The organism is Streptomyces sp. NPDC091281 (assembly GCF_044757425.1).
In the GTDB taxonomy this organism is placed as follows: domain Bacteria; phylum Actinomycetota; class Actinomycetes; order Streptomycetales; family Streptomycetaceae; genus Streptomyces.
On sequence record NZ_JBIVUY010000013.1, the window covers coordinates 1 to 54,953 of the forward strand.

Consider the following 54,953-nt stretch of genomic DNA (forward strand, 5'->3'; position numbering starts at 1 on the left):
GTACTCACCCCAGCCAACCGGCTCAGGCTTTCCTCCGGGCATTTTCCCTTCGGTCTTGCGTTTCCGACTCTATCAGATCCTTTTCCGATCCGATTCCCTGTCGGCGGGAATTGTCTTGGGCTTTCGGCTTTCGCCTGTCGGCCTTTCGACATTCACTACGTTAGCCGATCCCCTCGCCAACTCATAATCGAGTTCCGCGGAGTTCGAATTCGGGCACGCAGGCATGCCGAATGCGGCCCCGCCAGGGGCGTCGTAGGTAGTGGGTTGGCCGCTCTCGGCTGCTGGCGAATGCCGTAACCGGTTCAAGCGGCTCGGGCTACGTTACGCGCCCCGTCAAGGGGAGTCAACTTCGGCGGCGCTTCGGGACATGGGCCCGGTAGGGGCTCACCGTCGGGTCGCCGGTGAGCCAGTAGCGCCACGGGTGGGCCTCCGCGTCGCCGCCGTCGCCGGAGACCCCGGTGCGGGGGCCGTTGCTGACCTGGTCGGGGCGGGTCGGCGTACCGGTGAGGACGCGCAGCGGGGTGTCGTCGGGGGTGCAGGCGTCGGTGCCGTCGAGGGACCGGTCGACACCGAGCGCCGTGGCAAGTCGCGCCGGTCCCCTGGCCAGTTCCCGGTCCGTGCGGGCCGAGAGACGGCGGACGCGGGCCAGTTCCACGCCGTCCACGATCTCCCCGGCCCGCAGCAGCACTCCGCTCGCCTCGCCCTCGGGACCGCACACCAGGTTCATGCAGTGCCACATGCCGTAGGTGAAGTAGACGTACACATGTCCGGGCGGGCCGAACATCACCGCGTTGCGGGGGGTGCGGCCGCGGTAGGCGTGGGAGCCGGGGTCGTTGGGGCCGTCGTAGGCCTCGACCTCGGTGAGGCGGAGGGTGATCGGGCCCTCGGGGGTGGTGCGGACGACGAGGCGGCCGAGGAGGTCGGGGGCGACCTCCAGGACGGGCCGGTCGAAGAAACCCCTGGGCAGGGGCGTACGGTCGGGGGTCGCGATCATGCGCTCCGAGCGTAGTGCAGTCGGTTCGTGTGCCGGGGTGGTCAGCGGGCAGGCGGCTTGCCAGGGTGGGACCCGGAACCGGCCGCGGCCGGATTGCGTTTATTGGGATCAGGTATCCCGTCGTACTGGGTCGTAGAGGTAGAGGGAGAGTCATGGCGTTCAAGAAGCTGCTCGCGAGTCTCGGGGCCGGTGGGGCTTCGGTCGAGACGGTGCTGACGGAGGTCAACGTCGTCCCGGGCGGCGTGGTCCAGGGCGAGGTGCGGATTCAGGGCGGGTCCGTCAACCAGCAGATCGAGGGGCTGTCGGTCGGGCTCCAGGCCAAGGTCGAGGTCGAGAGCGGGGACCAGGAGTACAAGCAGGACATCGTCTTCACCAAGCAGCGGCTGGGCGGTGCCTTCGAGCTCCAGGCCAAGGCCGTGCACGCGGTGCAGTTCGGGCTGGAGATCCCGTGGGAGACGCCCGTCACCATGATCGACGGGCAGGCGCTGCGCGGGATGAACGTCGGCGTCACCACCGAGCTGGAGATCGCGCGCGCGGTCGACTCCGGTGACCTCGACCCGGTGAACGTGCACCCGCTGCCGGCGCAGAAGGCCATCCTGGACGCGTTCCTCCAGCTCGGCTTCCGCTTCAAGAGCGCCGACCTGGAGCGCGGTGTCATCCGGGGCACCCGGCAGACGCTGCCGTTCTACCAGGAGATCGAGTTCTACCCACCGCAGCAGTACCGCGGGCTGAACCAGGTCGAGCTGAGCTTCGTCGCCGACGCGCACACGATGGACGTCGTCCTGGAGATGGACAAGAAGCCCGGCCTGTTCAGCGAGGGCAGCGACACCTTCCGCTCCTTCCAGGTCGGCCTCAACGACCACCACGGCACCGACTGGGCGGCGTACCTCAACCAGTGGCTGTCCGAGGTCGGCAGCAGGCGCAACTGGTTCTGAGCGACGCCACGCGGGCGACCGGGTCCGGAAGAAAGGCCTAGGCTCGGAACCACTGACTCCGTAATCGATCGGGAGGTACCGAGGTGACCGAGCTCAAGCGGCGGCCGCTCCCCCACGACTTCCACCCGCCCGTGCCGTCGTTCACGGTGACGAGTGACGACGTCGTGGCGGGCGGCACGCTCAAGGGCGACCAGGTCCAGGCGGAGGGGAACACCTCTCCGCAGCTGCGGTGGGAGGGTTTTCCTGCCGGGACGAAGAGCTTCGCGGTGACCTGCTACGACCCGGACGCGCCCACGGGCAGCGGGTTCTGGCACTGGGTGCTGTTCGACATCCCGGCCTCCGTGACGGAGCTGCCCGCGGGCGCGGGCGGCGGGAAGTTCGAGGGCCTGCCGGAGGGCGCGGTCCACGCGCGCAACGACTACGGCACGCGGGACTTCGGCGGGGCCGCCCCGCCGCCCGGCGACGGCCCGCACCGGTACGTGTTCACCGTGTACGCGGTGGACCAGGAGAAGCTCGGTCCGGACGCCGACGCGTCGCCCGCCGTGGTCGGCTTCAACCTGCGGTTCCACGCGCTCGCGCGGGCCCAGCTGATCGGTGAGTTCGAGAATCCCGCGTAGCGGCGCGGTGCGCTGAGGAGCCCGCCGGGCGCTGTTCCCGGCGGTTTTCCGGACAGCTCATCGTTCATTCAACGTTTGCCCGCCTCTGGTCTTGGAAGTGATCAGGGGCGGGCATTTTTGTTGCCGGGGGTCGCGGGGGTCACCCCCCGTGGAGCAGCAGATATTGCGTTGTCCATCTCGGCGTGCCCGGCCAGAGTTGGTCCCAGCCCGCCACGGGGTGGGCCGGTGCACGGGAGGTGGGCTGGTATGCGGGACACGCTGGTGCTGAACGCGAGCTTCGAGCCGCTGTCGACGGTGACGTTGAACCGAGCCGTCGTTCTGGTGCTTCAGGACAAGGCCGTCGTCGAGCAGGCCCACCCCGAACTGCGGATGCGCGGAGCCGCCGTGGACATTCCGGCGCCCCGGGTGATCCGGCTGTGCCGGTACGTACGGGTGCCGTTCCGAAGACAAGCGCCGTGGTCGCGGCGGGGTGTGCTGGTCAGGGACCGGCACCGGTGCGCGTACTGCGGGCGGCGGGCGACGACCGTGGACCACGTGGTGCCGCGGGCGCAGGGCGGGCGGGACTCCTGGCTGAACACGGTGGCGTCGTGCGCGGAGGACAATCACCGCAAGGCGGACCGGACTCCGGAGCAGGCGGGGATGCCGTTGCTGCGGCTGCCGTTCGAGCCGACTCCGCAGGACGCGATGCTGCTGGCGCTGGGGCAGGAGGATCTGGCGGCGCTGCCGGAGTGGCTGACCGGGGAGGCGGCGTAGGTCCTCGGCGCCGCGGGGTGCTCAGCGGATCGTGAAAGGCCGTTTGCGCAGTTCCCCGCGCCCCTTGCGTTCGGTGGGGTGCGGGGAACTGTGGCGTTGCGGGGAGGGGGCGTCAGTCGATCGACGGCTTCTCGCGGCGTTCCGTCGGGCGGTCGGAGCTGCCGCCGCCGTTGGAACCACCGCCCAGGCCGCCGAAGTTGCCCATGGCGCCGGAGAGGCCCTTGAGGGCGTCGCCGATCTCGCTGGGCACGATCCAGAGCTTGTTGGCGTCGCCCTCGGCGATCTTCGGAAGCATCTGGAGGTACTGGTAGGACAGCAGCTTCTGGTCCGGGTCGCCCGCGTGGATGGCCTCGAAGACCGTACGCACGGCCTGGGCCTCACCCTCGGCGCGCAGCGCGGCCGCCTTCGCCTCACCCTCGGCGCGCAGGATCTGGGACTGCTTCTCACCCTCGGCGGTGAGGATCGCGGCCTGCCGGGTGCCCTCGGCGGTGAGGATCGCGGCGCGCTTGTCACGGTCGGCGCGCATCTGCTTCTCCATCGAGTCCTGGATGGAGGTCGGCGGTTCGATCGCCTTCAGCTCGACGCGGTTGACGCGGATGCCCCACTTGCCGGTGGCCTCGTCGAGGACGCCGCGCAGGGCCGCGTTGATCTCCTCGCGGGAGGTCAGGGTCCGTTCCAGGTCCATGCCGCCGATGATGTTGCGGAGGGTGGTGACGGTGAGCTGCTCGATGGCCTGGATGTAGCTGGCGACCTCGTAGGTCGCGGCGCGCGCGTCGGTCACCTGGTAGTAGATGACGGTGTCGATGTTGACGACCAGGTTGTCCTGGGTGATCACCGGCTGCGGCGGGAACGGGACGACCTGTTCGCGGAGGTCGATGCGGTTGCGGATGGTGTCTATGAACGGGACGACGATGTTGAGGCCCGCGTTGAGCGTGCGTGTGTAGCGGCCGAACCGCTCCACGATGGCGGCGCTCGCCTGTGGGATGACCTGGATCGTCTTGATCAGGGCGATGAAGACCAACACCACCAGGATGATCAAGACGATGATGACCGGTTCCATCGTGCTCCCCGTACCCTTCTCCGCCTCGGCGCTTTCGGAAGATCCTATGGGCTGTTGAAGATCTTGCTGGTCGAGTCTGACAGACCGTCGCGCGGCTCGTGCGATGTTCGGTCGACTTGTGTGGTGCGGGAGTTGGGCGAGGTCAGATGACGATCGCGGTGGCGCCCTCGATCTCCACGACGTCGACCTCCTGTCCCACTTCGTAGGCGCGGTCGCCGTCGAGCGCGCGGGCGGACCAGACCTCCCCGGCGAGCTTGATCCGTCCGCCGGAGCCGTCGACGCGTTCGAGGACGACGGCCTGTCTGCCCTTCAACGCGTCCACTCCGGAGGCGAAGCGGGGCCGTTGCGCGTTGTGCCGGGCGGCGATGGGCCGTACGACGGCGATGAGCGCGACGGAGACGACGACGAAGACGAGGACCTGGGCCACGACGTCGAAGCCGAGGCTCGCGGTGATCGCGGCCGCCACCGCGCCGACCGCGAACATGCCGAACTCGGGCATGGCGGTCACCACGAGCGGGATTCCGAGCGCGACCGCGCCGACGAGCCACCACACCCACGCGTCAATGTCGTTCACACGTTCATGGTAGATCCGCGGGTGGTGCTCCGGACAGGGCGCGAAGGGGGGCGGTCGGTTCCGGCCACGGTTCCAACTGCGGTCGGCGCGGGGGCCGTCGGGCGCGCGGGGAGCCGGGGTCAGGAGAGGGGGAGGCCCTGGGCGGTCCAGCGGTCACCGACCTGCTCGACGACGAGGGGGAGGCCGAAGCAGCGGGAGAGGTTGCGGGAGGTGAGTTCGAGTTCGACCGGGCCCGCGGCGAGGACCTTGCCCTGGCGGATCATGAGGACGTGGGTGAAGCCGGGGGCGATCTCCTCGACATGGTGGGTGACCATGATCATGGAGGGGGCGATCGGGTCGCGCGCGAGGCGGCCGAGGCGGCGGACGAGGTCCTCGCGGCCACCGAGGTCGAGGCCCGCGGCGGGCTCGTCCAGGAGCAGCAGCTCGGGGTCGGTCATCAGGGCGCGGGCGATGAGGGTGCGCTTGCGCTCGCCCTCGGAGAGGGTGCCGAACCTCCGGTCGAGGAACTCGGTCATGCCGAGGCGGTCGAGGAAGGCGCGGGCGCGCTGCTCGTCGATCTCCTCGTAGTCCTCCTGCCAGCCCGCGGTCATGCCGTACGCGGCGGTCAGGACGGTCTGCAGGACGGTCTGGCGCTTGGGGAGCTTGTCGGCCATGGCGATGCCGGCCACGCCGATGCGGGGGCGCAGTTCGAAGACGTCGGTGCCGGGGGCGCCGAGAGTCTCGCCGAGGATGGTGGCGCTGCCCTTGGTGGGGTAGAGGTAGCTGCTCGCGAGGTTCAGCAGGGTCGTCTTGCCCGCTCCGTTGGGGCCGAGGATGACCCAGCGCTCGCCCTCCTTGACCGACCAGTCGACCTGGTCCACCAGAGCCCGGCCCTCACGGACCACCGATACGTCCTGAAGCTCCAGAACATCGCTCATGAGCGCGTTGTCTCCCCTTGCAGTGTGGCCGGTCTCGGTTGTCGCGGGCGCCTGTGGCACGGACGACCGCGCGCGGGTGGGCGCGGCCCTCCGGGAAAATCTACGCCACCGGCCGGGGCCCCTGTCCCCTCGGTCCGGTCCTTAGGCTGGGGGCATGCTCACGGAACCGCGCTCTGGTCGCCTCGCCGCTTGGGGAAATGCCCTGTTGGCCGGATTTGTCTCGCCGGATGACGCCGTTCTCGCCGTCGTCGGTGAGGACGCCGTCCACCGGGTGGAAGGGCTGCCGGGCGAGACGGCGCCCGTCGGTCTGACGCTCGCGCTCGGGAGGCTGCGGGCGCTCGGGGTGACCGGGCTGCGGGTGGCGCTGCCCGCGCCGGGGCATCCGCTGGGGCTGAGCGGGCCGCCCGAGTTCAACGCGCGGGCGCTGGAGGCGGAGGAGGCCGTGATCGGTCACGGGGTCGCGCTGGGGCTGGTGCCCGAGGTGACCGAGGCCGGTCCGGCCGGGGACGTGCACGTCGAGGTGGTCTGGCACTGCCTGCCCGTGCGGGAGGCTCCCCCGGCGGACGTGCCGTCCCTCGGGGAGGCGGAGCGGGAACTCGCGGAGGCGCTGCGCGAGGCGACGTCGGTGCTGTCGCGGCTGGACGTCGCCGGGTCGGGACCGGCGGCGGAGGCGGCGATCGACGCGTATCGCGCGCGGGCGGAGCGGGGGCGGGAGGTGCTGGCGCCGGGGTATCCGCCGCGGGCGGTGCGGGTGCTGGAGCTGGCGCAGCGGGTGGGGTTGCTGGTGTCGCTGGCGGTGGAGCGGGGGGCGGGGCCCGGGGGTGCGGTGAGTGCGTCCGAGATCGCGGGGCGGGGGGCCGCGTTGCGGCCGGTGGAGCGGGTGGCTCGGCGGGCGCAGGTGGCTGCGTACAACGCGTATGTGGAGGAGAGGGAGAGGGGGCTTGAGCGGGGGTGAGGGGTGAACGGGGTTCGTGGGGTGGGATGGGGTGGGTGCCGTGGGGGTCTGTTGAGGGGTGAACGGGGTTCCTGGTGGGGGGTGGGTGCGGTGGGGGCTGGTTGAGAGGTGACCGTGGGTCGGGGCTCGGGGGTGGGGAGGGTGGCCCGGCGTGCGGGGTGCGGGCCTGCGCCCACCCGTGCCGCCCCAGCGGCACGACTGCCCGCAGCTTGAGCGGGGGGGCGGGTGGCCGCAGGCAGGGCGGGGTGGGGAGACGCGCGGCGGAGGGCTGGGTGGGGGGATACGGCCGCAAGCTGGGCGGGGGTGCGGCCGCAGGGTGGGCGGGCGGTGCGGGTGTGTGCGCAGGCTGGGCGGGACGGGCGGAGGCGTGTGCCCGCAGGCCGGGCGGGCGGTGCGGGTGTGTGCGCAGGCTGGGCGGGACGGGCGGAGGCGTGTGGCCGCAGGCTGGGCGGGGCGGGGAGGCGCGTGGCCGCGCGCTGGGTGGGGGTGCGGCCGCAGGTCAGGCACGGCCGCCGGCCGTAGGTCGAGCGGCGGGTCCCCCAGGGACGCGGAAAGGCCCCTGTCCGGGGGGACAGGGGCCTTTCAGGGGGTGATTCAGCCGTTGGCGCCCGCGTTGCCGAAGGCCGGGTTGAGCAGGCCGATGACGTTGACGCTGTTGCCGACGACGTTCACCGGGACGTGGACGGGGACCTGGGCGACGTTGCCCGAGGCGACACCCGGCGACTTCACGGCCGCACCCTCGGCGCCCGAGTCGGCGACAGCGGCACCGGCGGAGGCACCGGCGGCGATACCGGCGACGGTGAGGGCCACGGCGGCCTTCTTGGCGATGTTCATGAGAAGCGTTCCTCCTGCGATTGCGTGGGCGACCCGGCCGCGGGTCGTGCGCTGCCCAACGCGCGGGGGGCGCGGGTGGCACGGGGTGGGGTGCGGAAACTGCCCGTTCGGATCATTGGGGCGAAAAGCAGACCGGTGGGGACCGGTCGGCTCCGGGGGCGTCAGTGGTTGACGGCGAGGTTGCCGAAGGCCGGGTTCAGCAGGCCGATGACGTTGATCGTGTTGCCGCTGACGTTGACCGGCACGTGCACGGGCGCCTGGATGACGTTGCCCGAGACGACGCCCGGCGAGTGGTGCGCCTCGCCGCCGGCCACCGCGCCGCCGTGGGCGGAGGCCATGCCGGCACCGGCGGCCACGATGCCACCGGCCACCATCGTCACGGCCGCGGCGCGCTTCAGGTTCTTCACTTCTGAGTCCTCCTAGTGATCGCCGCGGCAGGCGCCGTGGCACGCACTGGAGAACGCGCGGGCCTCCGGGAGGATGCGCCATTCGGGGGACATTCCCACGACGGTATGAATCTCGGACCGGAGGAGACGCCTCCGTATGTGCGCCCGCGTGTGCGCCCCGCGGTGCGCCGGGGCGTGAATCCGCCGGTCAGGCCGTCGCGCCGGCGTGCGGGTCAGCCGGTCACACCGTGGCGTACGGCCCAGAGCGCGGCCTGGGTGCGGTCGGCGAGGTCGAGTTTCATCAGGATGTTCGAGACGTGGGTCTTCACGGTCTTCTCGGAGAGGACGAGGGCGCGGGCGATCTCGCGGTTGGAGCGGCCGTCGGCGATCAGGCCCAGCACCTCGCGCTCCCGTTCGGTGAGGGTGCCTCCCCTGCCCTGGCCGGCGTGGGGACCCTCCTGGGAGAGCAGGGCGCCCGCGACCTCGGGCTGGAGCAGGATGTGCCCGGCGTGCACCGAGCGGATGGCTCCGGCGAGCGCGTCGGGGTCGACGTCCTTGTAGACGTATCCGGCGGCGCCCGCGCGCAGGGCGGGGACCACGGTGCGCTGCTCGGTGAAGCTGGTGACGACGAGCACGCGCGCGGGGTTGTCGAGTTCGCGGAGTCTGCGCAGGGCGTCCACGCCGTCCGTGCCGGGCATCTTGACGTCCATCAGGACGACGTCGGGGCGCAGTTCCTCGGCGCGGGCGACGCCCTCGGCGCCGTCGGCGGCCTCGCCGACGACCTCGATGTCGTCCTGCACCTCCAGGAAGGTGCGCAGGCCGCGGCGGACGACCTGGTGGTCGTCGACGATCAGGACCCGGATCGGGTCGGCGGGGTCAGCCACCGGGGGCCTCCATCTCGATCGTGGTGCCCTTGCCGGGCGCCGATTCCACCGTCAGCCGGCCGCCGACGCCGCTCGCCCGGTCGCGCATGGACACCAGGCCGAGGTGGCGTCCGGCCCGGCGGACCGTGCGCGGGTCGAAGCCGGTGCCGTCGTCGGTGACGCGCAGGACGGTGCGGGGGCCGTGCTTGCGCAGGGTGACGTCCACGTGTGCCGCGCCGGAGTGGCGCAGGGCGTTGTGCAGGGCCTCCTGGGCGACGCGCAGGAAGGCCTCCTCCTGGGCGGCGGGCAGCGCGCGTACGCCGTGGCCGGTGAAGGTGACGCGCGCGGTGTGGGCGCGGTCGAGGACCTGGATCTGGGTGCGCAGGGTGGCGACGAGGCCGTCCTCGTCGAGGGCGGCGGGGCGCAGTTCGACGACGGCGGCGCGCAGTTCGTCGGCGGCCTCGGCGGCGAGGACGGCGACCTGGTGGAGTTCGCCCTTGGCGCGGGCGGGGTCGCGGTCGACGAGGGTGGCGGCGGCCTGGGCGGTCAGGCGCAGGGAGAACAGTTTCTGGCTGACGGCGTCGTGGAGTTCGTGGGCGAGGCGGGAACGTTCCTCGGCGATGGTGAGTTCGCGGCTGCGCTCGTAGAGGCGGGCGTTGGTGAGGGCGATCGCGGCGTGCTGGGCGAGGATGCCGAGGAGTTCCTCGTCGTCCTGGGTGAAGCCGCAGCCGCCGACCGGCTTGGGGCAGTTCTTGTTGGCGAGGAAGAGCGCGCCGAGGACCTCGTCGCCGTCGCGGATGGGCAGGCCGAGGAAGTCGGACATGTCGGGGTGGGCGGACGGCCAGCCCTCGAAGCGGGGGTCGCGGCGGACGTCGGCGAGGCGCTCGGGGCGGGCCTCGTGGAGCATCGCGGCGAGGATGCCGTGCTGGCGGGGCAGGGGGCCGATGGCCTTCCACTGGGCGTCGCTGACGCCGTCGACGACGAACTGGGCGAAGCCGCCGTGGTCGTCGGGGACGCCGAGGGCGGCGTACTGGGCGTCGAGCAGTTCGCGGGCGGAGGCGACGATCGTCTTGAGGACGTCGCGCACCTCCAGGTGTCTGCTCATGGCCAGCAGCGCGGCGCTCACCGCGGCGAGGCCGGACCGGGGGCCGTGACTCATGGCCTCACGGTACCGGCGGACCCGGCGGCGGGGATCGGGCGTGTGGCCCACCGGCCCGGGTCCGAAGGCCTAGGACCGGGGCCTAGGGCGGAGGTCCCGGTGGCCGGGCGTACGCCGAAGGGCCCCGGTGCGTACGGTCCGGCGGCCGAGGCGGGCGGGGCGGGCCGGTTCCTAGCGTGGGCCCCGGACCACCGCCGCTCGGCGGGGTCGGACGAGGGGACGGTAGTCATGCCGGTCGCGATCATCACGGGGGCCTCGAAGGGGCTGGGGCGGGCGCTCGCCGGGGCGTTGGCCGGGCGGGGCTGGGATCTGGTGCTGGACGCCAGGTCGGCGGAGGTGCTGGCGCGGGCGGCGGCGGAGGCCGGGCGGCACGGGACGCGGGTGCGGGCGCTGGCGGGGGACGTCACGGACGCCGGGCACCGGTCGGCGCTGGTGGCGGAGGCGTGGCGGCTCGGCGGCTGCGATCTGCTGGTGCACAACGCGAGCGCGCTGGGCGCCGAGCCGCTGGTGGAGCTGGCGGAGCTGCCGCTCGCGGGGCTGCGGCGGGCGCTGGAGGTGAACGTGGTGGCGGCGCTGGGCCTGGTCCGGGAGGCGCTGCCGCTGCTGCGGGCGCGGCCGGGGGCGGCGGTGGTCACGGTGAGTTCGGACGCGGCGGCGGAGGCGTACGGGACCTGGGGCGGTTACGGCGCCTCGAAGGCGGCGCTGGACCAGCTGGCGGCGGTGCTCGCGGTGGAGGAGCCGGGGCTGCGGGTGTGGGCGGTCGATCCGGGGGACATGGCGACGGACCTGTACGCGGCGGCCGTACCGGACGACGACGGGCCGCGGCCGGAGCCGGGGAGCGTGGTGCCCGCGTTCCTGCGGCTGCTGGACGAGCGGCCCGTGAGCGGGCGGTACGCGGCTCCGGCGCTGCTGGAGGGGGCCCGGTGACGCGGGCGGCGCTGCGGGTGCCGGAGGAGCTGTCGGCGCGGGTCCCGGCGGAGCGGCGGGGGCCGGGGCGCGGGCGGGACTCCGTACGGCTGCTGGTGTCGCGCGGGGAACGGGTGGCGCATCACGGGTTCGGGGAGCTGCCGGGGCTGCTGCGGGCCGGGGACCTGCTGGTGGTGAACACCTCGCCGACGCTGGCGGCCGCGGTGGACGGGACGGCCGGGCACGCGCGCGTGGTGGTGCACTTCTCCACGCGGGGGGACGACGGGCGGTGGGCGGTGGAGCTGCGGGACCCGGACGGGCGGGGCACCACACGCGCGCGTGCGGGCGGTCCGCAGGGGACGCGGGTGGGGCTGGCCGGGGGTGCGGGGCTGGTGCTGGAGGAGCCGGTCGGCGGCCACGGCCCGGTGGCCGGGGGGCGGCTGTGGTGGGCGCGGGTGTCGGGCGGGGAGGTGGCGGAGCTGCTGCGGGCGCACGGGCGGCCCATCCGGTACGCCTATACGGAGCGGGACGAGCCGCTGTCGGCGTACCAGACGGTGTTCGCGGTGCCGTCTCCGGACGGTTCGGGCAGCGCGGAGATGCCGAGCGCGGCGCGGCCGTTCACGGGGCGGCTGGTGGCGGAGCTGGTGAGCCGGGGGGTGCGGTTCGCACCGGTGTCGCTGCACACGGGGGTGTCGTCGGCGGAGGCGCACGAGCCGCCGTACCCGGAGCGGTTCGCGGTGCCGGAGGCGTCGGCGCGGCTGATCAACGCGGTGCGGGCGTGGGACGGCCGGGTGATCGCGGTGGGGACGACGGCGGTGCGGGCGGTGGAGTCGGCGGCGGGCACGGACGGGGTGGTGCGGGCGCGGGCGGGGTGGACGGACCTGGTGGTGACGCCCGAGCGGGGGGTGCGGGTGGTGGAGGGGCTGCTGACGGGGCTGCACGAGCCGGAGGCCTCGCATCTGCTGATGCTGGAGGCGGTGGCCGGGCGGGCGGCCGTGGACCGTGGGTACGAGGCGGCGGTGCGCGGGCGGTACCTGTGGCACGAGTTCGGGGACCTGCACCTCCTCCTCCCGGAGGAGAACCCTCACACAGAGCGTTGCTGACGCAACGTGCGGTGAGATCTGAGGGGCCGCCATGTGAGCCCGCACATAGGGTGCACATCACGTACGAAGGGCGATAGGAGAGAAAAGGGGCGGGCGTGAGCGGGGCAGACGTTCCAGTCTGTCCCGTTTTGCCCTTGTCGGCTCCACTACCGGGGATCGTACGTCACACCTTTGCCTCCGGATTTTGCGGCCGCTAACAATGGCTCTCGTCGCTCAGCGCCGCGGGTTGTTGCCCGCGGCGTTCGTGCCTCAAGCACCCGGTCCGCCGTCGGACGAAGAGAGCGACCTCCGCGCTATTCGAAGAGGTCCAACCGCCATGCCCAAGAACACTCACAAGATCGCGCTTGCCGGCGTCGCCACGCTCGGTGCCGCCGCTGTCGCCTTCTCCGTGGTGCCGGCCGACGCGCAGACCACGACCACCGCCGACGCCCCCGTGGCAGCCAAGGTGGCCTACAGCTCCGAGCCCGTGCGGGACGTCAAGGCCGGGGTGACCGACCAGCAGGCCGCCGACAACCTGAAGATCCAGGCGATCGAGGCCAAGAAGAAGGCCGCGGCCGACACCGCGGCCAAGAAGAAGGCGGCCATCGCCGCCGCCAAGAAGAAGAAGGCGGCCGCCGCCGCTGCCGCCAGGAAGGCCGCCGCCGAGCGCAAGGCCGACGCGAAGGCGAAGGCCAGCCGGTCCGCGAAGCGCGCCGCGCCCAAGCGCGTGGTCGTCAAGCAGTACCCGAACACCCTCGACGGCTGGATCCGCGAGTCCCTGTCGATCATGAAGAAGAAGGGCATCCCGGGCTCCTACCACGGGCTGCACAAGAACATCATGCGCGAGTCCTCGGGCAACCCGCAGGCCATCAACGACTGGGACATCAACGCCATCAACGGCATCCCGTCCAAGGGCCTGCTCCAGGTGATCCCGCCGACCTTCAAGGCGTACCACGTGCCGGGCACCTCCTGGAACATCTACGACCCGATCGCCAACATCACCGCCGCCGCCAACTACGCGGCGGACCGCTACGGCACAATCGACAACGTCAACAGCGCGTACTGACCCACGCCGACAGCACCCACCGACCGACGTACGTCGGCAGCGCGTACGGGCGGGGGGACGCCCCTGACCGGCCCCCCGCCCGTACGCCGAAGGGCGGCGCCCCCTGCGCGGGGTGCCGCCCTCCGGCGTGCGCGGGCGCGGAACGGGCTCCGCGCGCCCCGGTCACTTCCGCATGACCTCGGGCTCGTGGCGGCGCAGGAAGCGGGCCACGAAGATGCCGCAGATCACCCCGAGGACGATCAGCGCGAGCATGTCCATGGTCCAGGCGCCGACGGTGTGCTCCCACAGCGGGTCGTTGTCGCCGCCGTCCTGCGGCGGGCTGATCCGGTTGAAGTCGAGCGTGGCACCGGCCGCGCCGACCGCCCACCGCGACGGCATCAGGTACGAGAACTGGTTGACGCCGATCGAGCCGCTCAGCGCGAACAGGCAGCCGGTGAAGACGACCTGGATGATCGCGAACATGACCAGCAGCGGCATCGTCTTCTCGGCGGTCTTCACCAGCGAGGAGATGATCAGGCCGAACATCATCGACGTGAAGCCCAGCGCCATGATCGGCAGGCACAGCTCGACCAGCGGCGCGCTCTTGAGGATCAGGCCCTCCTCCGGGATCTCCCGGCTGGAGAAGCCGATCACGCCGACCAGCAGCCCCTGGAACAGGGTGACCAGGCCCAGCACGAACACCTTGGACATCAGGTACGCCGAGCGGGACAGGCCGGTGGCGCGCTCCCGCTCGTAGATGACCCGTTCCTTGATCAGTTCGCGGACGGAGTTGGCCGCGCCCGCGAAGCAGGCGCCGACCGCGAGGATCAGCAGGACGGTGGTGGCCGTGCCGTTGGGGATGATCCGGCCCGACTTCGGGTTGACCGGGTTCGGCAGCAGGCTGTTGCCGGAGTCGATCAGCAGGCTGACCGAGCCGAGGACGACCGGCAGGATCACCGACAGCGCCAGGAAGCCCTTGTCGGAGGCGATCACCGAGGCGTAGCGCCGCACCAGCGTGACGAACTGCGACATCCAGCCCTGCGGCTTGGGCGGTCTCATGGCCTGCATGGGCGGCATCTGTACGGACTGCGGCGCGACGGCGTCGATGTCGGCGGCGTACATCTGGTAGTGCTGCGAGCCCTTCCAGCGGCCCGCCCAGTCGTAGTCGCGGTAGTTCTCGAAGGCGGAGAAGACGTCGGCCCAGGTGTCGTAGCCGAAGAAGTTCAGCGCCTCCTCGGGCGGGCCGAAGTAGGCCACGGCGCCGCCGGGCGCCATCACCAGCAGCTTGTCGCAGATCGCCAGTTCGGCCACCGAGTGCGTGACGACCAGGACCGTGCGGCCGTCGTCGGCGAGGCCGCGCAGCAGCTGCATCACGTCGCGGTCCATGCCCGGGTCGAGGCCCGAGGTCGGCTCGTCCAGGAAGATCAGCGACGGCTTGGTCAGCAGCTCCAGGGCCACCGAGACGCGCTTGCGCTGGCCGCCGGAGAGGGAGGTGACCTTCTTCTCCTTGTGGATGTCCAGCTTGAGTTCGCGCAGCACCTCGTCGATGCGCGCGTCGCGCTCGGCGCCCGTGGTGTCGGCGGGGAAGCGCAGCTTGGCCGCGTACTTGAGGGCCTTCTTGACGGTCAGTTCCTTGTGCAGGATGTCGTCCTGCGGGACCAGACCGATGCGCTGGCGCAGTTCGGCGAACTGCTTGTAGAGGTTGCGGTTGTCGTACAGGACGTCGCCCTGGTTGGCGGGCCGGTAGCCGGTGAGCGCCTTGAGCAGGGTGGACTTGCCGGAGCCGGACGGTCCGATGACCGCGATCAGCGACTTCTCCGGGACGCCGAAGGAGACGTCCTTCAGGATCTGCTTGCCGCCGTCGACCGTGACCGTCAGGTGGCGGGCGGAGAAGGACACCTCGCCGGTGTCGACGAACTCCTCCAGCCGGTCGCCGACGATCCGGAACGTGGAGTGGCCGACGCCCACGATGTCGGTGGGGCCCAGGAGCTGGGAGCCGCCCTTGGCGATCGGCTGGCCGTTGACGTACGTGCCGTTGTGCGAGCCGAGGTCGCGGATCTCCATGCGGCCGTCGGGCGTCGCGTGGAACTCGGCGTGGTTGCGGGAGACCTGGAGGTCGGAGACGACCAGGTCGTTCTCCAGGGCGCGGCCGATGCGCATCACGCGGCCCAGGGAGAACTGGTGGAACGTGGTCGGGCTGCGGTCGCCGTGGACCGGCGGCGCCCCCGCGCCGACGCCGGGGCCCTGCTGGGGCGGTACGGCCGGGCCGCTCTGCGGGGCCTGGGCCCCGTGCGGCTGCGGCGGCGGCCAGGCGGCCTGCGGCTGCTGCGGGGCCGGGTGGGCCTGCGGGGCCTGCTGCGGCGGGGCCGCCTGCTGCGCCCAGCCGGCGTTCGCGCCCTGCGCCGCGTACGGCTGCTGCGGGGCGACCGCGGCCGGTGCGGCGGACAGGTCGACGCGCGGTCCGTCGGTCGCGTTGCCGAGGTGGACCGCCGAGCCGGGCCCGACCTCCACCCGCTGGACCCGCTGCCCCCGGACGAAGGTGCCGTTGGTGCTGCCGTGGTCCTCCAGGACCCAGCCCCGGCCGTCGAAGCTCACCGTGGCGTGCCGCCACGAGACCCTGGCGTCGTCGAGGACGACGTCCCCCTGCGGATCGCGGCCCAGGGTGTAGGACCTGGACGGATCCAGGTTCCAGGTACGTCCGTTCAATTCCAGTACGAGTTCCGGCACTCCATGCCCCACTGAGTAGTCCCCCGAATTACCCCCGTCACAGGGAGTCTAGGGATGGCGAACATCGTCGGGAACTATTTCAGGCCCGGCCCCTTGTCCGAAAGTCGGGCCTTGTGACGAACGGCCCCGGACGGGCCGGCCCGCGCCGTTGACGGGGTTGAAACCGGGCCGGAGAGTGGTAAACGCCCGCGAGGGGGGCGGAAGCGGCCGTCTTCACCGCCTCGCGGCGCGGATCGGGGGGTCTGCATGAAGGCCGGACGGGCCGGATCGAGGGCCGGGGGCAGGGGCGGTACCGGGATGCCGGGCGGGGCCGGGGCGCGGGGTGTGCCCTGGGCGGACGTTCTGCTGTCGGCGGTGGCCGGGGTGAGCTGGGCGCTGATCGGGATGGCGGGGACGGCGGCCCTCGGACTGCACCTGCTGGACGCCGACGCGGCCGGTGCGCCGGGGCCGATGACGGCGGCGGTGGTCGCGCTGGGCGCGGGTGGCGCGGTGACGCCGTCGGGCGACGTGTCCGCGTTCGGGCTGACGGGCGCCGAGGCGGACACGGCCCTCGCGCTCACCCCGCTGGGCGTCGGCCTGGTCGGGGCGCTGCTGCTGGCCTGGTTCTTCCTGCGGTCCCTGCGCACGGCCGGCGCCGAGGTCGCGCCCGCCGAACTCCTCGCCCGCGCGGGGACGGTGGTCGCGCTCACCGTGGCGGCGCTGGGCGGGCTGGCCTGGGCCGGGCACGACGTCGTCACCCTCGACGGCGCGGCCCTCGGCCTCGACGACCTGCCCGGCGGCGGTGGGGCGGGCGGCGGGGGCGGTGTGTCGATCCCCGGACTCGGCGACCTGGGCGGCCTGTTGCCCGACCGGGTCGGGGACCTGGTCGACGCGCGGGCCGCGGTCGGCTTCACCGTCGACACGGTCCCGACGCTCCTCGGCGGGCTCGTCTGGTCGGCGGGCGTGCTGCTGGTCGCCCTGCTCGCCTCGCGCCGTACGCCGCTGCCGCGCGGGTGGGACGCCGTGCACCGGGTGGTGCGGCCCGCCGTGTCCGCCGTGGTGACCGTGCTGCTCCTCGCGGTGGCGGCCGGGTGCGCGGCGGCGGCGTACGCGGCGATCGGCGACGACCATCCGCGCCGGATCGCCGGAGCGGCCCTGCTGGGCGCGCCGAACGGGGTCTGGCTCGGCGTCGGCGTCGGGCTGTGGGTGCCCTGGGACGGCCGGGCGAGCGGGGTGCTGACCCAGGTCCTGCCGGACCCCTTGGACGACTTGCTCGGCAGCGGCGGCGACGAACGCCCGGTGACCCTCGCCCGCCTCGCCGAACTCGACCAACGGGTCTGGCTGTTGGGGGTGGCGGCGGCCGTGATGATGCTGCTGGCGGGCGTGTTGACGGCCGTCCGCACACCGGTGGCGGTGCCGGTCCGGGGCGGCACGACGGGCACGGACGCCGGGGACGGGGCGCGGACGGGCGTACGGCGGCTCGGTGTCGGCCGGTACGTCGGGGGCTGCGCGCTGCGGCTGGGGGTGGCCACGGCGGTGGCGCTGCCGCTCGTCGTCCGGCTCGCGGACGTGTCGGTGAACGCGTCCCTGTCGGTGCTGGGCGTCGACGCGTTCGGCGCGGGCGTGGATCTGCGCGGCCACCTCGGTGCGGCGGTGCTGCTGGGCGCGGCCTGGGGCGCGGGGGCGGGCGCGGTGGGCGCGCTGCTCGCCCGCGCGACGGGGGCGGCGGGCGGACGCGCTGCCCCGGCGGCACTGCGTGACAGCACGGTCACGGGGGGAGAGGGGGCGGGGGCTCCTGTGGGCGCCGGGGCGGGTGCAGGGGTCGGGGCGGATGTGGGAGTCGGGGCGGGGGTGGGTGGAGCGAGGGGGACGGTGCGTGGGGCGGGTGCGGCTTCTGCGGCGGAGTCTGCGAGTACGGCGGCCGATGCGGCGGCTGCGGCTGGGCCGTATGCCCCGGGGCGGCCGCATCGGCCGCCGAACCCGGCGACCAATCCGTATCTGCGGCTGCCGCCGGACGCTGCTGCGGACCCGGGCCCGGAGCCGGAGGACGCGGTGCCGCCGGGCCGGGACGACGCGGGGGCCGTACCGCCGCCGGGCCGGGACGACGTCGCCGGTGCGCCGACGGTGGTGGGGCCGGTCGGCGCGCCGCCGCCCCGGCCGAGACCGGGATCGGGTGCGGGGGCGGGATCAGCGGCGGGGAAGTGGCCCGCTCCTCCCCCGCCGCCGCCCGCGCGGGGCGGGGAGGGGCCGCGAGGCGGGGAGCGGGCCGGGGAGCGCACGGGGCGGGCGGGGCGCTGGGGGCGGTCGGGGGACGAGGGCCCGGACACCCCTCCCCCGCCGCCACCGCCCCGGCCGCCCGGACGTCCTCCGCGGTCATGAACCGCGCGCCGCACGTCTCCGCGGGCATCCGCGTGCGGCGCGCGCGTCGCCCGTCCGCACCCGTCCGCGTCAGGCGCACGTCACGCGCGCGACACCGACTGTTCCGTGTCCGCCAGACGGACCGCGGGGGCGGGCGGCACGGAGTGCCGGATACGGTGGACGCACCATGAGCGATTCGCAGACCTCGCCGTCCCTGCCCGCCGATGCGCCCACCCTCCTTGTCAAGATATTCGGCAAGGACCGGCCCGGGATCACCGCCGGACTCTTCGACACCCTCGCCGCCTACTCCGTCGACGTGGTCGACATCGAGCAGGTCGTCACCCGTGGCCGCATGGTGCTGTGCGCGCTGGTCACGGCGCCGCCGCACGGGCTGGAGGGCGATCTGCGGTCCACCGTCCACAGCTGGGCGGAGTCGATGCGGATGCAGGCGGAGATCATCTCCGGGCTCGGCGACAACCGGCCGCGCGGCCTGGGCCGCTCCCTGGTCACCGTGCTGGGCCACCCGCTGACCGCGGAGGCCACCGCCGCCGTCACCGCCAAGATCACCAAGGTGGGCGGCAACATCGACCGTATCTTCCGGCTCGCCAAGTACCCGGTGACGGCGGTGGAGTTCGCGGTCTCCGGGGTGGAGACCGAGCCGCTGCGCACCGCGCTGGTCACGGACGCCGGGGCGCTCGGGGTGGACGTGGCCGTCGTCGCGGCGGGTCTGCACCGGCGGGCCCAGCGGCTGATCGTGATGGACGTGGACTCGACGCTGATCCAGGACGAGGTCATCGAGCTGTTCGCGGCGCACGCGGGCTGCGAGGACCGGGTCGCCGAGGTGACGGCGGCGGCGATGCGCGGGGAGCTGGACTTCGAGCAGTCGCTGCACGCGCGGGTGGCGCTGCTGGCGGGGCTGGACGCCTCGGTGGTGGAGAAGGTGCGCGCCGAGGTGCGGCTCACGCCCGGCGCCCGCACGCTGATCCGCACGCTGAAGCGGCTCGGCTACCAGGTGGGCGTGGTCTCCGGCGGCTTCACCCAGGTCACCGACGACCTCAAGGAGCGGCTGGGGCTGGACTTCGCGCAGGCCAACACCCTGGAGATCGTCGACGGGAAGCTGACGGGCCGGGTCACCGGCGAGATCGTGGACCGGGCGGGCAAGGCGCGGCTGCTGCGCCGGTTCGCGGCGGAGGCGGGCGTACCGCTGGCGCAGACGGTGGCGATCGGGGACGGCGCGAACGACCTGGACATGCTGAACGCGGCAGGCCTCGGGGTGGCCTTCAACGCGAAGCCGGTGGTGCGCGAGGCGGCGCACACGGCGGTGAACGTGCCCTTCCTGGACACCGTGCTGTATCTGCTGGGCGTCACCCGCGAAGAGGTCGAGGCGGCGGACACGCACGACGAGAAGTGACGGCGTGCGGCGTGCCGCGTGACGTGGTGAGGGGCCCGGTGATCGCCGGGCCCCTCAGCGGTTCCGTGCCGGGCACGCGCCCTTCTCGGCCGCTCCGTCCTCGGCCCGCTCTGTCCTCGGTGCGCGCGGAGCGCTACTCGGAGGGCGCCCAGTAGTCGGTGAGGGTGGCCGTGCCCGGTTCGAGCGCCTTCCAGGTGCCGTCGAAGGAGACGACCGCGAAGGCGGCGGCCGGGAACCCGCGGCGGCTCATCCGCTGCCCGGCGTCCCCCTCGGCCGAGCCGGAGAGCACCTCGGCGAGCCCCTGGACGCCCGGGTTGTGGCCGACGAGCAGCAGGGTGCGCACGTCGTCCGGGGTCTCGTTGAGCAGGGCGATCAGCTCACCGGGGGTGGCCTCGTAGATCCGCTCCTCGTAGACCGTTCTGGGGCGGTGGGGCAGCTCGTGGACGGCGAGCTTCCAGGTCTCCCGGGTCCGCACGGCGGTCGAGCACAGGGTCAGGTCGACGCCGAGGCCGGTCTCGGTCAGTCTGCGTCCGGCCTCGGCGGCGTCCAGACGGCCCCGCTCCGCGAGGGGGCGTTCATGGTCGTTCACCTGGGGCCAGTCGGCCTTCGCATGCCGGAAGAGGACGATCCTGCGGGGTTCTGCGACGCTCATGACTCCCAGCTTCGCACGAAACAGGCCATGGGGCGCAGGGAGTTGACAGGCGCCTTCAGCGGCCCTCCCGACGTGGGCGGGACGGTGGACGGGGCTGCGGGCGGGGTGGGGGCGGGGCGGGGGCGGGGTGTCCGGTCAGCGGGCGACGAGCTGGTGGACGCGGGCCACGACCTGGGGCAGGCCCGGGTCGCCGCCCGCCGCGTGGGCGTCGGCCGGGTTCATGATCAGGGTCAGCAGGCTCACGAAGGCCAGGGCGGGCAGGGCCAGCGCCCACCAGGGCAGCCGGGTGCCGACGCGCGGGGAGGCCGGGCGGGGCGGGAGATGCGTGGGGGCCGACATGGGTGCCTCCGCTGGTCTTCGAGTGGACCGTGGACCGCGTCCGGCGGCCACATCTCGAAGGTACGCATCCGGCGGGCCCGCTCCCATCGGGTGATCCACCCACTTGACCCTGAGCCTCACCCCCTAGGGGACCGGGGGGTTAACCCCACCATGGCCCGGCGGAGGGGCGAAAGGAGCGGGGCGCGGGCCGTCGCGGGCGGGGATCGCGCGGAGGTGACCGCCGGGGTCAGGGAGACGCGATGGTCGCGATGATCCCGATGATCACGAAGATGAGGAGGAACGAGCCGAAGACGGCGAGCATCTTCTTCTGGCCGTTGCGCGGGTTCGGGTCGAGCACTGGCATGGCCCCAGTCTGGCACCCGCGCCCCGGCCGCCCTCCCCCGGGGTCGGCGCGCGGCCCCGGCCACGGACCGGCCCCCGCCATCGACCCCGGCCACGGACCCGCGCGGCCACGCACCCCGGCCCCGGCCTCCGGCCCGGCACCCGCCAGGGATGGGACCCGCCGGGGACGCGCCCCGCCGCTCAGACCGCCGCCTCGTCCTCCACCGTACGGTCGCGGCCCGCGAGGACGCCGACGGCCATCTGCGGGACCATGAGCGCCGCCATGAGCACCAGGGGCAGGTCCCAGCCGCCGCTGTGCTGGTAGAGCATGCCGACCAGCAGCGGGCCGGGGATCGACAGGAGGTAGCCCGTGCTCTGCGCGAACGCGGACAGCTGGGCCACGCCCGCGCCCGTGCGGGCCCGCATGCCGACCATGGTGAGCGCGAGCGGGAAGGCGCAGTTGGAGATGCCCAGCAGCACGGCCCACACCCAGGCGCCCGCGGCGGGCGCGGCGTACAGCCCGGCGTATCCGGCGAGGCCGCACAGGCCCAGGGCGACGACGACGGGGCCCTGGCGGGGCAGCCGGGTCGCCACGCGCGGGATGACGAAGGCCAGGGGCACGCCCATCACCATCGTCACCGCCAGGAGCAGGCCCGCCGTGGACGCGGGCACGCCCGCGTCGCGGAAGATCTGCGGCATCCAGCCCATGGTGATGTAGGCGGCGGTGGCCTGGAGGCCGAAGAAGACGGCGAGCGCCCAGGCGGTACGGCTGCGGGTGACGCGCAGCCCACCGGACGTGCCGGACGCCCGCGCGCGCGTGCGTGCCGTCGCAGCCGTCCCGGTCGCCTCCGCCGCCGCGCCCGGTCCGCCGTGCGCCGGTTCCCGGACCCGGGCCAGCACGAGCCACGGCAGGACGGCGGCGACGGCGAGGGCCGCCCAGACGACGAGGCCGGTCCGCCAGTCGCCGCCGAGGGCGTCGGTGACGGGCACGGTGACGGCGGCGGCGAGGGAGGTGCCGAGGGCGAGGGCCATCGAGTACAGGCCGGTCATGGTGCCGACCCGGTCGGGGAACCAGCGCTTGACGATGACCGGCATGAGGACGTTGCTGACGGCGATGCCCATGAGGGCGAGGGCGCTGGCGGCGAGGAAGCCCGCCGTGCCGCCGACGAAGGGCCGCAGCAGCAGCCCGGCCGTGATGGCGACCATGCCCGCGCACACCACCGCGCCGGTGCCGAAGCGGCGGGCGAGGCGGGGCGCGGTGACGCCGAAGACGGCGAAGCAGAGCGGGGGCACCGAGGTGAGGAGACCGGCGACGCCGCCGCTCATGCCGAGTCCGTCGCGGACCTCTTCGAGAAGGGCGCCGAGGCTGGTGATGGCGGGCCGCAGGTTGAGCGCGGCCAGCACGATGCCGACGGCGACGAGCCGGAGCAGCCACGGGCGGGGGGCGGACCCGGCCGCGCCGTGCACCCGCGCCGAAGCCGCGGAGGCCGCCGGGCCCGGAGTCCGGTCGGCCGCGAGGCCCGCGGAGTCCGCGGCGGCCGAAGGGGCGGCGGGGTGCGCGAGGCCCGCGGGTTCCGCGGGGTCCGCGAGGTCCGGCGGGCGCGTGTCGGTGGTGGTCTCCTTGCGTGCCATGCCGCCCATCATAGAATCATGGGATGATTGGTTGTCCATCCCCGGGGCCGCTTTCCCGGGCCCGCCCGTGCGAAGGTGTGCCATGCCCCTGAGCCATCCCCGCCGCTCGGCCCTGTCCGAGCAGGTCATCGCCGCGCTGCGCACCCAGATCACCTCGGGCGAGTGGCCGGTCGGTTCGCGCATCCCGACGGAGCCCGAGCTGGTCGAGCAGCTCGGGGTGGCGCGCAACACCGTCCGCGAGGCGGTCCGCGCGCTGGCGCACAACGGCCTGCTGGACATCCGGCAGGGGTCGGGGACGTACGTCGTGGCGACGAGCGAGCTGGCGGGTGTGATGCACCGCCGGTTCGCGGGCGCCGACCCCCGGCACATCGCGGAGCTGCGCTCGACGCTGGAGTCGTCGGCGGCGCGGCTGGCCGCCGAGCGGCGCACGGAGAAGGACCTGCGGCAGCTGGACGCGCTGCTGCGGCGCCGCGAGGAGGCCTGGGCGACGGGCGACGCGGAGACCTTCGTGACGGCGGACGCCTCCTTCCACCTGGCGGTGGTGGCGGCCTCCCACAACGACGTCATGTCGGCGATGTACGCGGACCTGGGCGAGGTGCTGCGGGACTGGCTGCGCACGGACATCGGCGACGAGCTGACGCCGGAGGCGCACATGGACCACACCCGGCTGGTCGAGGCGATCCGGGCCGGGGACGCGGGGGCGGCGGCCGAGGAGGCGGCGAGCTACCCGTTCCTGTGCCGTCCGGGCCGGGGGTTCACGGCCGCGCGTGGCTGACCCAGGCCGCGTCGACCTCCTTCCAGCACCGCGCCGTCAGCCGTACGGTCTCGGCGGGTCCGACCTCGGTGGCGGCGCCGTCGGTGTCGAGGTCCCACCAGCGCGCGCACTCGACGTGCAGCCGGACACGGTCGGTCGCGGCGTAGGGGTTGTGGCAGTACGCGACGACGTGCGAGCCCTCGACGGACGTACGGCACTCCGCGCCCGCGGGCTCCTCGGCGGCGCCTCCCGGGGCGGGCGCGGCGGCCCGGCCCGGCTGCGGCCGCACGCGCGCGTGGGGCGAGGCGTCGTACGGCACGCACAGGACGAGCGTCAGGGCGGCGAGACAGGCGGCGGCGACGGTCACGACGGTCACCGGGGCCGGGCTGCGAGACAGGCGCACAAGGGGACCTCCTCGGCCGTGCTGGGGAGGGACGCGCGGTGGGAACCCGCACTCCAGGGTGGCCTGTCCGGTCGCCGCCCCGCCCGGCCGGGTGAGCCGATCGGGTGACGGCGCACACGGCGTACGAGCGGCACGCGCGCGTGGGACACACGCGGACGCCCCGCTCCCCCGCGCGGTGCGGGAGGAACGGGGCGTCGGGCCTCGGGGGCCGCGGGCGCGTGCGGTCAGGCGCCGACCGCGTGCAGGCCGCCGTCCACGTGGACGATCTCGCCCGTGGTCTTCGGGAACCAGTCGCTGAGCAGGGCGACCACACCGCGGCCGGCCGGCTCGGGGTCCTTGAGGTCCCACTCCAGCGGGGAGCGGTGGTCCCAGACCGAGGCCAGCTCGGTGAAGCCCGGGATGGACTTGGCGGCCATCGAGCCGAGCGGGCCCGCGGAGACCAGGTTGCAGCGGATGTTCTGCTTGCCCAGGTCGCGCGCGATGTAGCGGCTGGTGGCCTCCAGGGCGGCCTTGGCCGGGCCCATCCAGTCGTACTGCGGCCAGGCGAACGAGGCGTCGAAGGTGAGGCCGACGACCGAGCCGCCGTTCTGCATCAGCGGCAGGCAGGCCGTGGTGAGCGACTTCAGGGAGAACGCCGACACGTGCATGGCGGTGGCGACCGACTCGAACGGCGTGTTCAGGAAGTTGCCGCCGAGGGCGTCCTGCGGGGCGAAGCCGATGGAGTGCACGACGCCGTCGAGGCCGCCCAGCTCCTCGCCGACCACGTCGGCCAGCCGGGCCAGGTGCTCGTCGTTGGTGACGTCCAGCTCGACGACCTTGGTGGGCTTGGGCAGACGGCGCGCGATGCGCTCGGTCAGGGTGGGCCGCGGGAACGCGGTCAGGATGATCTCGGCACCCTGCTCCTGGGCCAGCCTCGCGGTGTGGAAGGCGATGGAGGACTCCATCAGCACACCGGTGATGAGGACGCGCTTGCCCTCGAGAATTCCGCTCATGGTGATCAGTGACCCATTCCCAGTCCGCCGTCAACGGGGATGACGGCTCCAGTGATGTACGAGGCGTCGTCGGAGGCGAGGAACCGCACCGTCGCGGCGATCTCCTCCGGCTTCGCGTACCGGCCCAGCGGCACCTGGGAGACGATGCCCGCGCGCTGCTCGTCGGTGAGCACCTTGGTCATGTCGGTGTCGACGAAGCCGGGCGCGACGACGTTGAAGGTGATGTTGCGCGACCCCAGCTCGCGGGCCAGGGAACGCGCGAAGCCGACCAGGCCGGCCTTGGAGGCGGCGTAGTTCGCCTGTCCCGCGGAGCCGAGCAGTCCGACCACCGACGAGATGAGGACCACGCGGCCCTTCTTGGCGCGCAGCATGCCGCGGTTGGCGCGCTTGACCACGCGGAAGGTGCCGGTGAGGTTGGTGTCGAGGACGGTGGTGAAGTCCTCCTCGGACATGCGCATCAGGAGCTGGTCCTTGGTGACGCCGGCGTTGGCGATCAGGACCTCGACGGTGCCGTGGGCGTCCTCGATCTCCTTGTAGGCCTGCTCCACCTGCTCCGGTTCGGTGATGTCGCACTTGACGGCGAGGAAGCCGGCCGGCGGCTCCCCGGAGCGGTACGTGATCGCCACCTTGTCGCCCGCGTCGGCGAACGCGTGGGCGATGGCGAGGCCGATGCCCCGGTTACCTCCGGTGACGAGAACCGAGCGGCTCAACGGATCACCCTTTCGATAGGGGGTATGGACACACCCGCCCGAACGCTGGGTGACAGGCGGCTTCCCTCGAAACCTATCGGTCCACGCCGGTCGGCCGACATTCGGGCACCGACAGTGGGTCACGGGGCTGGCTGTGGGGTCCCTACAGAAAGTGGCCGGGGCGGGCCGTGCGCGGCTCGTGTCCGGGCCGCCCGGGATGGAAAGGTGGTGGTCCGGGCTCCGCGCGCGCGACATGATCGGACCCCGCACAGGCGACACAGGCGACGACGACCACAGGGAGATACCCAGGTGCCCCACAGCATCGACGAGAGTTTCACGGCACTACCCCTGCGCGCCCTCGCCGACGCCGCGCTCGCGCGGGCGCGGGCGCTCGGCGCCGAGCACGCGGACTTCCGGTTCGAACGGGTGCGCAGCGCGTCCTGGCGGCTGCGGGACGCCAAGCCGTCGGGGTCCTCGGACACCACCGACCTCGGGTACGCGGTGCGGGTCGTGCACGGCGGGACCTGGGGGTTCGCGTCCGGGGTGGACCTGACGATGGACGCGGCGGCGCGGGTGGCGTCGCAGGCGGTGGCGATGGCCAAGCTGTCCGCGCAGGTGATCCGGGCGGCGGGGTCCGACGAGCGGGTGGAGCTGGCCGACGAGCCGGTGCACGCCGACCGGACGTGGGTGTCGTCGTACGAGATCGACCCGTTCTCGGTGCCCGACGAGGAGAAGGCGGCGCTGCTGGCGGACTGGAGCGCGCGGCTGCTGGCGGCCGACGGGATCAACCACGTCGACGCCTCGCTGCTCACCGTCCACGAGAACAAGTTCTACGCCGACACCGCGGGCACGGTGACCACGCAGCAGCGGGTCCGGCTGCACCCGGCGCTGACGGCGGTGTCGGTGGACGAGTCCAGCGGCGAGTTCGACTCGATGCGGACGATCGCGCCGCCGGTCGGGCGGGGCTGGGAGTACCTGACGGGCACCGGCTGGGACTGGGACGGCGAGCTGGAGCGCATCCCGGAGCTGCTGGCGGAGAAGATGCGGGCGCCGAGCGTGGAGCCGGGCCTGTACGACCTGGTGGTGGACCCGTCGAACCTGTGGCTGACGATCCACGAGTCGATCGGGCACGCCACCGAGCTGGACCGGGCGCTGGGCTACGAGGCGGCGTACGCGGGCACCTCGTTCGCGACCTTCGACCAGCTGGGCAAGCTGCGCTACGGCTCCGACCTGATGAACGTCACCGGTGACCGGACCGCCGAGCACGGGCTGGCCACGGTCGGCTTCGACGACGAGGGCGTGGCGGCGCAGTCCTGGGACCTGGTGAAGGACGGCACCCTCGTCGGCTACCAGCTGGACCGGCGGATCGCGCGGCTCACCGGGTTCGAGCGGTCCAACGGGTGCGCGTTCGCCGACTCCCCCGGCCATGTGCCGGTGCAGCGCATGGCGAACGTGTCGCTGCGGCCGGACCCGGCCGGGCTGGCCACGGAGGACCTCATCGGGGGCGTCGACCGGGGCATCTACGTGGTCGGGGACCGGTCCTGGTCGATCGACATGCAGCGGTACAACTTCCAGTTCACCGGGCAGCGGTTCTTCCGGATCGAGAACGGGCGGATCACCGGGCAGCTGCGGGACGTGGCCTACCAGGCGACGACGACCGACTTCTGGGGGTCCATGGCGGCGGTCGGCGGCCCGCAGACGTACGTCCTCGGGGGTGCCTTCAACTGCGGCAAGGCGCAGCCGGGGCAGGTCGCGGCGGTGTCGCACGGCTGCCCGTCCGCGCTCTTCCAGGGCGTCAACATTCTCAACACCACGCAGGAGGCCGGCCGATGAGCGCCCGTACGAACAAGCCGCACGAGGTCGTGGAGCGGGCCCTGGAGCTGTCGCGGGCCGACGGCTGTGTGGTGATCGCCGACGAGCAGTCGACGGCGAACCTGCGCTGGGCGGGCAACGCGCTCACCACCAACGGGGTCACCCGCTCGCGGACGCTGACGGTGATCGCGACGGTGGACGGCAAGGAGGGCACCGCCACCGGCGTGGTCTCGCGGGCCGCGGTGACCGCGGACGAGCTGGAGCCGCTGGTGCGGGCCGCCGAGGCCGCCGCGCGCGGCGCCGGTCCGGCCGAGGACGCGCAGCCGCTGGTGACGGGCCGGGAGGCGTCCGCCGGCTTCACCGAGGCGCCGGTGGAGACCTCGTCGGCGGTGTTCGCGGACTTCGCCCCGGCGCTCGGCGAGTCGTTCGCCCGCGCGCGGGCGGGCGGCCGGGAGCTGTACGGCTTCGCGCACCACGAGCTGGTCTCGACCTACCTGGGCACGTCGACCGGCGTCCGGCTGCGGCACGACCAGCCGAACGGGACGCTGGAGCTGAACGCGAAGTCGCCGGACCGGACCCGCTCGGCGTGGGCGGGTCGCTCCACGCGGGACTTCAGGGACGTCGACCCGGCGGCGCTGGACGCGGAGCTGGCGGTGCGGCTGGGGTGGGCGGAGCGGCGGATCGACCTGCCCGCGGGGCGGTACGAGACGCTGCTCCCGCCGACCGCCGTGGCCGATCTGATGATCTACCTGCTGTGGTCGGCGTCGGGCCGGGACGCCGCCGAGGGCCGCACGGTGTTCTCCAAGCCCGGCGGCGGCACCCGTGTCGGCGAGAAGCTGTCGGGGCTGCCGCTGACGCTGCGCAGCGACCCGCACGCGCCGGGTCTGGAGTCGGCGCCGTTCGTGGTGGCGCACTCGTCGGGCGGTGACCAGTCGGTGTTCGACAACGGGCTGCCGATCCCGGCGGTCGACTGGATCGGCGACGGCGAGCTGCGGCACCTCACGACCAGCCGGCACGGGGCGGCGCTCACCGGGCTGCCGTCGGCGCCGGGCGCGGACAACCTGATCCTGGACGGGGGCGCGGACCGCTCGCTGGAGGAGATGGTCGCGGACACCCGGCGCGGGCTGCTGCTGACCTGCCTGTGGTACATCCGCGAGGTGGACCCGGCGACGCTGCTGCTGACCGGGCTGACCCGCGACGGTGTGTACCTCGTCGAGGACGGCGAGGTGGTGGGCGAGGTGAACAACTTCCGGTTCAACGAGTCGCCGGTCGGCGTGCTGGGCCGGGCCACCGAGGCGGGGCGCACGGAGAAGACGCTGCCGCGGGAGTGGAGCGACTGGTTCACCCGGGCGGCGATGCCCGCGCTGCGGGTGCCGGACTTCAACATGAGTTCGGTCAGCCAGGGCGTCTGAGCGGACGGACGCGAGGGGGCGCGGGCCGCACAACGGCCCGCGCCCCCTCGGCTGTCCGCCGTCGGGCGGTCAGGCGCGTTCGTGCTTGCGCTTGCCCAGCGTCGCCATGTACGCCATGTCGCCGAGCGCCACGATGACGATCGCGGCGACCAGTTGGAAGATGTGCCGGCTCCAGTCGATGCCTGCGGTCTCCTCGACGCCGAAGCCGCGGGCGATCGCGTTGCCGACGATCGCGCCGAGCATGCCGAAGATGGTGGTCAGCCAGAGGGGGCTGTGCTGCTTGCCGGGAAGGATCGCCTTGGCGATCAGACCGAGCACGAATCCCACGATGATGGCCCACAACCAGCCCATGGATGCCTCCTGTACGGCTCTGAGCGCGGTACGGCTCCGAGCGAGCGATTGCCCCCAGTGTCGGTCCGGTCGCGGTACGCCGCACGCCGGGTGGGGCCGTACGCGGTACGGCGCAGCCCGGCCGCCCCGGGCGGACGCCCCGGTCTCGAGGGGCGTGGGGGCGCGGCGTACCGTGGTCGGCGGGGAGAGGTCGATGCGGTCGGACGGTGGAATGTGATGCGGAAGCAGCGCGGTGGCGGCGGTGAGGTGTTCCGGATCACCGGCGCCCGGCAGGGGCTCCAGGACGACGTCCGGGGCCGTCAGCGGCGGTATGTGATCTCGATGTCCGTCCGGACGCTGGCCGTGGTCCTGGCGGCGGCGCTCTGGAACGTGGAACGCCACGTCGCGCTGGTCGCGCTGGTTCTCGGCGTGGTCCTGCCCTACATCGCGGTGGTGATCGCCAACGCCGGGCGGGAGGGCGCGCCGGGCCTGCCGTCGACGTTCGTGACGGCCCCGCTGCCGCCGATGATCGCGCCGCCGCGCGCGGGCGGTCCGGGGCCGGAAGAGGAGCGCGTCGCGGAATCCGGGCGGGCCGCGAGGGAGCCCTCGGGCGGGGACGCGGGGGCCGGTCCGGCCGGGCGTCCGGCGTGACGCGGAGCCCGGCGAAGCTCAGGAAAAGCTCAGATCAATCATGTTGTTCCGGTGCCGTGGGGCCGGGTCCCCGTGACATACTTCGTACGCGCTCCGCATCCCCCGTCGGAGCGACGGACCGACGCCGGGCAGCTCCCCCCGTGGCTGCTCGGCGTCGCTTTGTTTCCCACCCCGTGACTGTCCGAGAGCGCCCGGCCGTGCCGGTGGCCGCCCGGACGTTCCTGTGAGTTCTGTGAGCCGTGTGAGTGCTGTGAGTGCCGTGAGTGACGAGACGCCCGTGTGTTCCGCGAAGGGCTGCCGTGCCGACGCGGTGTGGGTGCTGGCGTGGAACAACCCGAAGATCCACACGCCGGAGCGGCGCAAGACGTGGCTGGCGTGCGAGGAGCACCGGGAGCACCTGTCGCAGTTCCTCGGGGTGCGGGGCTTCCTCAAGGACGTGGTGACGCTGGCGGAGTGGGAGTCGGGGGCGGCGGAGGGCGCGTAGGGCCCGTACCGCCCCGGTCGGGCCGCCGTCGGGCGGGCCGGTTCAGCCGCCGATGGACGACATCGGGCGGTCGGGCTGGACGAACGTCGGGTCGTCGAGGCCCGCGCCCGCCTTCTTGCCCCACATCGCCTCGCGCCAGCGGCGGGCTATCTCCTCGTCGGGGGCGTCGGCGCGCAGGGCGGCGCGCAGATCGGTCTCCTCGCGGGCGAAGAGGCAGGTGCGGATCTGGCCGTCGGCGGTGAGGCGGGTGCGGTCGCAGGCGGCGCAGAACGGGCGGGTCACCGAGCCGATGACGCCGACGCGGTGCGGTCCGCCGTCGACCAGCCAGCGTTCCGCCGGGGCCGAGCCGCGGCTGGCCTCGCCCTCGGGGGTGAGGGCGAAGCGGGTGCGCAGGGAGGTGAGGATGTCGTCGGCGGTGACCATGCCCTCGCGCTTCCAGCCGTGCTGGGCGTCCAGGGGCATCTGCTCGATGAACCGCAGTTCGTAGCCCTGCTCGACGGCCCAGGCGAGCAGGTCGGGGGCCTCGTCGGCGTTGAGGCCGGGCATCAGGACGGCGTTGACCTTGACCGGGGTGAGGCCCGCGTCGTGGGCGGCGCGCAGGCCGTCGAGGACGTCGTGGTGGCGGTCGCGGCGGGTGAGGGTCTTGAAGACGTCCGGGCGGAGGGTGTCCAGCGAGACGTTGACCCGGTCCAGCCCGGCGGCCTGGAGGGCGGTCGCCGTGCGCTTGAGGCCGATGCCGTTGGTGGTGAGGGAGATCTGCGGGCGGGGGGCGAGCGCCGCGACCCGCTCGACGATGCCGACCAGGCCGGGCCGCAGCAGCGGTTCGCCGCCGGTGAAGCGGACCTCCTCGATGCCGAGGGAGGTGACGGCGATGCCGACCAGCCGGACGATCTCGTCGTCGGTGAGGAGGTCGGGCTTGGCCAGCCAGCTCAGGCCCTCCTCGGGCATGCAGTAGGTGCAGCGCAGATTGCAGCGGTCGGTCAGCGAGACCCGGAGATCGGTGGCCGTCCGGCCGTACGTGTCGACGAGCATGTGGGCCCCCTTCCCTCGCGGCCGTCCGCACGGCCGGTCGTCGCACTCCTGTCACTGGCGAGCCTACGTGACGGCGCCGACAACGCCGGAGCCCGCTCACGTGAGGCGGCCCGCCGCCGCGTCCCGGGGACCTGCGGGTGCGCAGGCCGGCGGACGCGGGGCGGGCCGAGGGGGGCCTCCGGGGGAACGGCGTTACGGCTCAGTGGGCGCCGGTGCCGGTGAGGGAGCGGACCTCCAGTTCGGCGTACTTGCCCTTGTCGGGCTCCTCCTTGGACAGGACGGTGCCGAGGAAGCCCATCAGGAAGCCGAACGGGATGGAGATGATGCCGGGGTTCTTCAGCGGGAACCAGGCGAAGTCGGCGTCGGGGAACATCGCCTTGGGGTCGCCGGAGACCACCGGGGAGAACAGCACCAGGCCGACGGCGACGATCAGGCCGCCGTAGATCGACCACAGGGCGCCCTGGGTGGTGAACCGCTTCCAGAAGAGGCTGTAGAGGATCGTCGGGAGGTTGGCGGAGGCGGCGACGGCGAACGCGAGGGCGACCAGGCCCGCCACGTTGAGGTCGCGGGCGAGGGCGCCGAGGCCGATGGAGACGATGCCGATGAAGACGGTCGCCCAGCGGGCCGCGCGGACCTCCTCGGCGCCGGTGGCCTTCCCCTTGCGGATGACGTTGGCGTAGATGTCGTGCGCGAAGGACGAGGAGGAGGCGAGGGTGAGACCCGCGACGACGGCGAGGATGGTCGCGAAGGCGACCGCCGAGATCGTGGCGAGCAGGATCGCGCCCCAGGTGGAGTCGGTGCCGCCCAGATGCAGCGCGAGCAGCGGCGCGGCCGTGTTCCCGGACGGGTTGGAGGCGATGATCTCCTTCTGGTCGATCAGCGCGGCGGCGCCGAAGCCGAGCGCGATGGTCATCAGGTAGAAGCCGCCGATGATGCCGATCGCCCAGTTCACGGACTTCCGGGCGGCCTTGGCGTTGGGGACCGTGTAGAAGCGGATCAGGATGTGCGGCAGACCGGCGGTGCCGAGCACCAGGGCGATGCCGAGGGAGACGAAGTCCAGCTTGGACGTGCCGGTCGCGCCGTACTGGAGGCCGGGTTCCAGGAACGCCGAGCCCTTGCCGCTGTTCTCGGCGGCCGTGCCGAGCAGGTCGGAGATGTTGAAGTCGAACTTCAGCAGCACCAGGAAGGTGATCAGCAGGGTGCCGCCGATGAGGAGGACGGCCTTGACCATCTGGACCCAGGTGGTGCCCTTCATGCCGCCGATGGAGACGTACACGATCATCAGCAGGCCGACCAGGGCGACGATGGCGATCTTGCCCGCGTCGGAGGTGATGCCGAGCAGCAGGGAGACCAGGACGCCCGCGCCCGCCATCTGCGCCAGCAGGTAGAAGATCGACACGACGATGGTGGAGGTGCCCGCGGCGGTACGGACCGGCCGCTGGCGCATGCGGTACGCGAGGACGTCGCCCATGGTGTAGCGGCCGGAGTTGCGCAGCGGTTCGGCGACCAGGAGCAGGGCGACCAGCCAGGCGACCAGGAAGCCGATGGAGTACAGGAAGCCGTCGTAGCCGAAGAGGGCGATGGCGCCCGCGATGCCGAGGAAGGACGCGGCCGACATGTAGTCGCCGGAGACGGCGAGGCCGTTCTGGAAGGCGCTGAACTGCCGTCCGCCCGCGTAGAAGTCGGCGGCGTCCTTGGTCTGGCGGCCCGCCCACACGGTGATCACCAGGGTGGCCACGACGAAGAGCGCGAACAGGGTGATGATGAGCGGCCGGTGCTCGCTCGCCTCGTTGGCGGCGAGGAACGTCTGCTGGGCGGGGCTCATGCGGTGCCCTCCATCCGGGACTTGATCGCCTCGGCCTTGGGGTCGAGCTTCTCGGCGGCGTGCCGCGAGTACCACCAGGCGATGAGGAACGTGGTGACGAACTGGGCGATGCCCAGCACGAACGCGATGTTGATGTTGCCGACGACCTTGGTGCCCATGAAGTCGCCCGCGTAGTTGGAGAGCAGGACGTACAGGAGGTACCAGGCGATGAAGGCGATCGTCAGCGGGAAGGCGAACCCGCGGTAGGAGCGGCGCAGTTCGCCGAACTCCGCGCTCTCCTGCTCCGCGACGAACTCCTCGGTGGACGGGAGCCGGGCTGGGGTGTCCGAGGGGGGCGGTGTGTCGGTGGCCACGGAGTCTCCTCGCGTTGCGGGTGCGGTCGGTACGGGCGCGGGGGGCGCGGGGGCGCGCTCCCTGCCCAAGGTCACGGCGCCGCGCGAGGACGGGTTCAACCCGTCGGGCCGGTTTGTGAAGTCACGTCGGCGGCGCTCCTCGTCGGCGGCTTCTGGCAAACGAGTGACCGCCGGGGAAGGTCATGGCCGGAGGGCGGGGACCGGTGGGTCGGGGCGGGGGCGTGGAGGGCTGTTTTCGGCCGGGCGGCGTCCGGGCGGGTGGAACTCGCCTGCCGAAGGTCATTGCTGGTCCGTGAGTCGGGGAGATAGTTTCGGGCGAGCACCACCCGTCATGTACCTGCCCAGGCGCGACCCGCGTCGGGGCAGCGCTCGCTTCCGGATGATGTGGAGACCCCATGGCTCATCTGCCTTCCAGACGCCGTCTCGCCCTCGCGGTGCCCGTCGTGCTGTCGCTGACCGCCTCCCTCGGCTTCCTGCCGACCGCGGCCACCGCCGCCCCGGCCGCCGCGCCCGTGGTGCGGGCCGCCGACGCGGGCTCGCTGGCGTACGTCGTCAACACGAAGGTGGACCGCCGCACGATCGAGTCGGTGAAGAAGGCGATCGCCAAGGCCGACGGCACCGTCGTCGCCACCTACGCCGAGATCGGCGTCATCGTCGTCCACTCCGCGAACCCCGACTTCGGTCCGCGGATACGCGCCGTGCGCGGCGTGCAGTCGGCGGGCGCGACCCGCACCGGCCCGCTCAAGGCCGCCGGGACCACCGACGAGGGCGCGGCCCAGCCCCTCACCGCCGCCGAGGCGGCGCGCACCGCGAGCGCGTCGGCGAAGACCGAGGCGAGCGAGCCGCTGGAAGCCGACCAGTGGGACCTGCGCGCGATCGGCGCCGACAAGGCCGCGAAGATCAACCCCGGCAGCAAGCGGGTCACGGTCGCCGTCATCGACACCGGTGTGGACGACACCCACCCGGACCTGGCGCCGAACTTCTCCGCCGGGCAGTCCGCGAACTGCGTGGGCGGCGTCGCCGACACCTCCGAGGGCGCCTGGCGGCCGTACACCCCGAACGACTACCACGGCACGCACGTCGCCGGTGAGATCGCCGCCGCCCGCAACGGCATCGGCGTGGCCGGTGTCGCGCCCGGCGTCAAGGTCTCCAGCATCAAGGTGAGCGACCCGGACGACGGCCTCTTCTACCCGGAGAACGTGGTCTGCGCCTTCGTGTTCGCCGCCGACCACGGCGTCGAGATCACCAACAACAGCTACTACGTGGACCCGTGGCTGTACAACTGCCTGAACGACCCGGACCAGAAGGCCATCGTCGACGCGGTCAACCGGGCCCAGAAGTACGCCCAGCGGAAGGGGACGCTCAACGTCGCCTCGGCGGGCAACTCCAACCACGACCTCGACTCGGACGCGATCCTCGACGAGTCCAGCCCCGACGACACCACCCCGGTGCCGCGGACCATCGACCCGCACACGTGCTTCGACGTGCCGACCCAGCTGCCGGGCGTCGTCACGGTGAGCGCGACGGGCGTGAAGGGCACCAAGTCGTACTACTCGACGTACGGCGTCGGCGCGATCGACGTGGCGGCGCCGGGCGGCGACCGCTACCAGATCCCGGAGACCCCGTCGGCCAACGGCCGCATCCTGTCCACGCTGCCGGGCAACACCTACGGCTGGCTCCAGGGCACCTCGATGGCGTCCCCGCACGTCGCGGGCGTCGCCGCGCTGCTGAAGTCGAAGCACCCCTACGCCTCCCCGGCGCAGCTCCAGCTGCTGCTGAAGGCGCAGGCCGACAGCCAGGCCTGCCCGACCGAGCCGTACGACGGCAACGGCGACGGCGTGGTGGACGCGACCTGCGAGGGCGGCAAGCGCGTCAACGGCTTCTTCGGGTACGGCGTGGTCAACGCGCTGCGCGCGGTCAAGTGGTGACGTTCCGTCAGTGAGCGGATGCCGGTGACGGCACGCCCGTGACGGCGAAGGGCCGGGCGGGGAGCGGAAGTTGCTCCCCACCCGGCCTTTCGGTGTCGTACGGCCCGGTGCGGGGCCTCAGTTGGTGACGAGGACCTTGAGGGCGGTGCGCTCGTCCATCGCCTTGTAGCCGTCCGGTACGCCCTCGATGCCGACGGTGAGGTCGAAGACGGGCGTGGGGTCGACCGTGCCGTCGAGGACGTCGGGCAGCAGCTCGGGGATGTAGGCGCGGACCGGGGCGACCCCGCCGTGCAGACCGATGTTCCGGTCGAACATGACGCTCAGGTCGAGGCCGGTGCCGCTGCCGTGCGGGACGCCGACGAAGCCGATGGCGCCGCCGTCGCGGGTGATGTTCACGGCCGTCCGCATCGACTGCTCGGTGCCGACGGCCTCGATCACCGCGTGCGCGCCCTGCCCGCGGGTCAGCTCGCGGACGGCCTCCTCGGCGGCCTCGCCGCGCTCGGCGACCACGTCGGTGGCGCCGAAGCGGCGCGCGATGTCGGTACGGACCCGGTGGCGGCCGAGGGCGATGATCCGCTCGGCGCCGAGGCGGCGGGCGGCGAGGACCGCGCACAGGCCGACGGCGCCGTCGCCGACGACGGCGACCGTGGCGCCCGGCCGGACGCCCGCGCCGAGGGCCGCGTGGTGGCCGGTGCCGAGGACGTCGGAGAGGGTGAGCAGCGCGGACAGCAGGTGGTCGTCGGAGGCGGCGTCCTTCGGCAACTGGACGAGGGTGCCGTCGGCGAAGGGCACGCGCACGGCCTCGCCCTGGCCGCCGTCGTGGCCCACGGAGCCCCAGAAGCCGCCGTGCTCGCAGGAGGTGGTGAGGCCCTCGCGGCAGTAGTCGCAGGTGCCGTCGGACCACATGAAGGGCGCCACGACGAGGTCGCCGCGGCGCAGGGTGGACACCTCGGAGCCGGTCTCCTCGACGACGCCGAGGAACTCGTGGCCGATGCGCTGCCCCGGCTTGCGGGCCGCCTCGCCGCGGTACGCCCACAGGTCGCTGCCGCAGATACAGGCCCGCAGCACCCGCACCACGGCGTCCGTGGGCAGTTGCACGACCGGCTCGGGGACGTCCTCCACGCGCAGGTCGAACGGGGCGTGGATGGTGGTGGCGCGCATGACGGAAGGTCCTTGTCTGGTCCGGGGGCACGCCCGGTAGGGGTGGCCGGGCGCTCTTTCACCGTACGCCGTGGCCCGCGCGGGTCGCACGGCGAGGCCTGACCGGCTGGGGGCGCGGCGCAGGTCGGGGGCGGTGTCGGGGTCGGGGCGGGGGTGGTCGGGGGGCGCGGACCAGTCGGGGCCGGGCGAGGGCGGCCGAGGGCGCGGGCCGGGTCGGCCGCGGGGGCGCGAACAGGGTCGGCCGAGGCGCGCGCGGAAAAAGGAGTGGCGGGCCGGTTCCGGGGCGTTCTAGAGTCCTGACTCGGCGGGGGCGGCTCCGCCGCGTGCTTCCTTCTCCTTCCTCTGCGAACACCCGTAGCGCGCCCTCTCTCCGCCCCTCGCCCGTGTCTGTCGGCCTGTCCTGTCGGCCCGTGCGTCCCGCTTCTGGACTTCCCGTCTCTCTGCCTTCCTGCTTTCCCGTCTTCCTGTCTTCCCGCTCCGCCGTCCGCGCGGGGCCCTTCTCTGGCGTTCCGGGGGAATCCGCTTGTCCGAACTGGCGTCCGTGCTGCTGCGTCGTCTCCGTGTCGTCCACGTCGACCAGGCCGGGCCCCGCCCCGGCGACCCCTCCACCCACGACGGGCTGGTCGCGCTCGAAGCCGAGCTGCTGGAGCGGGGGTTCGCGCCCGACGCCCGGCTGCGGGCGGCGCTGGCCTGGCTGGGACCGGCCGGACTGGCCCAGGCGGGACGGGAGTTGGTCGCCCGGCTCGACGCCGAGCTGGGTGTGGACCGCACCCACATGCCGCTGTTCCGCAGCTTCCCTGCCTCGGTGCCCGACGACACCCACGAGGTGTGGATCGACCGGATGGTCACACTGCTCCTCCAGTGGCCCGAGCAGCCGTGCGTGCTGTGCGCGTCGGTGGGGAGCGTGCACGCGGTGGCGCCCTGCGCGCACCTGGTGTGCCGGGAGTGCTGGGACGGCGCCGACTACGCGGGCTGCCCGATCTGCCACCGCCGGATCGACCCCGCCGACCCGTTCCTGCGGCCGACGGCGCCCCGGCGGGCGCCCGAACCCGCCGCGGGCCCGCTGAAGCTGCTCGGCCTGGGCCGGGACGTACGCGCCGACACCGTACGGGCGTTGGGGACGCTGCTGGCCCGGCGGACCCCGCTGCCGCCGCGGGACCGGGCGGATCTGGCCGTGCTGCTGGCGCACGCGCCCGCCGGGACGGACTGGTACCCGGCGGAGATCCCGGTCCGCGAGACGAAGTCGCTGGTCCTCGGGTGGATGCTCGCCGACCGTGAACGGCGTTCCGACGCGGTCGCGTTGCTGGCGACGCAGCTGACCACCGCCACCGACGTGCTGCGGCTGCTGTGCGTGTGGTCGGGCGGCGAGGCCGATCTGATCGCGCCGCCGCGCCTGCGGTCTTTGCCGCGCCCGCTGCGCCGCACGCTTCTCGCGCTGCTCGACGCGCTGCCGACGGCCGTTCTCGTCGAGGACGTGCTGCGGCATCCGGAACCGTGGAAGCGGGCGGCGGAGATCCTGCACCCGTACGAGCGGCACGCCCGGCACCCGCGGGCCGCGCTCGCCTTCGCCGTCCTGCGCGGCACGTCCCTCACCGGGACCGGGATCGGCGCCGCGCTGCGGGAGACGGCCGCCGCGCACCCCCGCGCCGTGCGCGTCGACGGCGACCGGCTGCGCGCGATCACCTGGCGGGGCCGTGTGGAACAGGCGCTGGCCGAGCGGGACCTGGAGGGCGCGCTCGCGCTCCTGGCCCAGCGGCCCGGCGAGTTGCTGCGCCGCTTGGACCAACTGCTGCGGCTCCAGGCACGGGAGACTCTGCCGGACGCCGTCGCGGACGTCCTGCGGCGCGTCCTGCCGCAGGCGGGCCCGGCACCGCTGCTCGCCGCGCACGGCCGCCTGAGAGACCGTCATGTCGCGTCCGAGCGGCGGGTGTTCTTCCCTCGCGGCCGGGTGACCCACGCCTACACCCTGGACGACCCCCGGCCGCCGCTCTCCCCCGCCGTCACGGGCGCGGTGTGCGCGCTGCTGGAGGCCGAGGCGGTACGACGGCTCGCGGTCGCCCCGCGCGTCGAACACGCCGTGCTGGACTCGGCGTTGACGGGTCTCGCCGTACCGGCCAACGAACGCGCCGACGCGAAGGCCCTGGTCGCCGTCCCCCGGGGCAGCACCCAGCCGCTGCCGCACGGCGAGGTGATGCGGCTGTTCCTGCACTGGACGCAGCCCGCGAAGACCCGCGTGGACCTCGACCTGTCGGTGGCGCTGTTCGACGAACGGTGGGAGTTCACCGGCCTGTGCGACTACACCAACCTGGTGTACGGCAAGCGGTGGGCGGTGCACTCGGGGGACCTCACCTCGGCACCCGCTCCCGACGGCGCCACCGAGTACGTCGACCTGGACCTGGCCGCCCTCGGCGGGCACGGGGTGCGGTACGCGCTGCCCGTCGTGTTCAGCTACAACGACATCCCCTTCGAGCGGATGCTGGACGCCTTCGCCGGGTTCATGACGCTGCCCTCCGCCGCGGAGGACGCGCGCGACGCGTCGTACGACCCGCGGGCGGTGCGCCAGCGCTACGACCTGAGCGGCGACTCGCGCGTCCACGTGCCGCTGGTCGTCGACCTGCGCCACCGCACGTTCCTCTGGACCGACCTGCACCTGTCGGCGGCGGAGGGCTTCCACAACGTCCACCGGCACGCCGCCGACCTCGGCCGGGCCGGACGGGACCTGCACCAGTACTTCGCGACCGGCCGCACCACCCTCTGGGACCTTGCGGCCTGGCACGCCGCCGCCCGCGCCGACACCGTGACGGTGCTCCGGCGCGCGGACCGTCAGGACACCGGGGCCCCCGAGGGCTCGACCGGCAGCAGCGAGGCCGGGGACGAGGTGTGGCACTACGCGCGGCGGGACGGCGAGGGCGGCGCCGCGTTCGCGGCCCGCGTGCGGGGACTGGCGGCGCCGGAGCGGCGGGAGCGGCCGGGACGGGACGGGCCCACGGCCGAGGCTCTGGCCGCCCGATCGGCCGCGGGGAAGCGGGTGTTGCTGGCCCTGGTCGCCGGTGACGTCGCCCCGGAGCGGGCCACCGGCGAGGCGTACCGGCTCCTTCCGGGCCCGACCGACGGCTGCGGCCTCACCCCGCTGGCGGCCGGGGACCTGGTGGCGGCCCTGGGGAGCGGAGTGCCGGTCGCCTGACGGCACGCCCGCTGACGGTGTCTCGCCTGACGGTGTCTCGCCTGACGGAGGCTCCTGCGCCGACCGCTGCGGCCCCACGGAGGCCGGCGCCACAGCCCCGCCCGCCACCCGAACTCCCGTACGCCCAGGCACCTTTCCGCCGCCTTCGTCCCGTACGCGCGTCCGGCGGGACCGATCCGGGGGCGCGGGATGGGCGGGGGGCGTCACCGGTGTCGGTGGGCGGACGTATCCTCAGTGACCATGCTCGAAGACCCGACGACCACCGCCCCCTCCCCCACGGAGTGGCCGGCCGCCTACCCCCAGGGGTACGCGGTCGTCGACGTGGAGACCACCGGCCTGGCCCGCGACGACCGCATCATCTCGGCCGGGGTCTACCGGCTCGACGCGCGCGGCGAGGTCGAGGACCACTGGTACACGACGGTCAACCCGGAGCGCGACCCGGGGCCGGTGTGGATCCACGGTCTGACCAGCGAGGCGCTGTCGGGCGCGCCCCTCTTCCGGGACGTGGCCGAGGAGTTCTCGGCCCGGCTGGCGGGCCGTGTCCTCGTCGCGCACAACGCGGTGTTCGACTGGCAGATGATCGCCCGCGAGTACGCGCGCGCCGAGCGTGAGGCGCCGGTGCGGCAGCGGCTGTGCACCATCGCGCTGTCGAAGGAGCTGGGGCTGCCGCTGCCCAACCACAAGCTGGAGTCGCTCGCCGCCCACTACGGCGTCGTGCAGCAGCGGGCGCACCACGCGCTGGACGACGCGCGCGTGCTGGCGGAGGCGTTCCGGCCGAGCCTGCGGGCCGCCGCGGCGGGCGGGGTGCGGCTGCCGCTGCACGAGTGCCGTCCGCTGACGGAGTGGCAGGACCGGCCCGCGGCGTCCATCGGCCGCCAGGCGGGCGGCCCGGGTGGCTACGGCGGCGGCTACGGCTCCTACCGTCCGAGCAGTTGGCGGCCCTCGCGCAAGCGGCCCGTGTGCCCGTACCCCAACCCCGGCCGGTACGAGGACGGCAAGCCGCTGAAGCAGGGGATGCGGGTGGCGTTCTCCGGCGACACGTCCGTCGAGCGCGACCTGCTGGAGGACCGGGCCGCCGAGGCCGGGCTGCACGTCGCGACCTCCCTGTCCCGGCTGACGAGCCTGCTCGTCACCAACGACCCGGACTCCGGCACGTCGAAGGTCGTCAAGGCCCGCCAGTTCGGCACCCCCGTGGTCGACGAGGCCGCCTTCGGCCAACTCCTCGGCAACGTGGCCCCGGCCGACGACGCGAAGGACGCGACGGCGACGGAGAGCTGACGCCGCGGAGAAACAGGGCGAGCGCCCCGCACCGTACGGACGGGTGATTGGCGGGCGACTCGCCCATCGTCCGCTCGCCCGACCCGCGCCGACCGCCCACCCTGTGGCGCATGGCGACATGTGAGGTATGCGGCAACAACTACGGAATGTCCTTCGAGGTGCACGCCCAGGGCGCGGTCCACGTCTTCGACTGCTTCTCCTGCGCGATCCACCGCATGGCCCCGATCTGCGAGCACTGCCGCGTGCAGATCATCGGGCAGGGCGTGGAGGTCGAGGGCCACTGGTACTGCGGTGCGCACTGTGCCCGCGCGGAGGGGAAGGCGGGCATCGTCGACCGGGTCTGAGCCCCCGTGGCCCGGACCCGTTCCGGCGCCCCACCCCGGCAGCGAGCGCCCCACGGTCGGAGGGTACGGTCGTGGGGTGTACCGCTTCCTGTTGTCCCGGCAGTGGGTGATCATCACGCTGGTCGCTCTCCTGCTCGTCCCCACGATGATCAGGCTGGGCATCTGGCAGATGCACCGCTACGACGAGCGCACCGCCCGCAACCAGCTGGTCTCCGACGCGCTGACCGCCGAGCCGGTCGCCGTCGAGGAGCTGACCGCGCCGGGCCACACCGTCACCTCCGGCGAGCGCTACCGCACGGTGCGGGCCGTCGGCCGCTTCGACACCGACGACGAGGTCGTCGTACGCCGCCGGGTCAACGCCGACGAGACGGTCGGCTTCCACGTCCTGACGCCCCTGGTCCTCACCGACGGCAAGGTCGTCCTCGTCAACCGGGGCTGGATCCCCGCCGACCCGGGCAGCCAGACCGCGTTCCCGAAAGTGCCCGCGCCGCCCGCCGGGCAGGTCACCGTCACCGGGCGGCTGATGCCCGACGAGACGACCGCCGCGAGCGGCATCAAGAACCTCGCGGGGCTGCCCGACCGGCAGATCATGCTCATCAACAGCGCGCGGGAGGCCCGCCGCCTCGACGCCGAGGTCCTCGGCGGCTACGTCGTGCAGACCGGCCCCGAGCCGAAGGGCGACACCCCGCAGCTGATCGGCAGGCCCGGCAACGAGGACGCCGCCCTGAACTACGCGTACGCCATCCAGTGGTGGCTGTTCGCCGCGGGCGTGCCCGTCGGCTGGGTCGTCCTGGTCCGCCGCGAGCTGCGCGACCGCCGGGAGGCGGCGGCGAAGCGGGCGGCCGGGGCCGACGACGCCACGGAACCCGCCGAACCGGCCTCCGTCTGACGACACGGACCCCACGGTCCCGGCGACCGGCCGACCGGCTGACCGGGCGTCCCGCTCGCCGGGGCGGCCCGCGTCACCCGCCCGGCCCCCTCCCCCGATTGCCCGGACGCCCCGCCGGGAACCCGCACCCCGTGCACTCCCTCATCGAGGACTACGCCCTCATCGGCGACGAACAGACCGCCGCCCTGGTCGGCCGGGACGGCTCGGTCGACTGGCTCTGCCTGCCCCGCTTCGACTCCGGGGCCTGCTTCGCCCGGCTGCTCGGCGGCGACGAGAACGGCCACTGGCGCATCGCGCCCCGCGGCGCCGAGGGGCAGCAGTGCACCCGGCGCGCCTACCGCCCCGACACCCTCGTCCTGGACACCCTCTGGGAGACCGCCGAGGGCACGGTCCGCGTCACCGACCTGATGCCCCAGCGCGACCGCGGCCCCGACCTGGTCCGCGTCGTCGAGGGGCTGCACGGCCGGGTCACCGTCCGCAGCACCCTGCGGCTGCGCTTCGACTACGGCTGGGTGGTGCCGTGGATGCGGCGCGTCGACGGCCACCGCGTCGCGGTCGCCGGACCGGACTCCGTCTGGTTCCGCAGCGAACCCGAGGTCCGCACCTGGGGCGAGGACTTCGGCACCCACTCGGAGTTCACCGTCGCCGAGGGCGAATCGGTGGCGTTCGTCCTGACCTGGCACCCCTCGCACCACGCGCGCCCGCCGCTCGTCGACCCGTACGAGGCGCTGCGCACGACGGTCGAGGACTGGCGGGCCTGGTCGGCGCGCTGCCGCTACCGGGGACCCCACCGGGACGCCGTGATGCGCTCCCTGCTCACCCTCAAGGCGCTCACCTACGCCCCGACCGGCGGCATCGTCGCCGCGCTCACCACCTCGCTGCCCGAACAGCTCGGCGGGGTACGGAACTGGGACTACCGGTTCTGCTGGCTGCGGGACTCCACCCTCACCCTCGGCGCGCTGCTCGCCGCCGGGTACCAGGAGGAGGCCGAGGCCTGGCGCGACTGGCTGCTGCGCGCCGTCGCGGGCGACCCGGCCGACCTCCAGATCATGTACGGCATCGGCGGCGAACGCCGGCTGCCCGAGGTCAAACTGCCCTGGCTGCCGGGATACGCCGGTTCCGGCCCCGTACGCGTCGGCAACGGCGCCGTCGACCAGCTCCAGCTGGACGTCTACGGCGAGGTCATGGACTCCCTGTCGCTGGCCCGCGCCTCCGGCATGTCGCCCAAGCCGCACATGTGGGCGCTCCAGAGCGCGCTGACGAACTGGCTCGCCGAGCACTGGCGGCAGCCCGACGAGGGCCTGTGGGAGGTGCGCGGGGGGCGCCGCCAGTTCACGCACTCCAAGGTGATGGTGTGGGTGGCCGCCGACCGGGCCGTCCGTGCCCTCGAACGGTTTCCGCAGCTCAGCGGCGACCTGGAGGGCTGGCGCGCCATGCGGGACGAGGTGCACCGGCAGGTGTGCGAACAGGGCTACGACCCGGAGCGCAACACCTTTACCCAGTACTACGGCTCCCGCGAGCTGGACGCCTCGCTGCTGCTCATCCCCCGCGTGGGCTTCCTCCCGCCGGACGACCCGCGCGTCGTCGGCACCGTCGACGCGGTCCGCGCCGAACTCGGCCACGACGGGCTCGTCCGCCGCTACAGCACCGCCGGACCGGACGTGGACGGGCTGCCGGGCGACGAGGGCACCTTCCTCGCCTGCTCGTTCTGGCTGGCCGACGCCCTGCACCTGACCGGCCGCACCGAGGAGGCGCGGGCCCTGTTCGAGCGGCTCGTGGGCCTCGCCAACGACGTGGGGCTGCTGGCCGAGGAGTACGACCCCGCCTCCGGACGCCACCTCGGCAACTTCCCCCAGGCGTTCAGCCACATCGGCCTCGTCAACACCGCCCTCACGCTCTACGGCGACCAGGGGGCAGGATAGGGGCCATGGATCTTGGACTGAAGGACCGGGTGTACGTCGTCACCGGGGGCACGCGCGGGCTCGGCCACGCCGCCGCGCGTGAACTGCTCGCGGACGGCGCGAAGGTGGTCGTCTCCGGGCGGGACGAGGAACGGACCGCGGCGGCGGCGCTCGCGCTGGGGCCGGACGCGGTCGGCGTCGCCGTCGACAACGCCGACCCGGAGGCCGCCGAACGGCTGATCGGGGCCGCCCGCGAGCACTTCGGGCGGTTCGACGGGGTGCTCGTCAGCGTCGGCGGGCCGCCGCCCGGTTTCGTCGCCGACACTACCGACGAGCAGTGGGAGGCGGCGTTCACGTCCGTGTTCCTCGGCGCGGTGCGGCTCGCGCGGGCGGCGGCGGCCGAGCTGGAGGAGGGCGGGGTGATCGGGTTCGTGCTGTCGGGGTCCGTGCACGAGCCGATCGCCGGGCTGACGATCTCCAACGGGCTGCGGCCCGGACTCGCGGGGTTCGCCAAGTCGCTGTCCGACGAGTTGGGGCCGCGGGGGGTGCGGGTCGTGGGGCTGTTGCCGTCGCGGATCGACACGGACCGGGTGCGGGAGCTGGACGGGATGTCGGCGGATCCGGAGGCTACGCGGCTGGCGACGGAGTCGCGGATTCCGTTGCGGCGGTACGGGCGGCCCGAGGAGTTCGGGCGGATCGCGGCGTTTCTGCTGTCGCCTGCGGCGTCTTATCTGACGGGGGTGATGTTGCCCGTGGACGGGGGGATGCGGCACGGGTTCTGACCCGAGGGGGTTCGCCCCCGCCGCCCCTTCCCGACCCGAACCTGGGGGCTGTGCCCCCAGACCCCCCTTTCGGCCCCGAAAGGGCCTCGTCCTCAAACGCCGGACGGGCTGAAGGGGGGCGCGCGGGCATGGCCTCACGTGACGCGTTCCGGCTTGTGTTTCGTCGTGCGGAGGCGGATCTCCGCGGGGAGGGATGTCAGGGACGCCGAGTCCCTCGCGTGGGTGAGGGCCTGGTCGGTGACGTGGGTGAGGGCTGCCGCGGGGTCGACGTGGGGCTCCAGTTGGAGGCGTACGTGGGCCTCGGGGGCGGTGCGGCGGCCCTTGAGGTGGGCGTGGGTGTGGGAGACGCCCTCCAGGCGGGCGGTGTCCCCGGCGAGAACGCCCTCCAGGGCACGGCCGCGCAGCACGGCGCCCGCGCCGTCGCCGGTGTCCACCAGGACCTCGGCGAGGCGGCGTCGGCGCAGCACCGCGACCAGCCACCACAGGGCCAGCAGGACCAGCACCGCCAGCACGGCGATGACCACGGGCCACCACCAGCCGTCGTCGCGCCAGCGGGTGCGGTCGGCGTCGCTGAGCAGGACGTCGTGCCGGTCGTCGTACGGCCACCAGGACGGCGGGGACCAGCCCAGGCCGACGGCCAGCACGGCACCGCCGACCACCAGGAGGACGAGGCCCACCAGGCCCAGGACAGCGCGGTTGACGGTTCGCAGCATCGTCGGTCCTCCCTACTTCGTCGGCCGCCGCACATGGACGGAGAGCTTAGGCGGGCGGGCCAGGCCCAGGCCCCGGACGGCCTCGGCCAGCACCTCGTCGAGGTCGGCGTGGACGTCGTCCAGTGCGCGGAAGTGGGCGAGCGCGCGGACCTGGGCGCGGCGGCGGCCGGAGCGGACGTGGACCGACTGCACCCCGGCGACCTCCATGGCGCGGTCGCGCAGCACCAGCGCGGCGGCGGAGCGGTGGAGTCCGGCCCGGACCTCGGGGCGGGGCCGGAGCATGGGCAGCAGGTCGCGCAGGCCGGGGGTGACGGCCAGCAGGATCAGCCAGAGGCCGAGGGCGGCGGCGACCCCGGCGCCGACCAGCACCCAGGTGTCGTCCAGGGGCCGTTCGGCGAGCTGCCGTGCCAGTTCGCGCCGTACGTGGAGCGCCGTGTGCCCGGCGCGGACCGCCACGACGTCGTAGAGGAGCGTGCCGGTGAGGGCGAGGAGGAGGGCTGCGACGACGGCCGCCGGAATCCGGCGGCGGGACCAGAAGCGGCCGCTGCCGCGCGCCGGGGGCGGCGGGGGCCCGTGCGCGTCGGGGGTCTTCTCCAGGACGACGGGGTGCTCGCTCATGGCGTCCTCCCGTGGGCCACGCCGTGGGTCTCCGTCAGGTGGAGCCGGTCGACGTGCACGGCGACCTCCGGCACCGTCATCCCGACCAGGGCGCGCACCCGTTCGCTGACGTGGCGGCGGACCGCGTGGCAGCGGGCGCCGATGTCGTCGGGGTAGCCGAGTTCGAGGTGGACGCGGACGTGCGCCGCGTCGTGGTGGACCACGACGGTGGCGCTCGGGCGGGCGGCGTCGGAGGGCAGCGGTCCGACGGCTTCACGGGCCGCCTGCCCGGCGACCTTCGCGACGACCCGGTCCGCGATGCGGGTGGCGCCGCGTTCGGCCGCGGGGACCGGGGTCCGTGCGGTGCCGGGTGCCGGGGACCCCGCGTTCCCGGGGGCGACGGTGGTCACGCGGGGTCACCTGCGCCGGTCGTCGCGGGCGCGGAAGAAGTCGCCCAGGTCGACGTCCCCCTCCAGCAGCCGCCCGACGACGAAGCCGACGGCGCCCAGGGCTGCCACCAGCAGGAAGGCGCCGAACCCACCGAAGTATCCGGCGAAGGCCAGGGCCATCCCCGCGATCATGCCGACCACGGCCATGCTCAACGTGCGCTCCCCTCAGCGGTGTTCATGTGTGTCGTACGCGGTGTGCGTGGGCCCGGTCACTGGATGCGGGGCTCCGGCTCGTCGTCCTCCTCGTCGGGCAGCTTGACGTCGCTGACCGCGATGTTGACCTCCACGACTTCGAGGCCCGTCATGCGTTCCACGGCCGCGACGACGTTCTCGCGGACGTCGCGGGCGACGTCGGAGATGGCGGCGCCGTAGTCCACGACGATCTCCAGGTCGAGCGCGGTCTGCACTTCGCCGACCTCGGCCTTGACGCCGCGGGTCACCGACTTGGAGCCGCCGGGCACGCGGTCGCGCACGGCGCCGAAGGTGCGGCTGATCCCGCTGCCCATGGCGTGCACGCCGATGACGTCGCGGGCCGCGAGTCCGGCGATCTTCTCGACCACTCCGTCGGCGATGGTGGTGCGCCCTCGGTCGGAGGGGCTGCCGCCGCCGCGCCGGGTGGTCCTGCGGCCGGGGTCGGTGCTGGTGTCGGAGGTGTGGCTGCGGTTCTGCTCCGTGGTCTCGGTCATCGCCGTACGTCCTTTTCGGTCGTCGTCCTTCTGCCACCGTAAGCGCGGTTCGCCGACCTCGCCCCAGGGATGGGGCAGGGTGGAGGAATGACGGCGGACGGATGGACGCGTGCGGTGCGGGACCGGCTCGGTGCGGGTCGGTTGCTCCCTCTGGGTGGCCCGCGGGACGGGGCGTGGATCACGGAGGACGCGGCACGGACCGCGTTGCGGCGGACGGCCGGGGGTGTGCCGGGCGTACGGCTGGGGGCGCTGCGGATCGCGGCGGCGGGCCCGGAGGGGGCGTACGAGCCGGTGGTGCCGGCGCCGCCGAGCGCGCTGCCGCCGGGGCCGCTGCGGGTGAGCGCGGAGTGCGCGGCGAGCGGGTCGGAGCCCCTGCCGACGGCGGCGGCCCGGCTGCGGGCGGCGCTGGCGGCGGCGGCCGCGGAGCGGTTGGGGCTGGTGGTCGCCGAGGTCGATCTCCGGGTGACGGAACTGTTCGACGCGGGCCGCCCGCCGGTGCTGCCGGAACCGGACCGGCCGACGCGTACGGCGGCGGCCACCGCCGAGGGCGACGAGAGCCGGGCGGGCGGGGCCGCCCTCGCCGTGCCGGGCGTGACGGGCCTGACCGAGGTGCTGGGGCGGGCGGTGCGGATCGACGACCGGCCCGACGTGACCGCTACGGCGGCGGCCCTGCCGCGTCGGCATGTCCGGGTCGAGGTCGCCGTCGGCGCGGACCGGCGGGCCCTGGACGTCGCCCGGGACGTCCGCGCGGCGGTCACGGCGGTACTGCCGGACCGGCCGTCGGTGGCGGTGCTGGTGACCGGGGCGGGGTGAGCGCGCGGTGGGAGGGGGAGCGGGCGGCTCCGCCCTCCCCGCGGGGCGGTTACTCGCCGAGTCCGGCGAGGTCGCGCAGGCGGCGGGCCTGGGCGGCGCGTTCGGCGGCGCGCTGCTCCTCGTAGGTGCGGTCGGCGGCGCCGAGCAGCAGGGCCTTGGTCTCGACGACGGCGTCGCGGGGGGCGGCCAGGATCGCGGCGGCCAGGTCGTGGACGGTGCTGTCGAGGTCGGCGGCGGGCACGGCGACGTTGGCGAGGCCCGAGGCCACCGCCTCCTGGGCGTGCACGAAGCGGCCGGTCAGGCAGATCTCGGCGGCCCGGCCGTATCCCACGAGAGAGACGAGCGGGTGGGTGCCGGTGAGGTCGGGCACCAGGCCGAGGCCGGTCTCGCGCATGGCGAACTGGACGTCGTCGGCGACGACCCGCAGGTCGCAGGCGAGCGCCAGCTGGAAGCCCGCGCCGATGGCGTGGCCCTGCACGGCGGCGATGGACACCACGTCGGTCCGGCGCCACCAGGTGAAGCCCTCCTGGAAGGAGGCGATGGCGGCGTCGAGGTCGGCGTCGCTGCCGCGCGCGAGATCCACGAACGACGGCTCGCCCTCGATCCCCTCGGGCAGGAACATCTGCCGGTCGAGTCCGGCGGAGAAGGACTTGCCCTCACCGCGCAGCACGACCACCCGGACGGAGCCCGGCAGCAGCCGGCCCGCCTCGGCGAACGCGCGCCACATCGCGGGGGTCTGCGCGTTGCGTTTGGCGGGGTTGGTGAGCGTCACCGTGGCGAGCGCGTCGTCGACGGTGAGCCGTACGCCGTCCTGGTCGAGCAGGGGAACGAGTTCCTGGCCGAGCGTGGCCATGGGGCGCCTCCGATGGGTGCGGTCAGCTGACGCTAGCTAAGTGACTGCACAGTAACCACCCGGTCGGTCGCAAGAACGACCGGGTGGCCACCATCGAAGACCGGTGGGCCGCCCGGGGTCAGGACGAGGCTGCCTTCTTGCCTCGTGTCGCCCCGCCACGCCCACGGAGCGTGACGCCCGACTCGCTGAGCATCCGGTGGACGAAGCCATACGAGCGGCCGGTCTCCTCGGCCAGTGCCCGGATGCTCGCACCGGAGTCGTACTTCTTCTTCAGGTCTGCCGCGAGCTTGTCGCGCGCGGCGCCGGTCACCCGGCTGCCCTTCTTCAGAGTCTCGGCCACCCGTGCCTCCTCATGGGAAGTGCGCTCTGGTCTCCTCATGATCACCCCTCCGGGGCGGGTTGGCCACCCATTCGGCAAGGTCCGTGCGACAGGCTTGTGACGACAGGAGCGGGTCCCCACAAGCGGAATCAGGGATTCCGACCCGTCCTGTTCGTACGGCTGAACGGGTTGCTCCGGGAAACTCCAGGTCAGAGACGCACAACGGCCGATCCCCGGAAGCATGGGGATCGGCCGTGAAATACGTGTAGGACACACCTCGATACGAGGAGATCTCACACAGATGGTGGATCACCGGTGGGCCGAATGATCCAGTCCGGTGATCCACGCGCCGTGGATCACCGTGGATCACGCCAGGGCGACGAGGTCCGCGTAGTCGGAGCCCCACAGGTCCTCGACGCCGTCGGGCAGCAGGATGATCCGCTCGGGCTGGAGCGCCTCCACGGCGCCCTCGTCGTGGGTGACGAGGACGACCGCGCCCTTGTAGGTGCGCAGCGCGCCGAGGATCTCCTCGCGGCTGGCGGGGTCGAGGTTGTTGGTGGGCTCGTCGAGCAGCAGCACGTTCGCCGAGGAGACGACCAGGGTGGCGAGCGCCAGCCGGGTCTTCTCGCCGCCGGACAGGACCGCGGCGGGCTTGTCGACGTCGTCGCCGGAGAAGAGGAACGAGCCGAGCACCTTGCGGACCTCGACTAGGTCCATGTCGGGCGCGGCCGAGCGCATGTTCTCCAGGACGGTGCGGGCCGGGTCCAGGGTCTCGTGCTCCTGGGCGTAGTACCCGAGCTTGAGGCCATGGCCGGGGCGGACCGCGCCGGTGTCGGGGGTCTCCACCCCGCCGAGCAGCCGCAGCAGGGTCGTCTTGCCCGCGCCGTTGAGGCCGAGGATGACGACGCGGGAGCCCTTGTCGATGGCCAGGTCGACGTCGGTGAAAATCTCCAGCGAGCCGTACGACTTCGACAGGCCCTCCGCCATCAGCGGGGTCTTGCCGCAGGGCGCGGGCTCGGGGAAGCGGAGCTTGGCGACCTTGTCGGACTGGCGGACCGCCTCCAGTCCGGAGAGCAGTTTGTCGGCGCGGCGGGCCATGTTCTGCGCGGCGACCGTCTTGGTGGCCTTGGCGCGCATCTTGTCGGCCTGGGAGTGCAGGGCGGCGGCCTTCTTCTCGGCGTTGGCCCGCTCGCGCTTGCGGCGCTTCTCGTCGGACTCGCGCTGCTGCTGGTAGAGCTTCCAGCCCATGTTGTAGACGTCGATCCGGGAGCGGTTGGCGTCCAGGTAGAACACCTTGTTGACGACCGTCTCGACTAGGTCCACGTCGTGGGAGATGACGATGAAGCCGCCGCGGTAGGTCTTCAGGTAGTCCCGCAGCCACACGATCGAGTCGGCGTCGAGGTGGTTCGTGGGCTCGTCGAGGAGCAGGGTGTCGGCGTCGGAGAAGAGGATGCGGGCCAGTTCGACGCGGCGGCGCTGACCGCCGGAGAGGGTGTGCAGGGGCTGGCCGAGCACGCGGTCGGGCAGGTTGAGCGCGGCGGCGATCGTGGCGGCCTCGGCCTCGGCGGCGTACCCGCCCTTGGTGAGGAACTCGGTCTCCTGGCGCTCGTACTGCCTGAGGGCCTTCTCGCGGGTGGCGCCCTGGCCGTTGGCGATGCGCTGTTCGTTGTCGCGCATCTTGCGGATCAGGAGGTCGAGGCCGCGCGCGGAGAGGATGCGGTCGCGCGCGAGGGTGTCGAGGTCGCCGGTGCGCGGGTCCTGCGGGAGGTAGCCGACCTCTCCGGAGCGGGTGACCTGGCCCGCGGCGGGGATGCCCTCGCCGGCGAGGACCTTGGTCAGGGTGGTCTTGCCGGCGCCGTTGCGGCCGACGAGGCCGATGCGGTCGCCCTTGGCGACGCGGAAGGACGCGTTCTCGATGAGGATGCGGGCACCGGCGCGCAGCTCGATGCCGGAGGCGGAGATCACGGACAGACTCCAGGCGGGGTGGGTGGCGGGATGGGCGGCTGAGGACGTTCCCGCCGTCTAATGCGCGAGGAGAAGGGCCATGGGGCCAGTCTAACGGGGCCGTGCAACCACTTTTGCGGCGCGCGGGCGTTCGACCGTCCGCGCAGGCTGCGGCGCTCCCGCGCGCGTGCGACGGTCCTTGCGCGCGGGTGAACGGCCTGCGCGCGCGTGGGGTGCCCCGCGCGGGGTGCTCCGCGCGCGCGGTGCGCGGGAGCGGGTCAGGATGGCGCGCAGGGGGTCGGCGCAGGCGGAGGGTGGTGGCCCCGTGCAGTTCGACGACGACGCCCGGCTGGACACGTCCGAGGTGGAGGACGTCCGCGGGAGCCGGGTCCCGGGCGGGCGGGCGACCGTCGGCGGCGGGATCGCCGGGCTGGTGGCGCTGCTGCTGGCGCTCTTCCTGGGCGTCGGCCCGGACCAGCTGGGGCTGTCCTCCGGCGACGCGCAGCCCGCGGCGACCGCGTCGGGGCTCGCGCAGGTGCAGACGGCGTGCCGCAGCGGTGCCGACGCCGACACGCGCGACGACTGCCGGACGGTGGCCGTGGTCAACAGCGTGCAGGACTTCTGGGCCGGGGAGTTCGAGCGGCGGGGCGGCGCCTACACGCGCTCCCCCACCGTGTTCTTCGCGGGGCGGGTCGGCACGGCGTGCGGGACGGCGGCCTCGGCGGTCGGCCCGTTCTACTGTCCCGGCGACCGCAAGGTCTACCTCGACCTGGGCTTCTTCGACGAGCTGCGCTCCTCGTTCGGCGCGAGCGGCGGCGCGTTCGGGCAGGCGTACGTGGTGGCGCACGAGTACGGCCATCACGTGCAGGACCTCATGGGCACGCTGGGGCGCGCGCGGGACGGGCGGACCGGCGCGGACAGCGCCTCGGTGCGGGTGGAGCTCCAGGCGGACTGCTACGCCGGGGTGTGGGCGCACCACGCGACGAGCACGCCGGACGAGTCGACGGGCCGGCCGCTGATCACCAGCCTCACCCCGGCGGACATCGCGGACGGGCTGGACGCGGCGGCAGCCGTGGGCGACGACCGCATCCAGCAGCGGTACCAGGGGCGGGTGACCCCGGAGAGCTGGACGCACGGGTCGTCGGCGCAGCGGCAGCAGTGGTTCGACGTGGGGTACCGGACCGGGGACATGGGGCGGTGCGACACGTTCCGGTGAACCGAGCGGGCGTCGACCGCGGGCGGGGCGGGGTGGCGGGGACGGTCACGGGCGGGGCCCGGGGGCCGGTGTGCCCGGTTCGGGGGGCGTTGTCGGTGGTCGCTGCCAGACTGGAAGGCAGGAGACAGCCGAGGCAGGACCGAGAGGGAGTGAGCGGTATGACAGGCGCGAGCGGCGGCCGTCCGAGCATCTACCCGACGGTGACGTACCGGGACGCGAAGGCGGCGATCCGGCAGCTGACGGAGGCCTTCGGCTTCACCGAGCTGTCGGTGTACGAGGGCGAGGACGGCGCGGTGGTGCACGCCGAGCTGACCCAGGGCAACGGCGCGGTGATGCTGGGCTCGAAGGGCACCGGCGGGGTGTTCGACTCCGCCATGAAGGACGCGGGTCCCGCCGGGATATACGTGGTGGTGGACGACGTGGACGACCACCACCGCCGGGCCGTGGAGCACGGCGCGGAGATCCTGATGCCCCCCACCGACCAGGACTACGGCTCCCGCGACTACATGGCGCGGGACGCCGAGGGCAACATATGGAGCTTCGGGACGTACGCCCCGGAGATACAGGGCTGAGGGCTCCCGCCCGGCGGGGCGGGCGGGCCCTCGGGGGCGGGCCCTCGGGGGCGGGCCCTCGGGGGCGCGGGGCGGGTCAGCCGCCGGTGTGGACCTGGAAGGCGGCCCGTCTGACGGCCTTGGCGAGCGCGGGGTCGGGGTGCGCGGCGGCGAGCGCGACCAGCACCTGCACGGTGCGCGGGTGCCCGGCGGAGCGGACCTCGGAGAGCAGCGCGGGCACGGTCGGCTGGAGCGCGGACTCCAGGTGCCGGACCAGCATGGGCGCCTCCCCGTGGTCGGCGACGGCGGCGGCGGTGTCGACCCAGAGCCAGGTGGCCTCCTCGCGGGTGAGCACCTCGTGCGCGTCCTCGGGGTCCACGCCGTCGTGCTCGGCCAGCCACAGCAGGGCGTACGGCCGCAGGGCGGGCTCCTCGACGACGGCGCGTACGTCGGGCTCGGCCGGGGCGCCGACCACGCGCAGCGCCTCGAAGGCGAGGCCGCGCAGCAGGGCGTCCTCGCCGCGGGCGGCGAGCAGCAGCTCGGCGACGGCGCTGCCGACGGTGCGGGCGGCGAGCCAGGCGCGGTACTCGGCGCGGGCCGCGTTGGGGCGGAGCTGGGCGCAGCCGCGGAGCATCTCCTCGGCGGCGACCTCGATGTTCCCGGCGGGGCTCTGCGCGGCGACGCAGATCTGCTCCAGCTTGACCCAGACCGCCCAGCTGCCCAGCGGAGTGAGGGTGGCGTGGCCGTCGCCGCAGGTCAGGGCGCCCACCGAGGCGAGGGCGCGCAGCGTCCAGTCGAGGAGGGGGGCGAGTTCGGCGTCGCGGGCGGGCTCCGCCGGGTCGGTGTCGGCCGGGGCGGTGCCGGAGGGCGTGCCGTCGGGGCTGTCGGTGCCGTAGGGGATCTCGCAGCGGGCGGTGCGCAGTTCGGTGACGCGCTGGCGGAGCAGGTCCAGGAGCTGGTCCACGGGCACGGGACCGGCCGAGAGCTGGAGGAAGGACAGCACCTGCGGCATGGCCGAGACGACCTCGGCGACGGCGCCGGGTTCCTGGTCGGCGGGCTCGGGCGTGGCCAGCGACCAGGCGTCGAAGAGGGCGACCCAGCCGCGCAGGACGGCGCTGTCGTCGCGGTTCCAGGCGCGCAGGCGCCAGCCGGGGCGGGCGCTGTCGCCGTGCACCTCGACCAGTCCGGCGAGGCGGGCGGTGTCCCAGTCGGCGCGGACCTGGGCCGGGGTCAGTCCGAGGTCGCTCGCCGCGCGGGCGGCCGTGGACTCGGAGAGGGTGGCCTTGCCGTCGTCGGTGGCGGCGTCGCGGCCGGGGCCGAGGGCGTTGTCGGCCCAGCGGGCGACGCGGGCCGCGGCGGCCAGGCCGGCGCGGGCCATGCGGGCCAGCTCCGCCGGGGCGGGGGTGCCCTCCGGCGGGCGGGGCGCGGGGCGGCGGGGGCGCCGCTGGTTCACAGCTGTGGGGGCGGCGGCCAGGGGTCGCGGGCGGACGAGTCGGAGCCTGGAGTCGCGCGGGATACGGGACGTCACGGGTGCAGTCTTCCGGTTGACGGTCGGAAATCCCAAACGGAATGTCACGGCGGGCGACGGGACTGGCCAACGCACGGGGTGCGCAGGGGGGTCGGACGGCAGGTGGGCGGGCGTACACGGCTAAGCGGAACCTGCGCGACCGCTCTCGGCGGAGCCGTGCGGCGGCGGGCCCCGCAGGGCTGCGCGGCCGGGGTCCGGCGGTGCGCGGAGGCGGCGGAGAGGGCGGGCGGAGGAAGCGGAGGGGCGTGTGCGGCGGGGCGCGTCGGGAGGGGCGCGCGGGGAGGGGCGCGCGGGGAGTCACATGAGCGGGATCAGGAAGCGGCGCAGGTTTTCCTCGTAGGCGGCGGGGGCGGCGTTCCACAGCGCGGCGTGCGGGGCGTCCGGGACCGGGTGGAACGAGATCAGGTCCGGGTGGCGGGCGGCCAGGCGACGGGCGGACGCCCACGGGGCGACGGTGTCGTCGGGGCCCGCGAAGATCTGCGTCGGTACGGCCGGGGCGGCGGCGTCGGCCGCTCCGTCGGCGCGCGCCCGGTCGAGGCCGGTACGCCCCTGGGCCGCGCGCACCGCCAGCGGGAGCAGGG

At 73.7% G+C, this 54,953-nt stretch carries 55 protein-coding genes (1 of these 55 running past the window's edge); 24 read left to right on the forward strand and 31 right to left on the reverse strand.

Annotated features, from left to right (window positions below):
* Window positions 1-343: 343 nt before the first annotated feature.
* The gene (locus ACIQPQ_RS28850) at window positions 344-994 is read right to left on the reverse strand and encodes a DNA-3-methyladenine glycosylase (protein ID WP_383780710.1); all 651 of its coding nucleotides are present in this window, start codon (window positions 992-994) and stop codon (window positions 344-346) included.
* A gap of 152 nt (window positions 995-1,146) precedes the next feature.
* Between ACIQPQ_RS28850 and ACIQPQ_RS28855 the strand changes: the two genes are divergently transcribed.
* The 3 genes from ACIQPQ_RS28855 (at window position 1,147) to ACIQPQ_RS28865 (ending at window position 3,299) form a co-directional block, all read left to right on the forward strand.
* On the forward strand, window positions 1,147-1,929 hold the full coding sequence (locus ACIQPQ_RS28855; protein WP_401309344.1) for a sporulation protein: 783 nt from the start codon (window positions 1,147-1,149) through the stop codon (window positions 1,927-1,929).
* A gap of 83 nt (window positions 1,930-2,012) precedes the next feature.
* The gene (locus ACIQPQ_RS28860) at window positions 2,013-2,546 is read left to right on the forward strand and encodes a YbhB/YbcL family Raf kinase inhibitor-like protein (protein ID WP_401309347.1); all 534 of its coding nucleotides are present in this window, start codon (window positions 2,013-2,015) and stop codon (window positions 2,544-2,546) included.
* A gap of 246 nt (window positions 2,547-2,792) precedes the next feature.
* Window positions 2,793-3,299, forward strand: coding sequence for an HNH endonuclease (locus ACIQPQ_RS28865; RefSeq protein WP_383780717.1), 507 nt, complete (start codon window positions 2,793-2,795; stop codon window positions 3,297-3,299).
* 112 nt (window positions 3,300-3,411) lie between these two features.
* Here ACIQPQ_RS28865 and ACIQPQ_RS28870 read toward each other — a convergent pair whose 3' ends face one another.
* The 3 genes from ACIQPQ_RS28870 to ACIQPQ_RS28880 form a co-directional block, all read right to left on the reverse strand.
* Window positions 3,412-4,359: an SPFH domain-containing protein gene (locus tag ACIQPQ_RS28870; protein ID WP_401309350.1), complete on the reverse strand. Its 948-nt coding sequence runs from the start codon at window positions 4,357-4,359 to the stop codon at window positions 3,412-3,414.
* Window positions 4,360-4,501: 142 nt separating this feature from the next.
* On the reverse strand, window positions 4,502-4,933 hold the full coding sequence (locus ACIQPQ_RS28875; protein WP_401309352.1) for an NfeD family protein: 432 nt from the start codon (window positions 4,931-4,933) through the stop codon (window positions 4,502-4,504).
* A 119-nt stretch (window positions 4,934-5,052) separates the two neighbouring features.
* Window positions 5,053-5,850, reverse strand: a complete 798-nt coding sequence (locus ACIQPQ_RS28880) for an ABC transporter ATP-binding protein (RefSeq protein WP_383780724.1) — start codon at window positions 5,848-5,850, stop codon at window positions 5,053-5,055.
* A gap of 154 nt (window positions 5,851-6,004) precedes the next feature.
* On the opposite strand from ACIQPQ_RS28880, the gene ACIQPQ_RS28885 reads away from it, so the two are divergent.
* Window positions 6,005-6,805 (forward strand): hypothetical protein, encoded by an 801-nt coding sequence (locus ACIQPQ_RS28885; RefSeq protein ID WP_401309356.1) that lies wholly within the window; start codon window positions 6,005-6,007, stop codon window positions 6,803-6,805.
* Window positions 6,806-7,399: 594 nt separating this feature from the next.
* On the opposite strand, the gene ACIQPQ_RS28890 is transcribed toward ACIQPQ_RS28885, so the two are convergent.
* The 4 genes from ACIQPQ_RS28890 to ACIQPQ_RS28905 all read right to left on the reverse strand — a co-directional run bounded on the left by ACIQPQ_RS28890 (window position 7,400) and on the right by ACIQPQ_RS28905 (window position 10,047).
* Window positions 7,400-7,639 (reverse strand): chaplin family protein, encoded by a 240-nt coding sequence (locus tag ACIQPQ_RS28890; protein ID WP_383780729.1) that lies wholly within the window; start codon window positions 7,637-7,639, stop codon window positions 7,400-7,402.
* Window positions 7,640-7,800: 161 nt separating this feature from the next.
* Complete coding sequence (locus ACIQPQ_RS28895) at window positions 7,801-8,046, reverse strand: chaplin (RefSeq protein WP_383780732.1); 246 nt, start codon at window positions 8,044-8,046, stop codon at window positions 7,801-7,803.
* 212 nt (window positions 8,047-8,258) lie between these two features.
* Window positions 8,259-8,909, reverse strand: a complete 651-nt coding sequence (locus ACIQPQ_RS28900; RefSeq protein WP_401309360.1) for a response regulator — start codon at window positions 8,907-8,909, stop codon at window positions 8,259-8,261.
* Window positions 8,902-10,047: a GAF domain-containing sensor histidine kinase gene (locus tag ACIQPQ_RS28905; RefSeq protein ID WP_401309363.1), complete on the reverse strand. Its 1,146-nt coding sequence runs from the start codon at window positions 10,045-10,047 to the stop codon at window positions 8,902-8,904. Before ACIQPQ_RS28905 ends, ACIQPQ_RS28900 begins: the two co-directional genes overlap by 8 nt.
* A 228-nt stretch (window positions 10,048-10,275) precedes the next feature.
* Here ACIQPQ_RS28905 and ACIQPQ_RS28910 point away from each other — a divergent pair, with 228 nt between their 5' ends.
* The 3 genes from ACIQPQ_RS28910 (at window position 10,276) to ACIQPQ_RS28920 (ending at window position 13,101) form a co-directional block, all read left to right on the forward strand.
* Window positions 10,276-10,974: an SDR family NAD(P)-dependent oxidoreductase gene (locus tag ACIQPQ_RS28910; RefSeq protein ID WP_401309366.1), complete on the forward strand. Its 699-nt coding sequence runs from the start codon at window positions 10,276-10,278 to the stop codon at window positions 10,972-10,974.
* Window positions 10,971-12,056: an S-adenosylmethionine:tRNA ribosyltransferase-isomerase gene (locus ACIQPQ_RS28915; RefSeq protein WP_401309369.1), complete on the forward strand. Its 1,086-nt coding sequence runs from the start codon at window positions 10,971-10,973 to the stop codon at window positions 12,054-12,056. Before ACIQPQ_RS28910 ends, ACIQPQ_RS28915 begins: the two co-directional genes overlap by 4 nt.
* Before the next feature lie 316 nt (window positions 12,057-12,372).
* A complete protein-coding gene (locus ACIQPQ_RS28920; protein ID WP_401309372.1) occupies window positions 12,373-13,101 on the forward strand; it encodes a transglycosylase SLT domain-containing protein in 729 nt (242 codons plus the stop codon).
* Between the two features lie 162 nt (window positions 13,102-13,263).
* Here ACIQPQ_RS28920 and ACIQPQ_RS28925 read toward each other — a convergent pair whose 3' ends face one another.
* Window positions 13,264-15,819, reverse strand: coding sequence for an FHA domain-containing protein (locus ACIQPQ_RS28925; RefSeq protein WP_401309374.1), 2,556 nt, complete (start codon window positions 15,817-15,819; stop codon window positions 13,264-13,266).
* 285 nt (window positions 15,820-16,104) lie between these two features.
* On the opposite strand from ACIQPQ_RS28925, the gene ACIQPQ_RS28930 reads away from it, so the two are divergent.
* Window positions 16,105-18,165, forward strand: a complete 2,061-nt coding sequence (locus ACIQPQ_RS28930; RefSeq protein ID WP_401309377.1) for a streptophobe family protein — start codon at window positions 16,105-16,107, stop codon at window positions 18,163-18,165.
* A gap of 166 nt (window positions 18,166-18,331) precedes the next feature.
* Window positions 18,332-19,555, forward strand: coding sequence for a phosphoserine phosphatase SerB (serB, locus tag ACIQPQ_RS28935; protein WP_383780756.1), 1,224 nt, complete (start codon window positions 18,332-18,334; stop codon window positions 19,553-19,555).
* Between the two features lie 133 nt (window positions 19,556-19,688).
* Here serB and ACIQPQ_RS28940 read toward each other — a convergent pair whose 3' ends face one another.
* The 4 genes from ACIQPQ_RS28940 to ACIQPQ_RS28955 form a co-directional block, all read right to left on the reverse strand.
* A complete protein-coding gene (locus ACIQPQ_RS28940) occupies window positions 19,689-20,207 on the reverse strand; it encodes a SixA phosphatase family protein (RefSeq protein ID WP_401309380.1) in 519 nt (172 codons plus the stop codon).
* Between the two features lie 135 nt (window positions 20,208-20,342).
* Window positions 20,343-20,546: a hypothetical protein gene (locus ACIQPQ_RS28945; protein ID WP_383780762.1), complete on the reverse strand. Its 204-nt coding sequence runs from the start codon at window positions 20,544-20,546 to the stop codon at window positions 20,343-20,345.
* A gap of 226 nt (window positions 20,547-20,772) precedes the next feature.
* Window positions 20,773-20,889, reverse strand: a complete 117-nt coding sequence (locus tag ACIQPQ_RS28950) for an SGM_5486 family transporter-associated protein (protein WP_383780765.1) — start codon at window positions 20,887-20,889, stop codon at window positions 20,773-20,775.
* A gap of 179 nt (window positions 20,890-21,068) precedes the next feature.
* A complete protein-coding gene (locus ACIQPQ_RS28955; protein ID WP_401309383.1) occupies window positions 21,069-22,511 on the reverse strand; it encodes a CynX/NimT family MFS transporter in 1,443 nt (480 codons plus the stop codon).
* A 70-nt stretch (window positions 22,512-22,581) separates the two neighbouring features.
* Between ACIQPQ_RS28955 and ACIQPQ_RS28960 the strand changes: the two genes are divergently transcribed.
* Entirely contained in the window at window positions 22,582-23,274 is a 693-nt protein-coding gene (locus ACIQPQ_RS28960; protein ID WP_383780770.1) for a FadR/GntR family transcriptional regulator, read from the forward strand.
* On the opposite strand, the gene ACIQPQ_RS28965 is transcribed toward ACIQPQ_RS28960, so the two are convergent.
* The 3 genes from ACIQPQ_RS28965 to fabG form a co-directional block, all read right to left on the reverse strand.
* Window positions 23,255-23,656, reverse strand: a complete 402-nt coding sequence (locus ACIQPQ_RS28965) for a hypothetical protein (RefSeq protein WP_401309386.1) — start codon at window positions 23,654-23,656, stop codon at window positions 23,255-23,257. The two genes, ACIQPQ_RS28960 and ACIQPQ_RS28965, sit on opposite strands and share 20 nt — an antisense overlap.
* 224 nt (window positions 23,657-23,880) lie before the next feature.
* Entirely contained in the window at window positions 23,881-24,648 is a 768-nt protein-coding gene (fabI, locus tag ACIQPQ_RS28970; RefSeq protein WP_383780776.1) for an enoyl-ACP reductase FabI, read from the reverse strand.
* A 5-nt stretch (window positions 24,649-24,653) separates the two neighbouring features.
* Window positions 24,654-25,358: a 3-oxoacyl-[acyl-carrier-protein] reductase gene (gene fabG / locus ACIQPQ_RS28975; RefSeq protein ID WP_401309389.1), complete on the reverse strand. Its 705-nt coding sequence runs from the start codon at window positions 25,356-25,358 to the stop codon at window positions 24,654-24,656.
* A 288-nt stretch (window positions 25,359-25,646) separates the two neighbouring features.
* Here fabG and ACIQPQ_RS28980 point away from each other — a divergent pair, with 288 nt between their 5' ends.
* Window positions 25,647-27,170 (forward strand): TldD/PmbA family protein, encoded by a 1,524-nt coding sequence (locus ACIQPQ_RS28980; RefSeq protein WP_401309392.1) that lies wholly within the window; start codon window positions 25,647-25,649, stop codon window positions 27,168-27,170.
* Entirely contained in the window at window positions 27,167-28,561 is a 1,395-nt protein-coding gene (locus tag ACIQPQ_RS28985) for a metallopeptidase TldD-related protein (protein ID WP_401309395.1), read from the forward strand. The genes ACIQPQ_RS28980 and ACIQPQ_RS28985 overlap by 4 nt, the downstream gene beginning before the upstream one ends.
* Before the next feature lie 69 nt (window positions 28,562-28,630).
* Here the strand turns inward: ACIQPQ_RS28985 and ACIQPQ_RS28990 are convergent, their stop codons facing one another.
* Complete coding sequence (locus tag ACIQPQ_RS28990; protein ID WP_401309398.1) at window positions 28,631-28,912, reverse strand: GlsB/YeaQ/YmgE family stress response membrane protein; 282 nt, start codon at window positions 28,910-28,912, stop codon at window positions 28,631-28,633.
* Between the two features lie 216 nt (window positions 28,913-29,128).
* On the opposite strand from ACIQPQ_RS28990, the gene ACIQPQ_RS28995 reads away from it, so the two are divergent.
* Both ACIQPQ_RS28995 and ACIQPQ_RS29000 read left to right on the forward strand, forming a co-directional pair.
* On the forward strand, window positions 29,129-29,542 hold the full coding sequence (locus tag ACIQPQ_RS28995) for a DUF3099 domain-containing protein (protein WP_401309400.1): 414 nt from the start codon (window positions 29,129-29,131) through the stop codon (window positions 29,540-29,542).
* Window positions 29,543-29,801: 259 nt separating this feature from the next.
* Window positions 29,802-30,026, forward strand: coding sequence for a hypothetical protein (locus ACIQPQ_RS29000; RefSeq protein WP_401309403.1), 225 nt, complete (start codon window positions 29,802-29,804; stop codon window positions 30,024-30,026).
* A gap of 42 nt (window positions 30,027-30,068) precedes the next feature.
* Here ACIQPQ_RS29000 and moaA read toward each other — a convergent pair whose 3' ends face one another.
* From moaA to ACIQPQ_RS29015, 3 genes are all read right to left on the reverse strand, one after another.
* A complete protein-coding gene (moaA, locus tag ACIQPQ_RS29005; RefSeq protein WP_401309406.1) occupies window positions 30,069-31,058 on the reverse strand; it encodes a GTP 3',8-cyclase MoaA in 990 nt (329 codons plus the stop codon).
* Between the two features lie 199 nt (window positions 31,059-31,257).
* Window positions 31,258-32,883, reverse strand: coding sequence for a cation acetate symporter (locus tag ACIQPQ_RS29010; RefSeq protein ID WP_383782494.1), 1,626 nt, complete (start codon window positions 32,881-32,883; stop codon window positions 31,258-31,260).
* Window positions 32,880-33,236 carry a DUF485 domain-containing protein gene (locus ACIQPQ_RS29015; protein ID WP_401309409.1) on the reverse strand — a complete coding sequence of 119 codons (357 nt, stop codon included), beginning with the start codon at window positions 33,234-33,236 and terminating at the stop codon, window positions 32,880-32,882. Before ACIQPQ_RS29015 ends, ACIQPQ_RS29010 begins: the two co-directional genes overlap by 4 nt.
* 395 nt (window positions 33,237-33,631) lie before the next feature.
* On the opposite strand from ACIQPQ_RS29015, the gene ACIQPQ_RS29020 reads away from it, so the two are divergent.
* Window positions 33,632-35,164 carry a S8 family peptidase gene (locus tag ACIQPQ_RS29020; protein WP_401309411.1) on the forward strand — a complete coding sequence of 511 codons (1,533 nt, stop codon included), beginning with the start codon at window positions 33,632-33,634 and terminating at the stop codon, window positions 35,162-35,164.
* Between the two features lie 117 nt (window positions 35,165-35,281).
* On the opposite strand, the gene ACIQPQ_RS29025 is transcribed toward ACIQPQ_RS29020, so the two are convergent.
* Window positions 35,282-36,325, reverse strand: a complete 1,044-nt coding sequence (locus tag ACIQPQ_RS29025; protein WP_401309414.1) for a zinc-dependent alcohol dehydrogenase family protein — start codon at window positions 36,323-36,325, stop codon at window positions 35,282-35,284.
* Between the two features lie 523 nt (window positions 36,326-36,848).
* On the opposite strand from ACIQPQ_RS29025, the gene ACIQPQ_RS29030 reads away from it, so the two are divergent.
* From ACIQPQ_RS29030 to ACIQPQ_RS29055, 6 genes are all read left to right on the forward strand, one after another.
* Complete coding sequence (locus ACIQPQ_RS29030) at window positions 36,849-39,509, forward strand: MXAN_6230/SCO0854 family RING domain-containing protein (RefSeq protein ID WP_401309417.1); 2,661 nt, start codon at window positions 36,849-36,851, stop codon at window positions 39,507-39,509.
* Between the two features lie 240 nt (window positions 39,510-39,749).
* Complete coding sequence (locus tag ACIQPQ_RS29035; RefSeq protein ID WP_401309419.1) at window positions 39,750-40,787, forward strand: DEDDh family exonuclease; 1,038 nt, start codon at window positions 39,750-39,752, stop codon at window positions 40,785-40,787.
* A gap of 110 nt (window positions 40,788-40,897) precedes the next feature.
* Window positions 40,898-41,131, forward strand: a complete 234-nt coding sequence (locus ACIQPQ_RS29040) for a hypothetical protein (RefSeq protein WP_383781585.1) — start codon at window positions 40,898-40,900, stop codon at window positions 41,129-41,131.
* Between the two features lie 76 nt (window positions 41,132-41,207).
* Window positions 41,208-42,020: an SURF1 family protein gene (locus tag ACIQPQ_RS29045; RefSeq protein WP_401309421.1), complete on the forward strand. Its 813-nt coding sequence runs from the start codon at window positions 41,208-41,210 to the stop codon at window positions 42,018-42,020.
* A gap of 131 nt (window positions 42,021-42,151) precedes the next feature.
* Complete coding sequence (locus ACIQPQ_RS29050) at window positions 42,152-43,942, forward strand: glycoside hydrolase family 15 protein (RefSeq protein ID WP_401309424.1); 1,791 nt, start codon at window positions 42,152-42,154, stop codon at window positions 43,940-43,942.
* Between the two features lie 5 nt (window positions 43,943-43,947).
* Window positions 43,948-44,703: an SDR family oxidoreductase gene (locus tag ACIQPQ_RS29055; RefSeq protein ID WP_401309426.1), complete on the forward strand. Its 756-nt coding sequence runs from the start codon at window positions 43,948-43,950 to the stop codon at window positions 44,701-44,703.
* 134 nt (window positions 44,704-44,837) lie between these two features.
* Here ACIQPQ_RS29055 and amaP read toward each other — a convergent pair whose 3' ends face one another.
* Genes amaP through ACIQPQ_RS29080 form a run of 5 tightly spaced genes read right to left on the reverse strand, consistent with a single transcriptional unit; the run spans window position 44,838 to window position 47,148 of the window.
* Complete coding sequence (gene amaP, locus ACIQPQ_RS29060; RefSeq protein ID WP_401309428.1) at window positions 44,838-45,416, reverse strand: alkaline shock response membrane anchor protein AmaP; 579 nt, start codon at window positions 45,414-45,416, stop codon at window positions 44,838-44,840.
* A 12-nt stretch (window positions 45,417-45,428) separates the two neighbouring features.
* Window positions 45,429-46,034 (reverse strand): DUF6286 domain-containing protein, encoded by a 606-nt coding sequence (locus ACIQPQ_RS29065; protein WP_401309430.1) that lies wholly within the window; start codon window positions 46,032-46,034, stop codon window positions 45,429-45,431.
* Complete coding sequence (locus tag ACIQPQ_RS29070) at window positions 46,031-46,423, reverse strand: Asp23/Gls24 family envelope stress response protein (RefSeq protein ID WP_401309433.1); 393 nt, start codon at window positions 46,421-46,423, stop codon at window positions 46,031-46,033. Before ACIQPQ_RS29070 ends, ACIQPQ_RS29065 begins: the two co-directional genes overlap by 4 nt.
* A gap of 6 nt (window positions 46,424-46,429) precedes the next feature.
* A complete protein-coding gene (locus tag ACIQPQ_RS29075; RefSeq protein WP_383781569.1) occupies window positions 46,430-46,615 on the reverse strand; it encodes a hypothetical protein in 186 nt (61 codons plus the stop codon).
* 56 nt (window positions 46,616-46,671) lie between these two features.
* Window positions 46,672-47,148 carry an Asp23/Gls24 family envelope stress response protein gene (locus ACIQPQ_RS29080; RefSeq protein ID WP_401309436.1) on the reverse strand — a complete coding sequence of 159 codons (477 nt, stop codon included), beginning with the start codon at window positions 47,146-47,148 and terminating at the stop codon, window positions 46,672-46,674.
* 87 nt (window positions 47,149-47,235) lie between these two features.
* On the opposite strand from ACIQPQ_RS29080, the gene ACIQPQ_RS29085 reads away from it, so the two are divergent.
* Window positions 47,236-47,961, forward strand: a complete 726-nt coding sequence (locus ACIQPQ_RS29085) for a nucleopolyhedrovirus P10 family protein (RefSeq protein ID WP_401309439.1) — start codon at window positions 47,236-47,238, stop codon at window positions 47,959-47,961.
* Window positions 47,962-48,010: 49 nt separating this feature from the next.
* Here the strand turns inward: ACIQPQ_RS29085 and ACIQPQ_RS29090 are convergent, their stop codons facing one another.
* The 3 genes from ACIQPQ_RS29090 to ACIQPQ_RS29100 all read right to left on the reverse strand — a co-directional run bounded on the left by ACIQPQ_RS29090 (window position 48,011) and on the right by ACIQPQ_RS29100 (window position 51,098).
* Window positions 48,011-48,814: an enoyl-CoA hydratase/isomerase family protein gene (locus ACIQPQ_RS29090; RefSeq protein WP_401309442.1), complete on the reverse strand. Its 804-nt coding sequence runs from the start codon at window positions 48,812-48,814 to the stop codon at window positions 48,011-48,013.
* Between the two features lie 118 nt (window positions 48,815-48,932).
* Window positions 48,933-49,154: a helix-turn-helix domain-containing protein gene (locus ACIQPQ_RS29095; protein ID WP_004002281.1), complete on the reverse strand. Its 222-nt coding sequence runs from the start codon at window positions 49,152-49,154 to the stop codon at window positions 48,933-48,935.
* Window positions 49,155-49,499: 345 nt separating this feature from the next.
* Window positions 49,500-51,098 carry an ABC-F family ATP-binding cassette domain-containing protein gene (locus tag ACIQPQ_RS29100; protein ID WP_383781558.1) on the reverse strand — a complete coding sequence of 533 codons (1,599 nt, stop codon included), beginning with the start codon at window positions 51,096-51,098 and terminating at the stop codon, window positions 49,500-49,502.
* A gap of 304 nt (window positions 51,099-51,402) precedes the next feature.
* Here ACIQPQ_RS29100 and ACIQPQ_RS29105 point away from each other — a divergent pair, with 304 nt between their 5' ends.
* Window positions 51,403-52,293, forward strand: coding sequence for a neutral zinc metallopeptidase (locus tag ACIQPQ_RS29105; protein WP_401309445.1), 891 nt, complete (start codon window positions 51,403-51,405; stop codon window positions 52,291-52,293).
* Between the two features lie 158 nt (window positions 52,294-52,451).
* Window positions 52,452-52,865, forward strand: a complete 414-nt coding sequence (locus ACIQPQ_RS29110) for a VOC family protein (protein WP_383781554.1) — start codon at window positions 52,452-52,454, stop codon at window positions 52,863-52,865.
* 76 nt (window positions 52,866-52,941) lie between these two features.
* On the opposite strand, the gene ACIQPQ_RS29115 is transcribed toward ACIQPQ_RS29110, so the two are convergent.
* Both ACIQPQ_RS29115 and ACIQPQ_RS29120 read right to left on the reverse strand, forming a co-directional pair.
* A complete protein-coding gene (locus ACIQPQ_RS29115; protein ID WP_383781552.1) occupies window positions 52,942-54,372 on the reverse strand; it encodes a hypothetical protein in 1,431 nt (476 codons plus the stop codon).
* A 297-nt stretch (window positions 54,373-54,669) separates the two neighbouring features.
* Window positions 54,670-54,953, reverse strand: partial view of an alpha/beta hydrolase gene (locus ACIQPQ_RS29120; RefSeq protein ID WP_401309449.1) — the end only. The gene runs 844 nt beyond the window's last position; only the last 284 of its 1,128 coding nucleotides appear in the window; its start codon lies off the right edge, out of view; its stop codon occupies window positions 54,670-54,672.

Bases quoted from the DNA above. Each gene is read 5' to 3' on its own strand.
- ACIQPQ_RS28850 (WP_383780710.1), bottom strand. From the start codon at position 994: ATGATCGCGACCCCCGACCGTACGCCCCTGCCCAGGGGTTTCTTCGAC.
- ACIQPQ_RS28855 (WP_401309344.1), top strand. From the start codon at position 1,147: ATGGCGTTCAAGAAGCTGCTCGCGAGTCTCGGGGCCGGTGGGGCTTCG.
- ACIQPQ_RS28865 (WP_383780717.1), top strand. From the start codon at position 2,793: ATGCGGGACACGCTGGTGCTGAACGCGAGCTTCGAGCCGCTGTCGACG.
- ACIQPQ_RS28870 (WP_401309350.1), bottom strand. From the start codon at position 4,359: ATGGAACCGGTCATCATCGTCTTGATCATCCTGGTGGTGTTGGTCTTC.
- ACIQPQ_RS28880 (WP_383780724.1), bottom strand. From the start codon at position 5,850: ATGAGCGATGTTCTGGAGCTTCAGGACGTATCGGTGGTCCGTGAGGGC.
- ACIQPQ_RS28885 (WP_401309356.1), top strand. From the start codon at position 6,005: ATGCTCACGGAACCGCGCTCTGGTCGCCTCGCCGCTTGGGGAAATGCC.
- ACIQPQ_RS28890 (WP_383780729.1), bottom strand. From the start codon at position 7,639: ATGAACATCGCCAAGAAGGCCGCCGTGGCCCTCACCGTCGCCGGTATC.
- ACIQPQ_RS28905 (WP_401309363.1), bottom strand. From the start codon at position 10,047: ATGAGTCACGGCCCCCGGTCCGGCCTCGCCGCGGTGAGCGCCGCGCTG.
- ACIQPQ_RS28910 (WP_401309366.1), top strand. From the start codon at position 10,276: ATGCCGGTCGCGATCATCACGGGGGCCTCGAAGGGGCTGGGGCGGGCG.
- ACIQPQ_RS28920 (WP_401309372.1), top strand. From the start codon at position 12,373: ATGCCCAAGAACACTCACAAGATCGCGCTTGCCGGCGTCGCCACGCTC.
- ACIQPQ_RS28930 (WP_401309377.1), top strand. From the start codon at position 16,105: ATGCCGGGCGGGGCCGGGGCGCGGGGTGTGCCCTGGGCGGACGTTCTG.
- serB (WP_383780756.1), top strand. From the start codon at position 18,332: ATGAGCGATTCGCAGACCTCGCCGTCCCTGCCCGCCGATGCGCCCACC.
- ACIQPQ_RS28940 (WP_401309380.1), bottom strand. From the start codon at position 20,207: ATGAGCGTCGCAGAACCCCGCAGGATCGTCCTCTTCCGGCATGCGAAG.
- ACIQPQ_RS28945 (WP_383780762.1), bottom strand. From the start codon at position 20,546: ATGTCGGCCCCCACGCATCTCCCGCCCCGCCCGGCCTCCCCGCGCGTC.
- ACIQPQ_RS28950 (WP_383780765.1), bottom strand. From the start codon at position 20,889: ATGCCAGTGCTCGACCCGAACCCGCGCAACGGCCAGAAGAAGATGCTC.
- ACIQPQ_RS28955 (WP_401309383.1), bottom strand. From the start codon at position 22,511: ATGATGGGCGGCATGGCACGCAAGGAGACCACCACCGACACGCGCCCG.
- ACIQPQ_RS28960 (WP_383780770.1), top strand. From the start codon at position 22,582: ATGCCCCTGAGCCATCCCCGCCGCTCGGCCCTGTCCGAGCAGGTCATC.
- fabI (WP_383780776.1), bottom strand. From the start codon at position 24,648: ATGAGCGGAATTCTCGAGGGCAAGCGCGTCCTCATCACCGGTGTGCTG.
- ACIQPQ_RS28985 (WP_401309395.1), top strand. From the start codon at position 27,167: ATGAGCGCCCGTACGAACAAGCCGCACGAGGTCGTGGAGCGGGCCCTG.
- ACIQPQ_RS28990 (WP_401309398.1), bottom strand. From the start codon at position 28,912: ATGGGCTGGTTGTGGGCCATCATCGTGGGATTCGTGCTCGGTCTGATC.
- ACIQPQ_RS28995 (WP_401309400.1), top strand. From the start codon at position 29,129: ATGCGGAAGCAGCGCGGTGGCGGCGGTGAGGTGTTCCGGATCACCGGC.
- moaA (WP_401309406.1), bottom strand. From the start codon at position 31,058: ATGCTCGTCGACACGTACGGCCGGACGGCCACCGATCTCCGGGTCTCG.
- ACIQPQ_RS29010 (WP_383782494.1), bottom strand. From the start codon at position 32,883: ATGAGCCCCGCCCAGCAGACGTTCCTCGCCGCCAACGAGGCGAGCGAG.
- ACIQPQ_RS29020 (WP_401309411.1), top strand. From the start codon at position 33,632: ATGGCTCATCTGCCTTCCAGACGCCGTCTCGCCCTCGCGGTGCCCGTC.
- ACIQPQ_RS29025 (WP_401309414.1), bottom strand. From the start codon at position 36,325: ATGCGCGCCACCACCATCCACGCCCCGTTCGACCTGCGCGTGGAGGAC.
- ACIQPQ_RS29035 (WP_401309419.1), top strand. From the start codon at position 39,750: ATGCTCGAAGACCCGACGACCACCGCCCCCTCCCCCACGGAGTGGCCG.
- ACIQPQ_RS29040 (WP_383781585.1), top strand. From the start codon at position 40,898: ATGGCGACATGTGAGGTATGCGGCAACAACTACGGAATGTCCTTCGAG.
- ACIQPQ_RS29055 (WP_401309426.1), top strand. From the start codon at position 43,948: ATGGATCTTGGACTGAAGGACCGGGTGTACGTCGTCACCGGGGGCACG.
- amaP (WP_401309428.1), bottom strand. From the start codon at position 45,416: ATGCTGCGAACCGTCAACCGCGCTGTCCTGGGCCTGGTGGGCCTCGTC.
- ACIQPQ_RS29065 (WP_401309430.1), bottom strand. From the start codon at position 46,034: ATGAGCGAGCACCCCGTCGTCCTGGAGAAGACCCCCGACGCGCACGGG.
- ACIQPQ_RS29080 (WP_401309436.1), bottom strand. From the start codon at position 47,148: ATGACCGAGACCACGGAGCAGAACCGCAGCCACACCTCCGACACCAGC.
- ACIQPQ_RS29085 (WP_401309439.1), top strand. From the start codon at position 47,236: ATGACGGCGGACGGATGGACGCGTGCGGTGCGGGACCGGCTCGGTGCG.
- ACIQPQ_RS29090 (WP_401309442.1), bottom strand. From the start codon at position 48,814: ATGGCCACGCTCGGCCAGGAACTCGTTCCCCTGCTCGACCAGGACGGC.
- ACIQPQ_RS29110 (WP_383781554.1), top strand. From the start codon at position 52,452: ATGACAGGCGCGAGCGGCGGCCGTCCGAGCATCTACCCGACGGTGACG.